Annotated in this window: 57 protein-coding genes; 28 read left to right on the top strand and 29 right to left on the bottom strand. The window is 71.8% G+C overall.

The window, feature by feature from the left end; all coding sequences use genetic code 11:
* Positions 1-56: 56 nt before the first annotated feature.
* Both RL72_RS14800 and RL72_RS14795 read left to right on the top strand, forming a co-directional pair.
* Complete coding sequence (locus RL72_RS14800) at positions 57-1,100, top strand: zinc-dependent alcohol dehydrogenase family protein (protein ID WP_045251605.1); 1,044 nt, start codon at positions 57-59, stop codon at positions 1,098-1,100.
* Between the two features lie 137 nt (positions 1,101-1,237).
* Entirely contained in the window at positions 1,238-2,347 is a 1,110-nt protein-coding gene (locus tag RL72_RS14795; protein ID WP_045251604.1) for a fatty acid desaturase family protein, read from the top strand.
* A 6-nt stretch (positions 2,348-2,353) separates the two neighbouring features.
* Here the strand turns inward: RL72_RS14795 and RL72_RS14790 are convergent, their stop codons facing one another.
* Both RL72_RS14790 and RL72_RS19275 read right to left on the bottom strand, forming a co-directional pair.
* A complete protein-coding gene (locus RL72_RS14790; protein WP_045251603.1) occupies positions 2,354-3,259 on the bottom strand; it encodes a CPBP family intramembrane glutamic endopeptidase in 906 nt (301 codons plus the stop codon).
* Between the two features lie 123 nt (positions 3,260-3,382).
* Positions 3,383-4,276: a helix-turn-helix domain-containing protein gene (locus RL72_RS19275; RefSeq protein ID WP_052674452.1), complete on the bottom strand. Its 894-nt coding sequence runs from the start codon at positions 4,274-4,276 to the stop codon at positions 3,383-3,385.
* 181 nt (positions 4,277-4,457) lie between these two features.
* Between RL72_RS19275 and RL72_RS19920 the strand changes: the two genes are divergently transcribed.
* On the top strand, positions 4,458-4,595 hold the full coding sequence (locus RL72_RS19920; RefSeq protein WP_156156811.1) for a hypothetical protein: 138 nt from the start codon (positions 4,458-4,460) through the stop codon (positions 4,593-4,595).
* Positions 4,596-4,605: 10 nt separating this feature from the next.
* Here the strand turns inward: RL72_RS19920 and RL72_RS14780 are convergent, their stop codons facing one another.
* Positions 4,606-5,499: a LysR family transcriptional regulator gene (locus tag RL72_RS14780; protein WP_169748245.1), complete on the bottom strand. Its 894-nt coding sequence runs from the start codon at positions 5,497-5,499 to the stop codon at positions 4,606-4,608.
* A gap of 79 nt (positions 5,500-5,578) precedes the next feature.
* Here RL72_RS14780 and RL72_RS14775 point away from each other — a divergent pair, with 79 nt between their 5' ends.
* The 3 genes from RL72_RS14775 (at position 5,579) to RL72_RS14765 (ending at position 9,579) form a co-directional block, all read left to right on the top strand.
* The gene (locus tag RL72_RS14775; protein ID WP_248700485.1) at positions 5,579-7,045 is read left to right on the top strand and encodes an aminotransferase class I/II-fold pyridoxal phosphate-dependent enzyme; all 1,467 of its coding nucleotides are present in this window, start codon (positions 5,579-5,581) and stop codon (positions 7,043-7,045) included.
* A gap of 168 nt (positions 7,046-7,213) precedes the next feature.
* Positions 7,214-8,680, top strand: a complete 1,467-nt coding sequence (locus RL72_RS14770) for an amino acid permease (protein WP_045251601.1) — start codon at positions 7,214-7,216, stop codon at positions 8,678-8,680.
* Positions 8,677-9,579 (top strand): universal stress protein, encoded by a 903-nt coding sequence (locus tag RL72_RS14765; protein ID WP_045251600.1) that lies wholly within the window; start codon positions 8,677-8,679, stop codon positions 9,577-9,579. Before RL72_RS14770 ends, RL72_RS14765 begins: the two co-directional genes overlap by 4 nt.
* Here RL72_RS14765 and RL72_RS14760 read toward each other — a convergent pair whose 3' ends face one another.
* The 3 genes from RL72_RS14760 to RL72_RS14750 all read right to left on the bottom strand — a co-directional run bounded on the left by RL72_RS14760 (position 9,580) and on the right by RL72_RS14750 (position 14,413).
* Entirely contained in the window at positions 9,580-9,990 is a 411-nt protein-coding gene (locus tag RL72_RS14760) for a pyridoxamine 5'-phosphate oxidase family protein (protein ID WP_045251599.1), read from the bottom strand.
* 83 nt (positions 9,991-10,073) lie between these two features.
* Positions 10,074-12,506: a phosphoketolase family protein gene (locus RL72_RS14755; RefSeq protein ID WP_045251598.1), complete on the bottom strand. Its 2,433-nt coding sequence runs from the start codon at positions 12,504-12,506 to the stop codon at positions 10,074-10,076.
* A gap of 2 nt (positions 12,507-12,508) precedes the next feature.
* Positions 12,509-14,413 carry a heavy metal translocating P-type ATPase gene (locus tag RL72_RS14750; protein WP_052674457.1) on the bottom strand — a complete coding sequence of 635 codons (1,905 nt, stop codon included), beginning with the start codon at positions 14,411-14,413 and terminating at the stop codon, positions 12,509-12,511.
* A 136-nt stretch (positions 14,414-14,549) separates the two neighbouring features.
* Between RL72_RS14750 and RL72_RS14745 the strand changes: the two genes are divergently transcribed.
* Positions 14,550-14,990 carry a universal stress protein gene (locus RL72_RS14745; protein WP_045251597.1) on the top strand — a complete coding sequence of 147 codons (441 nt, stop codon included), beginning with the start codon at positions 14,550-14,552 and terminating at the stop codon, positions 14,988-14,990.
* Between the two features lie 24 nt (positions 14,991-15,014).
* Here the strand turns inward: RL72_RS14745 and RL72_RS14740 are convergent, their stop codons facing one another.
* Positions 15,015-15,656, bottom strand: coding sequence for a response regulator transcription factor (locus tag RL72_RS14740; RefSeq protein WP_045251596.1), 642 nt, complete (start codon positions 15,654-15,656; stop codon positions 15,015-15,017).
* A 110-nt stretch (positions 15,657-15,766) separates the two neighbouring features.
* On the opposite strand from RL72_RS14740, the gene RL72_RS14735 reads away from it, so the two are divergent.
* The 4 genes from RL72_RS14735 to RL72_RS14715 all read left to right on the top strand — a co-directional run bounded on the left by RL72_RS14735 (position 15,767) and on the right by RL72_RS14715 (position 21,144).
* Positions 15,767-17,440 (top strand): sensor histidine kinase, encoded by a 1,674-nt coding sequence (locus tag RL72_RS14735; RefSeq protein WP_052674450.1) that lies wholly within the window; start codon positions 15,767-15,769, stop codon positions 17,438-17,440.
* 63 nt (positions 17,441-17,503) lie between these two features.
* Positions 17,504-19,999 (top strand): zinc-binding dehydrogenase, encoded by a 2,496-nt coding sequence (locus RL72_RS20650; RefSeq protein ID WP_082072423.1) that lies wholly within the window; start codon positions 17,504-17,506, stop codon positions 19,997-19,999.
* A gap of 58 nt (positions 20,000-20,057) precedes the next feature.
* Complete coding sequence (locus tag RL72_RS14720; RefSeq protein ID WP_045251679.1) at positions 20,058-20,504, top strand: universal stress protein; 447 nt, start codon at positions 20,058-20,060, stop codon at positions 20,502-20,504.
* Positions 20,505-20,538: 34 nt separating this feature from the next.
* Positions 20,539-21,144, top strand: coding sequence for a universal stress protein (locus tag RL72_RS14715; RefSeq protein ID WP_248700484.1), 606 nt, complete (start codon positions 20,539-20,541; stop codon positions 21,142-21,144).
* Between the two features lie 55 nt (positions 21,145-21,199).
* Here RL72_RS14715 and RL72_RS14710 read toward each other — a convergent pair whose 3' ends face one another.
* Positions 21,200-21,892 carry an NADPH-dependent F420 reductase gene (locus RL72_RS14710; RefSeq protein WP_211256067.1) on the bottom strand — a complete coding sequence of 231 codons (693 nt, stop codon included), beginning with the start codon at positions 21,890-21,892 and terminating at the stop codon, positions 21,200-21,202.
* A 37-nt stretch (positions 21,893-21,929) separates the two neighbouring features.
* A complete protein-coding gene (locus RL72_RS19270; protein ID WP_052674449.1) occupies positions 21,930-22,457 on the bottom strand; it encodes a DUF302 domain-containing protein in 528 nt (175 codons plus the stop codon).
* 79 nt (positions 22,458-22,536) lie between these two features.
* Between RL72_RS19270 and RL72_RS14700 the strand changes: the two genes are divergently transcribed.
* Together RL72_RS14700 and RL72_RS20500 are read left to right on the top strand one after the other, a co-directional pair.
* On the top strand, positions 22,537-23,187 hold the full coding sequence (locus tag RL72_RS14700) for a hypothetical protein (protein WP_045251594.1): 651 nt from the start codon (positions 22,537-22,539) through the stop codon (positions 23,185-23,187).
* A 143-nt stretch (positions 23,188-23,330) separates the two neighbouring features.
* Positions 23,331-24,326: a GNAT family N-acetyltransferase gene (locus tag RL72_RS20500; protein WP_248700483.1), complete on the top strand. Its 996-nt coding sequence runs from the start codon at positions 23,331-23,333 to the stop codon at positions 24,324-24,326.
* Between the two features lie 38 nt (positions 24,327-24,364).
* Here RL72_RS20500 and RL72_RS14685 read toward each other — a convergent pair whose 3' ends face one another.
* The 5 genes from RL72_RS14685 to RL72_RS14665 form a co-directional block, all read right to left on the bottom strand.
* On the bottom strand, positions 24,365-24,913 hold the full coding sequence (locus RL72_RS14685; RefSeq protein ID WP_045251593.1) for a TetR/AcrR family transcriptional regulator: 549 nt from the start codon (positions 24,911-24,913) through the stop codon (positions 24,365-24,367).
* 3 nt (positions 24,914-24,916) lie between these two features.
* The gene (locus tag RL72_RS14680; protein WP_045251592.1) at positions 24,917-25,348 is read right to left on the bottom strand and encodes a tautomerase family protein; all 432 of its coding nucleotides are present in this window, start codon (positions 25,346-25,348) and stop codon (positions 24,917-24,919) included.
* Between the two features lie 118 nt (positions 25,349-25,466).
* Positions 25,467-25,724 carry a DUF6510 family protein gene (locus tag RL72_RS14675; RefSeq protein ID WP_045251591.1) on the bottom strand — a complete coding sequence of 86 codons (258 nt, stop codon included), beginning with the start codon at positions 25,722-25,724 and terminating at the stop codon, positions 25,467-25,469.
* Entirely contained in the window at positions 25,724-26,488 is a 765-nt protein-coding gene (locus RL72_RS14670; RefSeq protein WP_248700482.1) for an FAD-binding oxidoreductase, read from the bottom strand. The genes RL72_RS14675 and RL72_RS14670 overlap by 1 nt, the downstream gene beginning before the upstream one ends.
* Positions 26,485-27,075 (bottom strand): molybdopterin-dependent oxidoreductase, encoded by a 591-nt coding sequence (locus tag RL72_RS14665; RefSeq protein WP_045251590.1) that lies wholly within the window; start codon positions 27,073-27,075, stop codon positions 26,485-26,487. Before RL72_RS14665 ends, RL72_RS14670 begins: the two co-directional genes overlap by 4 nt.
* A gap of 248 nt (positions 27,076-27,323) precedes the next feature.
* Between RL72_RS14665 and RL72_RS14660 the strand changes: the two genes are divergently transcribed.
* The 5 genes from RL72_RS14660 (at position 27,324) to RL72_RS14640 (ending at position 32,748) form a co-directional block, all read left to right on the top strand.
* Entirely contained in the window at positions 27,324-28,652 is a 1,329-nt protein-coding gene (locus RL72_RS14660; protein WP_045251589.1) for an HNH endonuclease, read from the top strand.
* 96 nt (positions 28,653-28,748) lie between these two features.
* A complete protein-coding gene (locus tag RL72_RS14655; protein WP_045251588.1) occupies positions 28,749-29,318 on the top strand; it encodes a dihydrofolate reductase family protein in 570 nt (189 codons plus the stop codon).
* 14 nt (positions 29,319-29,332) lie between these two features.
* Entirely contained in the window at positions 29,333-29,689 is a 357-nt protein-coding gene (locus RL72_RS14650) for a YciI family protein (protein WP_045251587.1), read from the top strand.
* Positions 29,689-30,966 (top strand): RNA polymerase sigma factor, encoded by a 1,278-nt coding sequence (locus RL72_RS14645; protein ID WP_045251586.1) that lies wholly within the window; start codon positions 29,689-29,691, stop codon positions 30,964-30,966. The genes RL72_RS14650 and RL72_RS14645 overlap by 1 nt, the downstream gene beginning before the upstream one ends.
* 210 nt (positions 30,967-31,176) lie before the next feature.
* Complete coding sequence (locus RL72_RS14640) at positions 31,177-32,748, top strand: Na+/H+ antiporter (protein ID WP_045251585.1); 1,572 nt, start codon at positions 31,177-31,179, stop codon at positions 32,746-32,748.
* On the opposite strand, the gene RL72_RS14635 is transcribed toward RL72_RS14640, so the two are convergent.
* From RL72_RS14635 to RL72_RS14615, 5 genes are all read right to left on the bottom strand, one after another.
* Complete coding sequence (locus tag RL72_RS14635) at positions 32,728-33,705, bottom strand: carbohydrate kinase family protein (protein ID WP_045251584.1); 978 nt, start codon at positions 33,703-33,705, stop codon at positions 32,728-32,730. The genes RL72_RS14640 and RL72_RS14635 overlap by 21 nt on opposite strands.
* Positions 33,702-34,022, bottom strand: a complete 321-nt coding sequence (locus tag RL72_RS14630; protein WP_052674456.1) for a putative quinol monooxygenase — start codon at positions 34,020-34,022, stop codon at positions 33,702-33,704. The genes RL72_RS14635 and RL72_RS14630 overlap by 4 nt, the downstream gene beginning before the upstream one ends.
* Before the next feature lie 5 nt (positions 34,023-34,027).
* On the bottom strand, positions 34,028-34,810 hold the full coding sequence (locus RL72_RS14625) for an ATP-binding cassette domain-containing protein (protein ID WP_045251582.1): 783 nt from the start codon (positions 34,808-34,810) through the stop codon (positions 34,028-34,030).
* Positions 34,807-35,859, bottom strand: coding sequence for an ABC transporter permease (locus RL72_RS14620; protein ID WP_045251581.1), 1,053 nt, complete (start codon positions 35,857-35,859; stop codon positions 34,807-34,809). The genes RL72_RS14625 and RL72_RS14620 overlap by 4 nt, the downstream gene beginning before the upstream one ends.
* Positions 35,860-35,934: 75 nt before the next feature.
* Positions 35,935-37,026 carry a substrate-binding domain-containing protein gene (locus RL72_RS14615; RefSeq protein WP_175491270.1) on the bottom strand — a complete coding sequence of 364 codons (1,092 nt, stop codon included), beginning with the start codon at positions 37,024-37,026 and terminating at the stop codon, positions 35,935-35,937.
* A 118-nt stretch (positions 37,027-37,144) separates the two neighbouring features.
* Between RL72_RS14615 and RL72_RS14610 the strand changes: the two genes are divergently transcribed.
* Positions 37,145-38,188, top strand: coding sequence for a LacI family DNA-binding transcriptional regulator (locus RL72_RS14610; RefSeq protein ID WP_045251579.1), 1,044 nt, complete (start codon positions 37,145-37,147; stop codon positions 38,186-38,188).
* A 10-nt stretch (positions 38,189-38,198) separates the two neighbouring features.
* On the opposite strand, the gene RL72_RS14605 is transcribed toward RL72_RS14610, so the two are convergent.
* The gene (locus RL72_RS14605) at positions 38,199-38,828 is read right to left on the bottom strand and encodes a nucleoside/nucleotide kinase family protein (protein ID WP_045251578.1); all 630 of its coding nucleotides are present in this window, start codon (positions 38,826-38,828) and stop codon (positions 38,199-38,201) included.
* Positions 38,829-38,915: 87 nt separating this feature from the next.
* Between RL72_RS14605 and RL72_RS14600 the strand changes: the two genes are divergently transcribed.
* Positions 38,916-39,746, top strand: coding sequence for a hypothetical protein (locus tag RL72_RS14600; RefSeq protein WP_211256066.1), 831 nt, complete (start codon positions 38,916-38,918; stop codon positions 39,744-39,746).
* A 64-nt stretch (positions 39,747-39,810) separates the two neighbouring features.
* Here RL72_RS14600 and RL72_RS20270 read toward each other — a convergent pair whose 3' ends face one another.
* Both RL72_RS20270 and RL72_RS20265 read right to left on the bottom strand, forming a co-directional pair.
* A complete protein-coding gene (locus RL72_RS20270) occupies positions 39,811-40,092 on the bottom strand; it encodes a hypothetical protein (protein WP_211256065.1) in 282 nt (93 codons plus the stop codon).
* 157 nt (positions 40,093-40,249) lie between these two features.
* Positions 40,250-40,489, bottom strand: a complete 240-nt coding sequence (locus RL72_RS20265; protein WP_211256064.1) for a hypothetical protein — start codon at positions 40,487-40,489, stop codon at positions 40,250-40,252.
* Positions 40,490-40,920: 431 nt separating this feature from the next.
* On the opposite strand from RL72_RS20265, the gene RL72_RS14585 reads away from it, so the two are divergent.
* On the top strand, positions 40,921-41,862 hold the full coding sequence (locus tag RL72_RS14585; RefSeq protein WP_052674446.1) for a GlxA family transcriptional regulator: 942 nt from the start codon (positions 40,921-40,923) through the stop codon (positions 41,860-41,862).
* A gap of 75 nt (positions 41,863-41,937) precedes the next feature.
* A complete protein-coding gene (locus RL72_RS14580; protein WP_045251573.1) occupies positions 41,938-43,290 on the top strand; it encodes a DJ-1/PfpI family protein in 1,353 nt (450 codons plus the stop codon).
* A 23-nt stretch (positions 43,291-43,313) separates the two neighbouring features.
* Here RL72_RS14580 and RL72_RS19265 read toward each other — a convergent pair whose 3' ends face one another.
* The 6 genes from RL72_RS19265 to RL72_RS14550 form a co-directional block, all read right to left on the bottom strand.
* The gene (locus tag RL72_RS19265) at positions 43,314-44,720 is read right to left on the bottom strand and encodes an alpha/beta hydrolase (RefSeq protein WP_052674444.1); all 1,407 of its coding nucleotides are present in this window, start codon (positions 44,718-44,720) and stop codon (positions 43,314-43,316) included.
* A complete protein-coding gene (locus tag RL72_RS19260) occupies positions 44,717-45,256 on the bottom strand; it encodes a PadR family transcriptional regulator (RefSeq protein WP_052674442.1) in 540 nt (179 codons plus the stop codon). The genes RL72_RS19265 and RL72_RS19260 overlap by 4 nt, the downstream gene beginning before the upstream one ends.
* Before the next feature lie 65 nt (positions 45,257-45,321).
* Entirely contained in the window at positions 45,322-46,167 is an 846-nt protein-coding gene (locus RL72_RS14565) for a transglutaminase family protein (RefSeq protein ID WP_045251572.1), read from the bottom strand.
* Entirely contained in the window at positions 46,164-47,093 is a 930-nt protein-coding gene (locus RL72_RS14560) for an alpha-E domain-containing protein (protein WP_045251571.1), read from the bottom strand. The genes RL72_RS14565 and RL72_RS14560 overlap by 4 nt, the downstream gene beginning before the upstream one ends.
* The gene (locus RL72_RS14555) at positions 47,087-48,727 is read right to left on the bottom strand and encodes a circularly permuted type 2 ATP-grasp protein (RefSeq protein ID WP_045251570.1); all 1,641 of its coding nucleotides are present in this window, start codon (positions 48,725-48,727) and stop codon (positions 47,087-47,089) included. The genes RL72_RS14560 and RL72_RS14555 overlap by 7 nt, the downstream gene beginning before the upstream one ends.
* A gap of 78 nt (positions 48,728-48,805) precedes the next feature.
* Complete coding sequence (locus tag RL72_RS14550; protein ID WP_045251569.1) at positions 48,806-50,221, bottom strand: MFS transporter; 1,416 nt, start codon at positions 50,219-50,221, stop codon at positions 48,806-48,808.
* Between the two features lie 130 nt (positions 50,222-50,351).
* Here RL72_RS14550 and RL72_RS14545 point away from each other — a divergent pair, with 130 nt between their 5' ends.
* The 6 genes from RL72_RS14545 (at position 50,352) to RL72_RS19915 (ending at position 54,780) form a co-directional block, all read left to right on the top strand.
* On the top strand, positions 50,352-51,275 hold the full coding sequence (locus tag RL72_RS14545; RefSeq protein WP_045251670.1) for a helix-turn-helix transcriptional regulator: 924 nt from the start codon (positions 50,352-50,354) through the stop codon (positions 51,273-51,275).
* 98 nt (positions 51,276-51,373) lie between these two features.
* Entirely contained in the window at positions 51,374-51,802 is a 429-nt protein-coding gene (locus RL72_RS14540; protein ID WP_045251669.1) for an Hsp20/alpha crystallin family protein, read from the top strand.
* Between the two features lie 19 nt (positions 51,803-51,821).
* The gene (locus tag RL72_RS14535; RefSeq protein WP_045251568.1) at positions 51,822-52,607 is read left to right on the top strand and encodes a hypothetical protein; all 786 of its coding nucleotides are present in this window, start codon (positions 51,822-51,824) and stop codon (positions 52,605-52,607) included.
* 100 nt (positions 52,608-52,707) lie between these two features.
* Positions 52,708-53,604: a helix-turn-helix transcriptional regulator gene (locus RL72_RS14530; RefSeq protein WP_045251567.1), complete on the top strand. Its 897-nt coding sequence runs from the start codon at positions 52,708-52,710 to the stop codon at positions 53,602-53,604.
* A gap of 2 nt (positions 53,605-53,606) precedes the next feature.
* Positions 53,607-54,593, top strand: coding sequence for an aldo/keto reductase (locus RL72_RS14525; RefSeq protein WP_045251566.1), 987 nt, complete (start codon positions 53,607-53,609; stop codon positions 54,591-54,593).
* 10 nt (positions 54,594-54,603) lie between these two features.
* Entirely contained in the window at positions 54,604-54,780 is a 177-nt protein-coding gene (locus RL72_RS19915; protein ID WP_156156809.1) for a hypothetical protein, read from the top strand.
* 11 nt (positions 54,781-54,791) lie between these two features.
* On the opposite strand, the gene RL72_RS14520 is transcribed toward RL72_RS19915, so the two are convergent.
* Positions 54,792-55,316: an NADPH-dependent FMN reductase gene (locus RL72_RS14520; RefSeq protein WP_045251565.1), complete on the bottom strand. Its 525-nt coding sequence runs from the start codon at positions 55,314-55,316 to the stop codon at positions 54,792-54,794.
* Between the last annotated feature and the right edge of the window lie 132 nt (positions 55,317-55,448).

Below are 55,448 nucleotides of genomic sequence, written 5' to 3'. Positions count from 1 at the left end.
TGCGTCTCCCGCGCCCGCCCCGCCGCCGCGGCACGGCGACCTGAGAGGATGTGGTCATGCGCGCGGTGGTGTTCGATGCGGTCCGTTCCGTTCCCGAGGTGCGATCGGTGGCGGAGCCGGAGCTGCCCGCCGACGGCGTCCTGGTCAGGGTCGCGGCCACGGGTCTGTGCCGGAGCGACTGGCACGCCTGGGCCGGGCACGACGACATCGCGTTCCCGCACGTGCCGGGGCACGAGCTGGCGGGGACCGTCGCCGCCGTCGGCCCCGAGGTGACCCGGTGGCGCGTGGGCGATCGCGTGACCGTGCCGTTCGTGTGCGGCTGCGGACGCTGCGAGTGGTGCCGATCCGGCAACGCCCAGGTCTGCCCCGACCAGCAGCAGCCCGGATTCACGCACTGGGGCTCGTTCGCCGAGGTCGTCGCCCTGCACGCCGCGGATGTGAATCTCGTCGCGATCCCGGACGAGGTGGACTTCGCGACGGCGGCGAGCCTGGGCTGTCGCTTCGCCACCGCCTTCCGGGCCGTCGCCGGGCGCGCCCGGGTACGCGAGGGCGAGTGGGTCACCGTCGTCGGCGCGGGCGGCGTGGGCCTCAGCGCCGTGATGATCGCGCAGGCGCACGGGGCCAGGGTGATCGCCGTGGACCGCAATCCGGAGGCCCTCGCGGTGGCCCGCGAGGTCGGCGCCGAGCACACCCTCCTCGCCGACGGGCGGGACATCCCCGCCGCCGTCCGCGCATTGACCCACGGCGGCAGCCACGTCTCGGTCGACGCCGTCGGCAGCGAGCAGACCCTCGCCGACGCGATCCTGGGCCTCCGGCGCCGCGGCCGGCACGTGCAGATCGGGCTGCTGCCGCCGATCGACGGGCATCCCCGCGTGCCGATGGACCGCGTGATCGGCTGGGAGCTCGACCTGCTCGGCAGCCACGGGATGGCCGCCGCCGACTACCCCGCGATGATGTCGATGATCGCCGACGGGCTCCTCACCCCGCAGCGGCTCATCGAGCGCACGATCGGACTCGAGGAGGCCGCCGCGCTCCTGCCCGGCTTCGACCGTGCGACCGTGGCCGGCATGACCATCATCGATCCGCAGCGGGCCGGCTGAGGGGTCGCCTCGGACGCCACCGCCGCGCGCGCACATGCCGCCCGGTGCATACGTGTGCGCGTAGCGTGAGCCTCAGCGAACGGCGCCCGCCCTTGGCTTCCGCCCGGCTCCGGCCGGAGACCCGTTAGGCGCCTCGCATGACCTCCACTTCCGTCAGTCCCCCCTCCCAGCTCGGACCGGTGCGCCAGACGTACGCGCGGCAGGAGGACTTCCCGCCGATCGCCCGCGCCTACATCGAGGTCTCGCGCGTGGTACGGGAGACCGGGCTGATGCGCCGCACGCCGCGGTTCTACGCACTGATCGGGGCGGCGGTCGCGGTGGGCTTCGGAGCGGTCGTGACCGGATCGGTGCTGCTCGGCGACAGCTGGTTCCAGCTGCTGATGGCCATGGCTCTCGGGATCCTGTTCACGCAGGTCGCATTCCTCGCCCACGAGGCGGCGCACCGGCAGATCCTGGCGAGCGGGCCGGCGAACGACCGGCTCGCGCGCGTCCTCGCCGCGGTCGTCGGGATGAGCTACTCCTGGTGGGACTCCAAGCACAGCAGGCACCACGCCAACCCGAACAGGGTCGGCAAGGATCCCGACATCGAGGTCGACACGATCTCGTTCCTGGACGAGGACGCCGCGCAGGCTCGGGGCCTGCGCCGGTGGATCACGCGCCGCCAGGGCTGGCTGTTCTTTCCGCTCCTCACCCTCGAGGGGCTGAACCTGCACTACCTCGGGATCAGGCACCTCGTCGGACGCCAGCCCGTGAAGGGCCGCTGGGCCGAGATCGGCATGATCGCCGCGCGCTTCGCGCTCGTGCTGACCCCGATCTTCCTGCTGCTGCCGCTCGGCAAGGCGGCGGCTTTCGTCGGGGTGATGCTGGCGGTGTTCGGCGTGTACATGGGCGCTTCGTTCGCCCCCAACCACAAGGGCATGGCCGTGATCGCGCCAGATGCCCGGCTGGACTTCTTCACGAAGCAGGTGCGCACCTCCCGCAACATCCGCGGCGGCTGGTGGGCGACCGCGCTGATGGGCGGCCTGAACCATCAGGTGGAGCATCACCTGTTCCCGAGCATGTCCCGGATGCACCTCGGCCGGGCTCGGGAGATCGTCCGCGAGTTCTGCGACACGCACGGCGTCCCGTACACCGAGACCTCGCTCTGGCGCTCCTACGCGATCGTGATCGACTACCTGAACCGCGTCGGGCTGGCCGCGCGCGATCCGTTCGACTGCCCGATCACGGCGCAGTACCGGCGGGCCTGACCGCCCTCAGGATCCTTCCGCGCGGGCGAGTCCCGGCGAGGGCTCGCCGACCGGGAGCCCCAGGCGCCCGCGCGTCGCGACGATCAGCACGAGCGCCGTGGCCGTGAAGCCGATGAGCACCGGCAGCAGGCCGTACTCGTCGAAGATCGGCGCGGGGAACAGCGGCGAGGCCACCCGGTTCGCGAACGTGTTGAACGAGGCGTGCATCAGCATCGTGATCAGCAGGCTGCCGCCGGCGTGGTTGAACACCCAGGTCATCATGATCGTGAGAGCCGTGATCATGACCACGAACATGACCACGTTGGCGATCGTGGGCGGCGTCCACACGCCGCTCCAGAACAGCGGCAGATGCCAGCAGGCCCACAGGACGCCGAGGAGGACGCTGCCCCGCAGCGGTCCGAAGCGGTCCTGGAGCCGCGGCAGGGCGAACCCGCGCCAGCCCGGCTCCTCCCCCAGCGGCCCGCCGAGCAGGAACGTCATCAGGAACGCGAGCGGGTACGCGGCCAGCAGGGCCGGGAGGATCGGCCGGTAGGTCTGCAGCGCTCCGGGCACGACGATCGTGCCCAGGATCACGATGAGCGGGACGCCGATCAGCAGGAACAGGTACCAGAGGATCCCGACGCGCCACTGGACGTAGCGGCGCAGCAGGCGCACCACACCCGCCCTGCCGTCCGTCACCGCGGTCACGACGAACGCGCCCACGGTCGGACCGAAGGTCGCCGCCACCACGGCGATCGCGACGGCCGGCTTGGGGAGTGCGGGCAGAGCGCCCTGCGCAGACAGGGCGACGGGCACCTCGATGACCCAGGAGACGAGGTACGCGATCACGAAGTACGCCGTGAGCGGGTGCCGGGCGATCACGCCCTGCGGCACCGCCGGGGAGGAACGATCGATGTTGCCGACGACAGCCATGAGGATGACCTTTCCGCCAGCGACGGGGCCCGAGGACAGGTCAGCCGTTCGCCATGTCTCATGGTCCCACCCGCCGCGCCCCGCCACCAGATCCATCCGCGAACGCGTCCACCGGCAGGACGCTCATGATCCTCCCCAGCGGATCCCGAGGACGCCGGGGCCGAAGCCGTGCCGCATCGCGTGCGCGATGCGACCGTGGACCACCGCCCGCTGCGCCCACACCTCGTCGCCGGTGTCCGACTCCACGTACTCCTCGCACCAGTCGGGATCCGCCCCCTCGGGGAAGACGACGCGGATCAGGGTCTCCTTGGTCGGACGCGCCGTCGCATGCCACGCGCTCCTGCGGTTCGGGTAGTCCCGCGGAAGCTGCTCCGTGAACTGCAGGGTGAACGTGGATCCCGCGGTCGCGGGCTCGTCGAGCTCGATCACGATGCCGGAGACCAGGCGGCCCGGATGCCGGTACTCGCGCACGAGACGCCCTCCGACCACATCGAGGATCCTGCTCATCGCATCCGTCTCCTCCGGCGCGACGTCGATGAGCGGCAGCTCCGTGACCACGCCGCGCACCACCTGTACCACGGAGACGAACTCGGTCCGGTCCACGCTCCCGTCCCGATGCGTGTAGGCGGTCATGTGGGTCGAGATCTCGCGGATGTCCGCCTGTGCGGCGGCGGCCAGCGCCGCGAAGGTCTCCTCCGTCTCCCGACGCGCCCGCTCTTCGAAGGGCACGAGCGGCTCCGGCTGCACGCCCAGCCGCGCGGTGGGATTGACCAACGAGGACAGGGATCCCGGATCCAGGCCCAGGATCTGCTCCAGATCGTCGACGGCGCTGAGCGATGCGGCGGCCTCGGGCCGGCGCTGACCAGATCGCCAGTAACTGAGCGTCGCGATCGAGATCGGGTTGCCGTGGTCGGCGAGAAGCGCGTGCACGGCGGTGAGCGTCAGGCCCCTGTGATCGAGCGCGCGACGCAGCGCGCCCGCAAACGTCTCGGAATCCGACGTCGACTCGTCCGCCACAGCCACCTCCCCGGGAAGCCCGCCGATCCCAGTTGTACAACACGGCGGCCGCTCGGAGGGCCGCGAGCGCCCCAACGTCGGCGACCGGGGGATTTCACACCGGGCCACGTCCGGCTGTGAAGGCGCACCTCCTAGCATCGCCGTGCTGCCCATGCCCGGGGTGGCACGAGGGGAATGAAAGATGCCCGACGCCCCATCCGAGGACGACGACGCGACCCCGCCGCGGCGGCCGATCGTCACAGGCGCGGCCTGGGACCTGGCCGTGATCCTGTGGGTGACGGCGGACCAGTTCGCGACGGACGAGGAGACGGATCCGTGACGGTCGCGGCTTACGCGTCCGTCGAGGCCCGCAGCGCCCGCTCCAGTGCCGCGCGCGCGGACGCGTCCACCGTGGGCGCCGTCACGAGGAAGATGCGCCGCTCGAACACGGCGTCGGCGATCTCCACGGTCGCAACCGCGTCCAGGTGCGCAGGCAGCGCGAGCTCCGGCACGAGCGCGACCCCGAACCCGGCGGCGACGTACGCCGCCACCACCGCGTAGTCGTCGCTGCGCATGGCGATCCGCGGAGCGAAGCCCGCCTGTTCCGCGGCCCGGGCGAGCGCGGCGTCCACGGGATCCTCGTCCGTGGCGCCGGCGATCCACGCCTCGCCGCGGAGGTCGGCGAGCGGCACGCCCGCGCGCCCGGCGAGGGGATGCGCGGGGGGCACGATCACCGCGAGGTGCTCCTGGCGCACCGGGATCATCCGGAAGCCGGGCGGCAGGATCGTCGGCCGCCCCGGCGCGTCGTACACGATGGCGGCGTCGAGGCGGAGCCCCGCGACGGCCGCCATGAGCGGATCCAGCTCGGCCTCGGAGACCACGGGCTCGAAGCCCGCCTGCTGCAGCGCACGCACCACCTGGGGCAGCAGGCGCGCTCCGGCGGAGGGGAACACGCCGATCGCGATGCGCCGCCGGCCCGCGGCGACGAGCTCGCGCACCTCGTCGACGGCGCGCTCCGCCCGGTCGAGCATCGCCACGGCGTGCGGCAGCATCGCCTCGCCGACCGGGGTGAGCCGGGTGCCGCCGGATCCGCTCGTCACGACCGGAGCGCCCAGCTCGCGTTCGAGACCGCGGAGGTGGTGCGTCACCGTCGGCTGGCTCCAGTGCAGCGCCGTCGCCGCGCGCAGGACGGATCCCTCCTCCGCCACGCTGCGCAGGGCTCTGAGCTGCCTCAGGTCGAGCATGCCGCGCTCCATAGTGGGTATCGATCAATGAAGATATGTCTCTATTCCTCATCGTAGCCCGCGTCGCCAGAATCGATCCGTGACGACCACGCCCTACGCCGACGCCCTCCGCCGATTCGCCGCCCGCGACCTGCAGCGCCTCAACGTGCCCGGGCACAGCGCGGATCCCGCCGCCGCTCCCCTGCTCGCGGACTTCTTCGGCGAGGACGTGCTGCGCTACGACGTGGAGCCCCTGCTCGACGGCATCGACAAGGGCCGGGAGAACCCGCTCGAGGAGGCGCGCGAGGCCGCGGCGCGGGCGTGGGGCGCACGCCGCACCTGGTTCCTCACCAACGGCGCGTCCGAGGCGAACCGCATGACCGCCCTCGCCCTGTCCGCGTTCCGCACCCCCGACGAGATCGTGGTCGCGCAGCGCAGCGCGCACTCGAGCTTCTTCGACGGCATCATCCTCGGCGGACTGGACCCGCGCTTCGTGCAGCCCACGATCGACGCCCACCACGGCATCAACCACGGGGTCACGCCCGAGGCCATGCGCGAAGCGCTCGAGGGCGTGGACGCGAAGGCGGCCTACATCATCAGCCCGAGCTACTTCGGCGCGGTCGCCGATGTGCAGGGCATCGCGGCCGTCTGCCATGAGGCCGGAGTGCCGCTGGTCGTCGACGCCGCCTGGGCCGCGCACTTCGGATTCCACCCGGAGCTCCCCGCCAACCCGATCGCGCTCGGGGCCGACCTCGTCGTCTCGTCGACGCACAAGATGGGCGGCAGCCTCACCCAGTCCGCCATGCTGCACCTCGCCGACAGCCCGTACGCGGACGAGCTGGAGCCGCTCATCGACCGCGCCTTCATGTTCACGCAGTCCACGAGCGCGAGCTCCCTGCTGCTCGCCTCGCTCGACCTCGCGCGGGCGGCGCTCGAGGACGGCCACGACCGCATCGGCGCATCGATCGCCGCGGCCGCGGCGCTGCGCGACGCGGTGCGCGCGACCGGGCGCTTCCCGATCGTGAGCGACGGCTTCGACGCCTTCCCCGACATCGTCGGCCACGATCCGCTCCGGGTATCGATCGACGTCGGCGCCGCGGGCCTGCACGGGCACTCCGTGCGCGAGGAGCTGCTGCGCACCGCCGGGATCATGACCGAGATCTCGACCGGATCCTGCATCGTCGCCTTCGTGGGCCCCGGCACGACACCGGATCCGGCCCGCTTCGTGGCGGCGCTCGAGGCGCTGCAGCCCGTGGGCGCCCTCGCCGCGCGCGGCGACGCCGCGTCCGTGTCGCTGCCGTCGCCCGGGCCGGGGGTGATGCGGCCCCGCGATGCGGCGTTCGCCCACACCGAGGTCGTCCCGGCGGCCGACGCTGTCGGACGCGTCTCCGCCGACTCCCTCGCGGCGTACCCGCCGGGGATCCCGAACGTGCTGCCCGGCGAGGTGCTGACGGCGGAGACGATCGCGTTCCTCCGCGGGATCGCGGCGACGCCCGGCGGGTACGTGCGCGGCGCCGTCGACGCCCTCGTGGACGGGGTGCGCGTGGTCGTCGGCGACCACGGCTAGACCTCGTCGATCGGGCGCTCGTCCACGATCCGCCGTCTTCGAGTGGAGCGAGGGCGATCCGTGGGACTACCGTGGGTGCACCCCCGATCGACACCAGCCAGGACCGGTCCCGGTCCGAACGAGCGGGCGACGCGCGACGATGCCGCCGCCCTGAAAGGACGCAGCACCATGACGTCGATCGCCCAGCAGCTCCTGCGACGAAAGCCGATCCCGCGAGAATCGGGGGACTCCCCGCTGAGACGCACGATCGGCCTCTTCCCCCTCATGGCGATCGGCATCAGCGCCACGATCGGCACGGGGATCTTCTTCATCATGTCGCAGGCGGTGCCGCTCGCGGGGCCCGCCGTGGTGTGGTCGTTCGTCATCGCCGGCATCGTCGCCGGACTCACCGCGCTCTGCTACGCGGAGCTGGCCGGCGCCGTCCCCGTCTCCGGATCCACGTACTCCTACGCGTTCGCGACCCTCGGCGAGGGCACGGCGATGGTCGTCGGCGCGTGCCTGCTGCTCGAGTATGCGGTCTCCGCCGCGGCGGTCGCGGTGGGCTGGTCGCAGTATGTGAACGAGCTCATCGGGAACCTGTTCGGCTGGCACCTGCCCGCCGCGCTCAGCAACGCCCCCGAGGAGGGCGGCGTCGTGAACCTCCCCGCCGTGATCCTGGTCGCGCTCTGCGCGGTCCTGCTGATCCGCGGCACCAGGGAGTCGGTGCTGACGAACGCGATCATGGTGTGCATCAAGATCGCCGTGCTGCTGTTCTTCATCGCCGTGGGCGTCACGGGCTGGAACTCGGATCACTTCGCCGACTTCGCGCCGTACGGGATCGGCGGCATCGCGGCCGGCGCGGGCGTGATCTTCTTCTCCTTCGTCGGCCTCGACGCGGTCTCCACCGCGGGCGAGGAGGCGAAGAACCCCCGGCGCAACCTGCCGCTGGCGATCATCGGGGCGCTCCTCGTCGTCATCACGCTCTACATCGGCGTCGCCGTGGTGGGCATCGGGGCGCAGGATCCGAAGAAGTTCGAGAACCAGGAGGCCGGGCTCTCCGAGATCCTCACCCACGTCATCGGCAGTTCCTGGCCCGGCACCGTGCTCGCGGCCGGCGCCGTGATCTCGATCTTCAGCGTGACCCTCGTGACGATCTACGGGCAGACCCGGATCCTGTTCGCCATGGCGCGCGACGGGATGGTGCCGAAGGTGTTCGCGAAGGTCAACGAGCGCACCCGCACCCCGATCCAGAACACCATCATCGTGTCGACCGTGGTCGCGGTGCTCGCCGGCGTGATCCCGATCAACTTCCTCGCCGAGATGACGAGCATCGGCACCCTCGCCGCCTTCCTCGTCGTGTCGGTCGGCCTCATCATCCTCCGCGTGCGCGAGCCCGAGCTGGAGCGCGGCTTCAAGGTGCCGCTGTACCCGATCACGCCGATCCTCTCGATCCTCGGCTGCATCTGGATCATCACGCAGCTGCGCCCGATCACGATCGCGGTGTTCGCGATCTGGGTCGCCGTGTTCCTGGTGTTCTACTTCTTCTACGGTCGACGACGCTCGATCCTGGAGCCGGGCAACGAGCTCGGCGACCCCGATGTGCCGTTCACGGCCGTGGTGCGCCAGCCCGGCACGCACGACGGGGTCGAGCGATGAGCGTCCTCGTCGGCGTCGACACCGGCCGCCGCTCCGAATCGGTGCTCGCGCTCGCCGCTCAGCTCGCGAACTCGCTGCAGACCGATCTCGTGGTCGCCGCGGTCGTGGCGTCGGCCTGGCCTCCGTCGCGCGCCAGCGTCGACCACGAATGGCGCGAGCACCACCATGCCGCCGCCGATCTGGTGCTGGACCACGCCGCGAGCGTCTTCGGCGGCCAGGTGAAGGCGCGCTATCTCGTGCACGAGGCCTCGTCGGCCCGGCGCGGACTGCTCGAGCTCGCGGAGCAGGAGGCGCCCGATGCCCTCGTGCTCGGCTCGTCGGCGCAGGGCGAGACGGGACGCATCGCCCTCGGGGCCGTGTCCGAAGCCCTACTGCATGCGTCGCCGGTGCCCGTCGCGATCGCGCCCGTCGGCTACCGCGCGGACCTGGACTCGCGGATCGTGCGGCTCACCGCGGGCTACGGCGGGACCGAGGCCGCGGAGGACCTGGTGCTCGGCGCGGCGACGGTCGCCGCCCGCGCCGGCGGCGCGCTGCGGATCGCCTCGTTCGCGGTGCGACCCGAGGCCGAGACCGGCATCCTCTCGGGTGCGGGCGGCCGCGCCGAGGACCCCGTGCTGATCGAGTGGGTGGAGCAGATCCGGCGCCACGCGTCGGCGATCATCGACGAGGTCGAGGAGCTGGACCCCCGCCCGCGCGTCGATGACGCCGTGATCGGCGTCGGCGGCTCCTGGGCCGCCGCGATCGACGACATCGGCTGGGGCGAGGGCGAGCTCCTCGTCGTCGGCTCGAGCAGCCTGAACCCGATCGCCCGCGTGTTCCTCGGCTCGCACGGCGTGAAGATCGTGCGCAACTCCCCGGTTCCGGCGCTCGTGGTGCCGCGCGCCGCGGCGTGGGGCTGATCAGCGACGACGGAACGTCCGACCGGAGACGCCGGTGGGTGTGATCCGCACCCACCGGTCCTTCGACTCGGGCGCCCAGGGCGTGACCCCGGTGTCTTCGGCAGCCAGGGTCTCGGCGTCACGATCGAACTCCTCCGCCTCGCCCTTGACCACGACGCTGAAGGCCTCGGCGGCGTCGGCGCCGTCGACCTCGAACGCGACGCGCTGCCGGATGGTCAGCTCCAGCAGCTTGGTTCCCGCCGCAGTGCGGAAGACGATCGCGCCGTCGAGCACCGCGTGGTTGATCGGGAAGATGTCGATCTCGTCCGCCGCGGCCGCGGCGATGCGGCCGTACGGCGCGGCGAGGATCCGCTCCCAGCACTCGCTCTCGGTGAGAGCCCGTGTCGGCTCCCGTCCTTCTTCGATGTCCATGCCCCGATGATGATCCGCCCTCGCCGCCGACGATGGGCCGAAGGTCCCGTGGTCACCGCGGATCCCCGGGGCGGGCCGTCCGCTCAGCGGGCGCCGCTCCAGCTCCAGTCGGCCACCTCGGGGATGTCCTCGCCGTGCTCGCGGGTGTACGCGCGAGCACGCAGCCGCGCGTCCTGGAGCTCCTGACGCAGCCCGGCGCAGCGCTGGGCGAGGCCCGGCACGCGGTCGATCGCGTCGATCGCTAGCTGGTACCGGTCCAGGTGGTTGAGCATGACCATGTCGAACGGCGTGGTGGTCGTGCCGTTCTCCTTGTACCCGCGCACATGGAGGTTGTCGTGGCCGTGGCGCTTGTAGGCGAGCCGGTGGATGAGCCAGGGATAGCCGTGATACGCGAAGACGACCGGGCGATCCACCGTGAAGATCGCGTCGAACTCCCGGTCCGGCAGTCCGTGCGGATGCTCGCTCTCGGACTGCAGCCTCATCAGGTCGACGACGTTGACCACCCGCACCCGCAGGTCGGGAAGCGCTTCGCGCAGGATCTGGGCGGCCGCGAGCACCTCCAGGGTGGGGATGTCACCGGCTGCGGCGAGGACCACGTCCGGATCCTGCCCGGTCATCTCCGTCCCCGCCCACTCCAGGATCCCGAGGCCCCGCGTGCAGTGGTCGACGGCCTCGTCCATGGTGAGCCAGTTCGCGGCGGGCTGCTTGCCCGCGACGACGACGTTGACGTAGTCGACCGAGCGGAGGCAGTGGTCGTACGTGGACAGCAGCGTGTTCGCATCGAACGGCAGGTACACGCGCACGACTTCCGCGCTCTTGTTCACGACGTGGTCGATGAAGCCCGGATCCTGGTGGCTGAAGCCGTTGTGGTCCTGCCGCCACACGTGGCTCGTCAGCAGGTAGTTGAGGCTCGAGATCGGCCGCCGCCAGGGGATCCGCCTGGTCACCTTGAGCCATTTCGCATGCTGGTTGAACATCGAGTCCACGATGTGGATGAAGGCCTCGTAGCAGGTGAACAGGCCGTGGCGACCGGTCAGCAAGTACCCCTCGAGCCACCCCTGGCACTGATGCTCGCTGAGCATCTCCATCACCCGGCCGACGCGGGCGAGGTGGTCGTCGGTGGGGAGGATCGCCGCGGCCCACTGCTTCTGGGTCGCCTCGTAGACCGGAGGCGCGAGGCGGTTGGAGGCGGTCTCGTCAGGACCGAAGATCCGGAACGTGGAGGGGTTGCGTCGGATGACCTCGGCGAGCCAGGTGCCGAGCACTCGCGTCGCCTCCGCCGTCGTGGCGCCGGGTGACGGCACGTCCACGGCGAAGTCGCGGAAGTCCGGAAGCGACAGCGGAGTGCGCAGCAGCCCCCCGTTGGCCACGGGGTTCGCGCTCATGCGGAGCTCGCCCTGGGGGGCGAGTCGATCGATCGACGCGGAGGGCGCCCCGGCGTCGTCGAACAGCTCCTCGGGGCGATACCGCCGCATCCACTCTTCGAGGATCCGGAGATGCTCCGGTGTGTCCCGTGCGCTGGCGAGCGGCACCTGGTGGGCGCGGTACGTCCCCTCCACGAGCACGCCGTCGACCTCGTGCGGGCCGGTCCATCCCTTGGGCGTGCGCAGGATGATCATCGGCCACTCCGGGGTCGCCGTCACCGGGTCGTCCGAGTGGTAGCGGCCCGCCCGCGCGTCCGCCCGGATCCGCGCGATCTCGTCGAAGACGGACTCGAGCAGCGCCGAGAACCGGCGATGGATGCTGATCGGATCCTCACCGTCGAACCCCGCTGTGAACACGTAGGGGGTGTAGCCGTAACCGCGGAACAGCTCGACCAGACGGCGCTCCGGGATGCGTGCCAGCACCGTCGGGTTCGCGATCTTGTAGCCGTTCAGGTGCAGGATCGGCAGCACCGTGCCGTCCTGCACCGGGTCGAGGAACTTGTTCGAGTGCCAGCCCGTCGCCGCCGGTCCCGTCTCCGCTTCGCCGTCGCCCACGACGCAGGTCACGACCAGCTCCGGGTTGTCGAAGGCGGCGCCGAACGCGTGGCTGAGCGAGTAGCCGAGCTCGCCGCCCTCGTGGATCGACCCCGGCGTCTCGGGCGCGACGTGGCTCGGGATCCCTCCCGGGAACGAGAACTGACGGAACAGCGCACGCACGCCGTCCTCGTCGCGCGTGATACGCGGATACACCTCCGAGTACGTGCCGTCCAGATAGGTGTTGGCGACCATGCCCGGCCCGCCGTGACCCGGCCCTGTGACGAAGATCGAGCTGAGCGCGCGATCCCGGATGACCCGGTTGAGATGCGCATAGAGGAAGTTCAGCCCCGGCGTGGTGCCCCAGTGCCCGAGCAGTCGCGGCTTGACGTCCTCGGGCACGAGAGGCCGGCGCAGCAACGGGTCGTCCAGCAGGTAGATCTGTCCGACGCTGAGGTAGTTCGCCGCCCGCCACCAGGCGTCGATGCTCCGCAGGTCCGCGTCGGGGACGACGCGTTCGGAGGCGGAAGCGGGATGGTTCTGCGGGGTCTCGCTCATGCTCACAGCCTGGTCCTCTCATCGTGGTCGGCACGGGCCTTTGGTCCCGGTTCGGTCGCGGACTCCGTCAGCGCGCTCTCCGGCGTCAGCGGGCCGCGAAGGGCGCGCAGGGCGTAGAGGATCGTGGCGAGATCGACCAGCTCCTGGATCAGCGCCCCCGCGACGGCAGGGATCACGCCGCTCATGGCGACGACCATGAGCGTGATGCTGAGCGCGATCCCGATCCAGATCGCCGTCAGCGCCACGCGCACCGTGTGCCTGCCGATCTCGACCGCGTGAACCACCTTGGCGAGGGAGTCCACGAGGATCACGGCGTCGGCGGCCTCCCCCGCCGCGGTCGCACCCTTGGCTCCCATCGCGATCCCGACGTCCGAGGCGGCGAGCACGGGGGCGTCGTTCACTCCGTCGCCGACCATCACGAGCGGGCGCGGACGCAGGTCCCGGGCGAGGCGCACCTTGTCGTCGGGAAGGAGCTCGGCGTGCACTTCGTCGATGCCGACCGTCTCGGCGATCGACGCAGCCGTCGCGTGCGCGTCGCCGGTGAGCATCGCCACACGGTCGATGCCGTGGCGCGCCAGCCATGCGACCACGCCTCGAGACTCGGCGCGAGGCGCATCGGCCAGCACCAGCGTCCCGGCGTGACGGCCGTCGATCGCGACATAGGCGGCCGCCTCCCCCGGCGCGAGGTCGGTGCGCGAGAACGCCGGCACGAGCGACGCGACGTATGCGGGCTTTCCGACGACAACCACCCGTCCTCCGATGCGCGCCATGACGCCGTTGGTCGCGACCTCGCCGGCGTCCTCCGCGGTCAGCAGAGCGAGCCCCCGGGACCGGGCTGCCGCGCGGATCCCCTCGGCGAGCGCGTGCGAGGAGTACTGCTCCGCCGATGCGGCCAGCTGCAGCACCTCGTCGGCCGAGAATCCCGCCTCGGGGCGGACGTCGATCAGTGCCGGACGACCGCGGGTGAGCGTGCCGGTCTTGTCGAACGCCGCCGACCGCACCCGCGAGAGGGTCTCGATGACCGCTCCCCCCTTGAGCACGATCCCCGCCTTCGCCGACCGCGACAGCCCGCCGAGGAACGCGACGGGCGCGGCGATCAGCAGCGGGCACGGCGTGGCGAGCACCAGCACCTCGGCGAACCGCACGGCGTCCCCGGACACCGCCCACGCGATTCCTCCGAGCAGCAGCGAGACGACGGTGAACGGGATCGCGAACCGGTCGGCGAGCCGCACCACGGGTGCGCGCGACTCCTGCGCCTCGCGCACCAGCATCAGGATCTGCTGGTACTGGCTGTCGGCGCTGCGCCGCACGGCGCGCGCCCGGACGACGCGACTTCCGTTGACCGCGCCCGACAGCAGGATCTCGCCCGTGCGGCGCGTCACCGGCAGGCTCTCCCCGGTGAGCGAGGACTCGTCGAACGACGCCTCGTCCGTGACCATCTCACTGTCGACGGGCACGATCTCGGACGGACGGATGAGGAGGAAATCGCCGACGGCGACGTCGTCGACCGGCAGATCGCGGACGCTCTCGGCACCGTCCTCACCGTCGACCGAGACGACGTGCGCGCTCTGCGGCGACCGTTCGAGGAGCGCGGTGAGCTCGCGCTTGGCGCGGCGGGCGGCGAAGTCCTCCAGCGCCTCGCCCCCCGAGAGCATCAGCACGATGATGAGCGCGGCCACATACTCGCCGACGAGGAGGGTGGCGGCCATCGCCACGATCGCGAGGACGTCGAGTCCGAACCGGCCGCGGATCATCTCGCGGATCATCCCGACGAGGGTCCAGACCACAAAGGCGCCGACGACGATCGTCGCGAGCCAGCGGGCCGCGGCGTGATGGCCGGTCGCATCGAGCACCAGGACCACGACGAGGGTGAGGAGGGCGAGGGGGATCGCGGGTTGCCGCCTCATCGTCTTCCACACCATGCTCTCGCGTTCTCCTCCCCGACGGCACATCTCTGCGTCCCTCCAGCCTTGCGCTCCCCCTCGACGGCGGCAAGTGACTTTCGTCCCGGCGCGCCTGCGGAACGCGTCGCAGGGTGAGGGCATGAACACCACTGCGAACGCGCCGATCCTCGTCGGCGTCGACGGATCGGAACCCTCGCTCGACGCCCTCCGCTACGCGGCCACGCTCTCCGAAGCGCTCGACCGCCCTCTCCGCGTCGTCATGACGTGGGACTACGCTGCTCTGATCGATCTGTACCCGACGCCCGATCGTTCGCCGGACGAAGAGACGGCGGTGCTTCTGGACGCGGCGATCAAGGACGTGTTCGGCGAGGATCCCCCGGCATCGTTGAGCGCTGCGGTGATCGCTGGCCCGCCGCCGTCCGTGCTGATCGACGAGAGCCGCGACGCGGAGATGCTCGTGCTGGGCAGCCGGGGCCGCGGCGGCTTCGCCGGTCTTCTGCTCGGCTCTGTGAGCGCGACCTGCGCGACGCACGCGCACTGCCCGGTGCTCATCGTGCGCCACGAGAAGCGGAAGGGCTGACGAACGGGGTCGACCTCGTCGGAGCTAGCCCTCGTGGCGCCGGCCGCGCTCGATCTCGAAGACGGCCGCCTGCGTGCGGTGGTCCAGTCCCAGCTTGCTGAGCAGCCCCGACACGTAGTTCTTGACCGTCTTCTCCGCGAGCCCCAGCCGTTCTCCGATCTGCCGGTTGGTGAGACCGTCGGCGATGAGGGCGAGGATCTGCCGTTCCCGCAGCCCCAGGGATCCGAAGCGGGGGTCCTCCCCGGGGGCATCGCGCATGCGCTGCATCGCGGTACGCTCCGCGCTCGGGTGCAGGAGCCGGCGCCCCGCGGCGACGCCGCGGATCGCCTCGAGCAGCTCGGCGGCGCGGACGCTCTTCAGGAGATACCCGGCGGCGCCTGCCATCACGGCGGCGAACATCGCGTCGTCGTCGTCGTAGGCCGTCAGGATGAGGCACCGCACGCGCGGGAAGTCCTGACGGAGCTGCCGGCACAGATCGATCCCGTTGCCGTCGGGGAGGCGGACGTCGAGCACCGCGACGTCGGGCTGCGTCGCGGCGATCCGCCCGAGCGCGTCATGGACACTGGCTGCCTCTCCCACGACCGTCAGGTCAGATTGGCCCTGGATCACTCCCGCGAGCCCCTGACGGACGATCTCGTGATCGTCGACGAGAAACACACCGCTCATCGGATCTCCCCTTGCTCTGCGCTCATCATGCCGCACCGCGACAGCGGATCCACAGGCCGTAGGTCCCTCGGATGCCTAGACTCCGTAGTGTCAACGGCAGGACGGCGGCGATGGACGAAGAGCCTCTCACGTTCCCCGATGTCCCCCGCCTCGAGCTGGAGCGGACCATCGCGGAGCTGATGGACCGCGCCCAGCAGGTGCTCGCGGCTCAGGGTCGGCTGCGGAGCCTGCTCGGCGCCACCCGTGCGGTGAGCGAGGACCTGGACCTCGATGCGATGCTCCGCCGGATCGTTCGCGCCGCGATCGAGCTCGTCGGCGCACGGTACGGCGCCCTCGGCGTGATCGATGAGGACGGGCTGCTCGAACGGTTCATCCACGAGGGGATCGCCGACGAGGTCGTGCAGGAGATCGGCGCTCCGCCGACGGGGCACGGACTGCTCGGCGCCGTGATCGAGCAGGGACAGACCATCCGGATCCCGCGGATCGCCGACGATCCCCGCTCGGTCGGCTTCCCCGCGCACCATCCACCGATGGACGCCTTCCTCGGCGTTCCGATCCGCGTCAGGGGGCGGACCTTCGGCAACCTCTACCTCACGGACCCGCAGAAGGAGCGCTTCTCCGACGAGGACCAGGAGATCATCGAAGCGCTCGCCGTCACCGCAGGGGTGGCGATCGAGAACGCGCGCCTGTATGCCGAGACGCACCGTCGTGAACGGCTCGGCGCGGCCCTTTCGGGCATCACCGCAGCCCTGCTGTCGCCCGACAGCGGGGACGCGCTCGGCATCGTCGCCGACGCCGTCGCGACCGTCGTGCCGGCCGAGCTCGTCGCGATCATCACGCCGGAGGAGGACGACCGCCTGCGCATCGATGTCGCCCGGGGCCCGGGGGGCCCGGCGATCGAGGGAACCCACTATCCCGCCGAGGGTGCGCTCCCGGCGCGGGCGATAAGAGAGAACGCGCTGATCGTCGAGCGGCTTCCCGCACCCGTCGACGCCGTCCTGCGCCCTTTCGGCCACACGGTCGCGGTCCCGCTGGTCGTGGCCGGCGCCCCCGTCGGCGCACTCTGCGTGTCCCGGGGCAGCGCCACCTACAGCCCGGCCGAGCTCCTCACCATCTCCGACTTCGCCTCCCAGGCGGGGATCGCGATCTCACTGGCCAGGGCCCGAGAGCAGCACCAGCGGCTCGAGATCGTCGAAGACCGAGGGCGCATCGCCCGCGACCTCCACGACCACGTCATCCAGCGGCTGTTCGCGACGACGCTGGGCTTGCAGGGGATCGCGGCCGCCGATCCGTCGCTCGCGGTGGCCCTCGAGCGGCACATCGACGAGGTCGACGGGGCCATCGCGGACATCCGGACCGCGATCTTCGCTCTGCGGCATCGCCCGGACAGCGATGACGCCCTCCGCAGTCGCCTGCTCGCGCTGGTCTCGGGGGTGTCCCCGCGCCCCCGGATCAGCTTCACCGGCCCCATCGACCTCGCGGTCACCGGAGACCTCGCAGACGATCTCGTCGCCGTCGTGCGCGAGTCGCTCGCGAACATCACCCGGCATGCGAACGCCACCACGGCGCTGGTCACCGTGGTGGTCTCGGAGGCGGAGGTCGTCGCCATGATCGAGGACGACGGCGACGGCCTGCCCCCGACGATCGACGCCAGCGGCATCTCGAACCTCGCCGCGAGAGCGGAACGCCTGGGCGGCGCGTTCACGGTCGCGAACCGCGAGGAGGGCGGCGTCCGCGTGCGCTGGAGCGCACCGCTGCCACGCGGCGGCGACGCCCGCCCCTGACGTTCCGTCCCTCGGGTGACCAAAGTCCCGCACGGGGACGCCCGGCGGGTGTGGAGTCGCAGCATGAGCGCCACACTGAGATTCCTCGGGGCGACCGACACGGTCACCGGATCCCGCTACCTCGTCGACACCGGCACGACGCGGATCCTCATCGACTGCGGTCTCTTCCAGGGCTACAAGACCCTGCGCGAGCGCAACTGGGCCCGGTTCCCCGTCGACCCGTCGAGCATCGACGCCGTCGTCATCACCCACGCGCACCTGGACCACACCGGCTATCTGCCGGCGCTGGTGCGCGACGGCTTCGACGGCCCGATCCACACCACCACCGGCACCGCCGAGCTCAGCACCCTCATCCTGCCGGACAGCGGACGCCTGCAGGAGGAGCAGGCCTCGTACGCGGCGCGGCGCCACAGCTCCACGCATGCGCGCCCGCTGCCGCTGTACACCGAGGAGGACGCGACCGCCGCAGTCGAGCACTTCGCCCCGCACGCGTTCGACGCCCCGGTCGAGATCGGAGATGCCCGGGTCACGTTCGTACCGGCCGGGCACATCCTCGGCGCGGCGCAGGTGCTGCTGGAGGCGGACGGCTGCCGGGTGCACTTCACCGGCGACCTCGGACGCACGGACGATGCGCTGATGCGCCCGCCGCGGGCATTGGAGCAGACGGATGTGCTCGTGTCGGAGTCCACATACGGCGATCGGACGCATCCGGGCACGGATGCCGAGGCCGCCCTGGCCGACATCATCACGCGCGTCTGCGCGCGCGGGGGCGTCGTGCTGCTGCCCGCGTTCGCGATCGGCCGCGCCGAGTCGCTGCTGCTCCACCTCAGTCGGCTGCGCGCCACCGGACGGATCCCCGAGGTGCCGGTGTTCCTGAACAGCCCGATGGCGGTGAGCGGCGCGGAGATGTACGCCCGCCACCCCGAAGAGCACCGGATCTCGCCCGAGGAGTTCCACCGCATGTACGAGGGCGCCACGCTCGTGCACTCCGTCGAGGAGTCCAAGGCGCTCAACACCCGGGGAGGACCGGCGATCATCATCTCGGCCAGCGGCATGCTCGAGGGAGGACGGATCCTGCACCACATCGCGTCGTACGGGCCGGATCCCCGGAACGCGATCGTGCTGACCGGGTTCCAGGCCGGGGGGACTCGCGGGGACGCCCTGCAGCGCGGAGAGCGCACGCTGCGCATCTACGGGCAGGACATCCCGATCCTGGCGGAGGTGCATTCGCTCGAGATGATGTCCGCGCACGCCGACGCCGGACAGATCGTGGAATGGATGCGGACTGCGCCCACAGCGCCTCGACAGGTCTTCCTGACCCACGGCGAACCGACCGCCGCCGACGCGTTGCGGCGGCGCATCAGGCGGGACCTGAACTGGAACGTGCGCGTGCCGCGCCTCGCCGAGGTCGTCGCACTGAGCGCATCCCGGAGCGGTGCTGCGGTTGCGGTGGCCGGCGCGGCTCCCGCGGCAGCGCCCCCGGCGGCGGCTCCGACGACGGACGAGAAGCGCGGTTCCACGCCGGCGACCATGCGCGCCGCCGTGGTGTCCTCGTTCACGGAGCCCATCGCCGTGCAGGAGGTCCCCGTCCCCGTTCCGGGGCCCGGGCAGGTTCTCGTGCGCATCGAGACGAGCGGCCTCTGCCACACCGACATCCATGCCGCGCACGGCGATTGGCCGGTGAAGCCGTCTCTGCCGTTCATCCCCGGGCACGAGGGGATCGGCCGCGTCGACGGGCTGGGCGAGGGGGTCTCCGCGCCGTCGATCGGCACCCGCGTCGCGCTGGCCTGGCTCGGCTCGGCCTGCGGCTCCTGCCGGTACTGCGTGACGGGGCGGGAGAACCTCTGCCTCGCCCAGAAGAACACCGGCTACGCGGTGAACGGCGCTCATGCCGAGTACGCGGTGATCGATGCCCGTTTCGCCGTCCCCGTTCCTGACGCCGTCACCTCGCTCGACGCCGCGCCGCTGACCTGCGCCGGCGTGACGACGTATGCGGCGATCAAGGCCGCGCGGGTGACGCCGTCCGAGCGCGTCGCCGTGTTCGGCATCGGCGGCCTCGGACACCTGGCGATCCAGTACGCCCGGCTGGTCGGCGCCGAGGTCATCGCGGTGGATGTGAGCGACGAGAAGCTGAAGCTCGCCACGATGCTCGGCGCGGACCACGTCGTCAACGCGGCCGAGACCGACCCGGTCGCCGCGATCACAGCGCTCGGCGGCGCCGACGCCTGCATCGTGCTCGCCGTCGCGCCGGCGGTGTTCGATCAGTCCTATCGAGCCCTCGCGCGCGGTGGCCGGCTCGTGCTCGTGTCCCTTCCCAAGGACGGCACGCTGACGTTCCCCGTCTTCGACACGGTGCTCAACGGCATCCAGATCATCGGATCCATCGTCGGCACGAGGGAAGACCTCGCCGAAGTGTTCCGCCTGCACGCGCTGGGGCGCACCACCGTCGTGGCCCAGACCCGCGATCTCTCCTCGGCGGCCACGTCGATGCAGGAGGTGCTCGACGGCACCGTGCCCGCCCGCCTCGTCTTCGACTTCGACGTCGAGACCGCCGACTGAGCGGATCCGGATGACCTTCGTCCCGACCGCGGGGCGACGCACGGAGGAGCGTGATCCCATGGAAACCAACGAGAGAAAGCGCATCATCGTCGGCGTCGACGGGTCGGATTCCTCGATCGCCGCACTCCGCTACGCGGCCCGGCTCGCGGACGCCCTGGACGCCCCGCTCGAGGCCGTCACCACGTGGTACTACTCATCGCTCTCGGGCGCGAGACTCGTGATGGAGTGGACGCCCGAACAGGATGCGACGGACACCTTGGCGGCGGCCGTCGACCAGGCGTTCGGCGACGACCCGCCGGCGGGGCTGATCCGCACCGTGGCCGGCGGACCGCCGGCGCGCACCCTGATCGAGATGAGCAGGACCTGCGAGATGCTCGTCCTGGGCAACCGCGGCCACGGCGGCTTCGTCGGCCTGCTGCTCGGCTCGGTGAGCGCCGCGTGCGTCCTGCACGCGCACGCACCGGTCCTGGTGGTCCACCCCCGGGAACTCCCGGACGAGGCGTGATCACACGCTCGGCGGCGTCGCGAAGGCACTCCGGGTGATCGCCCTCGTCTTCCTTCCCCTGCTCGCCCTGCTCGCGTACCTCATCTTCCGAGGTCCGGGCATGCAGCACCGCGCGAACCTCGAAGCCGAACGGACTTTCGTCCCAGCCAGTGCGCATCGGGAGTCGAAGGATTGCACCATGAACACGATTGCAAACGCTCCCGTCCTCGTCGGTGTCGACGGCTCCGAATCCTCGCGTGACGCCCTTCGCTACGCGGGACAGATCGCGGCTGCACTCGGGGCGCCGCTGCGGGTGATCACGACGTGGGACTACCCGGCTCTCATCGACCTCTATCCGACCTTGGGCTGGGCGCCCGACGTGGATGCCGCCACCATCCTGGAAACGGCAGTCAAGGATGTCTTTGGAGCGAATCCGCCGGCGGAACTGTCGACCTCCGTCTTGGCCGGTCCGGCGGCGGCCGCACTGATCAAGGAGAGCCGCGGTGCAGAAATGCTCGTCCTGGGCAGCCGCGGACGCGGAGGTTTCGTCGGTCTGCTTCTGGGTTCTGTGAGCGCAACCTGTGCCACACATGCGCACTGCCCGGTGCTCATCGTGCGACGCGAGCAGCGCGATGAACGCGAGGAGCATTCCGTCGACTGAGCGCGATCGACGACGGCCACCAGGGGTTCCTGCGCGCAGGACGACACGGAGCCGTTCAGCCGGCCGCGCGCGCCCGCGCCACGACGATGCCCCGCTGCGAGGCAGGGAACCGGTCGAGCATGGCCCGCAGCTCGGCGGCGCCGACGTCCGCCCCGAACGCCTCCGCTCCGGGCTCCAGCATGATCCCCGCGGCGAGGTCGCCGGCGATCACGGGGTCGAACCCCAGGTCGTCGACGAGCCGCGCCACGCGGGCAACGTCCGCGGGATCGTCTCCGGCGACGGCGATGGCCTTGCGGTCGGGCGCCCCCGCCGGACGCGCCTCATCCTCCAGATCCTGGTAGCCCATGTGGTTGAGGGCCTTGACGACGCGAGATCCGGCGAGGAACCGCTGGACGATCTCGCTCGTCGACGTGCGCGGGTCGTCGAGCTCGGCGCGCAGGCCGTCTGCGCCCCACCAGTAGTTCATGGCGTCGATCACGAGCGTGCCGTGCAGCCGGTCGGCCGGCAGCGTCGTGTGCCGGCTCAGCGGCAGCGCGAGGAGCACCGCGTCGGATCGGTCCACGAGCTCTGCGACATCGACGGCGGCGGCGCCGAGCGCCTTCGCCGTGCGCTCGATCCTCGAGGGATCGGACGAGCCCGCGAGCAGCACGCGGTAGCCGGCCGCCACGGCGAGCCGGGCGAGCACGCCGCCGGCCCTGCCGGCACCGATGATGCCGAGCGTCTCGATCCGGGGTGCCTCGTCGGCCACGCCGCCATCGTAGCCAGCGCATCCCCCGCGCGGCCGGTCAGCGACGCAGCGCAGCAGGGCGCGGCAGCCCGATCTCCTCGAGGAGGTCGCCGAGGGCGCGATCGAGTTCCGCGCCCGCCTGCGTGATCTTGTTGACGCCGAAGCCGGCGAGCCGGGCGCCCGGCGCCTCGAAGCTCAGCGTGGTCCCCGGAGCGCCCGAGGTGTGCGCCTCGATGCGCAGCGGCGCATAGAGCATCGTGCCGGGATCGTGCCGGAACAGCCGCGCGGCGATCCCGTGGTGCGCGATCAGCCACACCGCGCTGCGGGAGCCGCCGCCGGCGCGCTCCATGAGCGCATCCGGGCGCCAGGTCCAGACCCGGACGAACCCGCTCGGCGCCTCCCACTGCAGCCCGCGCACGAAGGCCGCCCAGTCGCCGCCGCGCACCTCGGCGAGCGCATCCTCGTCCGACAGCGCGGGGACCGCGGCCTCGAACGCCCCGACCAGCGCGTCGAACTGCGCGTTCGTCTCGAGCCGGACCCGTCGCCCGGCGTGTTCGAAGACGGACTCGGCCGCGTCGTAGCTCACCGGACCATCCTCTCGCAGCGTCGGCGGGCCGACGCCGTCGCGGCACGCCGCTACGCTCGATCACGGAGAGGACGCACCCATGTCAACCGACGAGCATACGTCGCGCGTGAACGCCTCGCGCCGCCAGAGCCGCGCCCGCGTGATCACGATGGCGCGGATCCTGCTGCCCACCTGGGACGGATCCCTCCCGGCACTGACGGCGGAGCTGCGCCGCGAAGCCGGTCTCACCGACGGCGCGTTCCGCACCCTGTTCCCCGGCGACCGCGACCTCCTGCACGCCGTCGACCACGAGCTGCTCGAGGAGTGCGCCCAGCGCGTGCGGTCGGCCGCCGAGTCGTTCGATCCGCAGGCGCACCCCGGCGAAGCACCCGAGGTCGCGATCTCCGCGGCGCTCGCGCAGGCACGGCCGCTCGACTGGAGCTCTCTGACGATCCGGCTGCGGGAGCGGCAGCTCGCGGCCTCCACCGGCGCGCGCAGCGAGGACGTGATCGAGTCCGAGCGCGCGTTCCTGCCCGCGCTGCTGGAGGCGTTCGAGCTGCTGCTGTCGCGCATCGGACGCCGGTTCGAGTGGCAGCCGGCGCTCGGCGTGCGGGTCGTGATCCTCACCTACGAGCGGTCGTTCGAGTCGTGGATCGCCTCCGGCGGCAACGAGAAGTCGTTCCCGGAGTCGAGCTACGTGCGCCACACCCTGCCGGCGCTGCTGCTCGGCGTGAGCCGCCCGCAGGACTGACGGCCCCGGCTCCGCGCCTCCGGATCCGACGAGCAGGCCGGTTCCGACGCATCACCCGCGACCAGGCCAGCATCCTTCGATTGGCCGGGCCCCGACGCGAAGCGGACGGCCCCTCCCCGTCACGAACGGTGCAGGCTCGAAGCATGCCGACTCCCGAAATCCGCATCACGCCCCTGAGCGACGCCGCCGACGCGCGTGCGTTCCGGGAGATCAACGAGGACTGGATCTCCCGCATGTTCACCCTCACCGACTCCGATCGAACGCTGCTCGCGGATCCGGTGACCCGCATCGTCGAGCCCGGCGGGGATGTGCTGATCGCCCGCGACGGATCGGGTGAGGCCCTCGGCTGCGTCGCGGTGATCGCGTACGGCGACGGCGTGTTCGAACTCGCGAAGATGGGGGTGCGACCGGAGGCCCAGGGCGGCGGGATCGGACGGCGCCTCGTCGAGGCGGGCGTCCGTCGCGCCGCCGAGCTGGGCGGCCGACGGCTGTTCCTCGGGACGAACGGCAGACTCGCCCCCGCCGTGCACCTGTACGAGGAGGCCGGGTTCCGGCGCATCACCCGCGAGCAGCTGCCCGTCGCCGACTACTACGCGCGGGCCGACATCCTCATGGAGCGGCGACTGGATCCGGATCCGCGGTCCGCGGACTCCGAGGAGGCGGGCACCGCGCCGCTCCCCGTGCTCGACTATCTGCGTCGCGAGATCGACGGCACGCTGCGACCCGGCGACCGCACCCACCTGCGCTATCCGACCGCCATCTCGGGGCTGCTCGGGTTCCGCACGACCGCGGTCGGCCGCGGATCCGCGACGATCGAGGTCGAGGCGGATCCGCGATCGCACGGCAATCAGCAGGGCACGGTGCACGGCGGGTTCCTCGTCGAGCTGGCCGACGCCGCGATCGGCACCGCCCAATCGACCCTGCTGACCGAGGGCGAGTCGTTCGCGAGCGTGGAGCTGAGCGCCCGATTCCTGCGCCCGGTGTGGTCGGGGCGCCTCACCGCCGTGGCGACCGTGACGCATGCGGGGCGCACCCTCAGCCACTTCGACTGCGCGATCACGCGGGCCGACGGCAAACCCGTGGCGGCGGTGACGAGCGTCGTGATGACGCTCCGCGGCGATGACGCTGCGGGGAGGTAGCGGCCGAGGCTGAGCCCTCGGGACCCGGACAGAACCGGCTACCCCGCGGCGCCCCGCAACTGCGCCGTCACCAGGTCGAAGCTCTCGAAAGAGCGCTCCGCGCGGGAGATCGCGACGGCTCCTTCGGTGGCCGCCAGCACCTGCGCAGCGAATCCCTGCGCCCGCGCGGGGTCCATCCCGCCCGCCACGAAGAGCCGCGCCAGCAGCCCGCGCCAGTCGCGGAACAGACCGCCCGCCTTCGCCCGCAGCTCCCCCTCGCCCGTCGACGTGCTCACCGCGAGCAGAGAGCAGCCGACGGCGAAGTCGGTCAGCTCGAGCCCGCGCCGCCAGCCGTCCGTGAACGCCCGCACGACCGTGACCGGATCCTGCCCCGTCAACTGCTCGAGCCGCTCGAAGGTGCGCGCGCTCTGCACGTCGAGGGCCGCGGCGACCAGCTCGTCCTTGCCTCCGGGGAAGTGATGGTAGATGGATCCCCGGGGTGCTCCCGATCGCGCGATCACCTCGGTGAACGACGCCGCCTGATAGCCGTCCTCCGCGAGGATCCGGATCGCGGCGTCGATCATCGCCGCGCGCGCATCCGTCGCCATGGGTCAGGCTCCCTGCAGTTTCGCGATCTCGGCCCTGGCCGCCTGCACGAGGTCCGCGTTCGTGTGCGCCGTGCCCCACAGGCCCCAGCCGCCTTCGACCGCCTCGGTGAGCAGCACCCAGGTGCGCTCCGCCAGCGACGGGTCGCCGGCGGCCTCGGCGACGGCATCGGTCAGCCGTGCGACGACTGCGAGCTGCTTGTCGCGGTCGAGCGCGCCGGCGTTGGTGAGCACCTGGACCCGCACGTGGTCGCTGTCGCCGTCGACGTTGCGGATCGCGCCGGCGGGGAGCTCGTGCACGAACGCCGCCGTGTTCTTGCGGAACATCGGGATGTCGGGCACCTGCTCGACCTGCATCACGATCTCGGCCAGACGGCGCCCCAGGGTTTGCGGATCCGCGAACGTGCCCTCCGTCGCGTACAGATCGATCATCGGCATGACGAGCTCCTTCGTTCTATGATGATCGTCATAGTATGACGAGCGTCATAGTCCGCGCAAGAGGCGCCCTCGGGCGCTCCTCCGCCGGCCGGGCGGGTCAGCGCGTCGGCCGACCGGGTCAGCGCGCCGGGATCTCGATCGCGCCCGTGCCGGTGAAGTTCACGAAGGTGCGGTCCCCGGTCTCGACGATCGTGAGCAGCACCTGTCCGCAGGCGGGGCATCGCGCGACGATCCCGGCGCCACTGCGGAACACGATCGTCGTCGCGATCTCGCCGACGTTGCCGCAGCCGTTGCATCGCGCCCGCGCGGTGGTGGCATCGAAGGCCAGCAGGTCGGTCAGCGCCCCCGCCAGCAGGTTCCCGTCGAAGTGCTGCATCAGGTTCCTCCGTAGCGCTCGGTGCGGATCGCGCGCGGATCGTGCCCCCGGTCGACGAGCCACGTCGCGACCTGCTCGACGAAGGCCGTCGCGCCGCACACGTAGACGAGAGGGTCGCCCTCGGGGCCGAACGTCGCCGCGGCGAGGCGTTCGCGCGTGAGGCGTCCGACCGGGGCGTCGTCGCCCGCGGGCGCGCGTCGCGTGTAGACGTAGTCCGCGACGAACGGCACGGATCCGTGCGCCGCCGCATCGAGCTCCTGCGCGAAGAACACGTCATCGGGCGTGCGTACCGAGTACAGCAGGCGGAACGGCGTGGCGTCCGCCGCGTCCAGGTGCGCCTGAGCGATCGCATACAGCGGGACCACCCCCGATCCGCCGGCGATGAGCTGCACCGGCCGTCCTGCTCCGCCGTCCGCAGGGGCGCGCCAGACGAAGTACGCGCCGAGCGGCCCGTGAACCTCCAGCCGGTCCCCCGCCCTCAGCTCGTCGATGAGGAACGGCGACACCTCGCCGTCGGGGACCCGGGCGACGGCGAGCACGACCCGGGCGCCATCGCCCGCGGAGGCGATCGAGTACGACCGTGTCGCCGTGTAGCCGTCGGGCGCGGTCAGGCGCACGTCGAGGTGCTGGCCCGGCAGGTTCCCCGGCCAGCCCGCCACGTCGAGCACGATGCGCGCGGCCGTGGGCGTCTCGCGCCGCACCTCGACGACGTCGGCCGTGTGCCAGGCCGCGCGCGGCAGCACGCGCTCCGTCACGACGCTCACCAGTAGCGCTCCTCCTTCCACGGATCCCCGTGGAGGTGGTATCCGTTCTGCTCCCAGAAGCCCGGCTCGTCGTCGGAGAGGAGGTCGAGCCCGCGGATCCACTTCGCGCTCTTCCAGAAGTACAGATGCGGCACGAGCAGCCGGGCGGGCCCGCCGTGCTCGGGATCGAGGGGCTCGCCCTCGAACTCGAACACGACCCAGGCCTTGCCGTCGCGAAGATCCTCGAGAGGCACGTTCGTCGTGTAGCCGCCGTAGCTGTGCGCCATCGCGAACTCCTCGGACGCCTCGACGTCGGCGAGCAGCGTGTCGATCGAGACGCCCCGCCAGCGGGTTCCGAGCTTCGACCAGTGCGTGACGCAGTGGATGTCGACGACCACGTCCTCGACCTCGAGCTGCTGGAACTCGTCCCAGCTCCACCGCCGCACGCCCGCGGCGCTGCGGATCGTGAACTCCCAGTCCTCGGTGAAGACCTGCGGCGTGGGACCGGCCGAGAGCACCGGGAAGTCGTGCACGAGGGTCTGCCCCGGCGGAAGCCGGTCGTCCTGATCCCGGCGCCGGCCGGTGAAGCCTCGGGTGATGAACGACATCGCGAACCCCTCTCGCGGGAAGACGCCGGGACGTGAACACGCTCAGCCTGTCACTCGCGGACGGCCGGCGCCAGGGCTGCATCAGACTCCTGGCGTGGCGATGCGCAATCCGTCGGAGGACGGGCGTTCGGCAGTATGGGCGCTCCACGACATCGGGAGGAGGCGATCGCAGGATGCTCCCAGGTCTGCGGCCAGATCCACCTGTGGATAAATGGGAACAAATCTTCGAATCTCGCTAGAATCGGAGCATGACCAGCACCCTCGACCCGATCCGGGAAGCCACTCGGCTCCTGGATGAGGCATGGGCGGGCGCGGAGTCCGGGGCGGCGTTGTCACGGACGCAGCTGCTGGCGGTGAACGAGGCGATCGGGCGGCTCAAGCGCGCTGCGGATGCGGTGCACGCGGAGGTCGCGGCCCGGATCGCGCGGGAGTCGCGGCACGAGCTCGGACCGGCGTCGCTGGCGAAGCAGCAGGGTTACCGGAACGCGGCACAGCTGATCGCGACGACCACGGGGGCGTCGACCGGGGAGGCGCTCCGACTCGTGACGGTCGGCGAGGCGACCGCGCCGCGCACGAACCTGATCGGCGAGGCGCTTCCTGCGAAGTTCCCCGCTCTGCAGGAGACGCTGTCCGCGGGACGGGTCGGCGCCGCGGCGGCGGGGATGATCGTCGCCTTCCTGGATCGCATGATCCCGAAGGTCGGTCGCGACGCGGCCGCAGAGGCCGAACGGCTGCTGGTCGGCCTCGCTCCGGGGTTGTCCGCCGACGAGGTCCGCCGAGCGATCACCCGGACCGAGGCACATCTGGATCCGGACGGGGTCGCTCCGCGGGAGGACGCACTGCGTGCGCAGGCGGGCCTGTCGATGTTCGAACGGGGCGGGATGCTGCACGTGAACGCCACCCTCGACCCTGCCCGGGCCGCCTCCGTCAAGACCGCGATCGAAGGGTTCGTGTCGGCCGGGTTCGCCGCGAAGCACGAGAGCGACGACCCGGGCTCCGACCGCCGCACCGTGGCGCAGATCCAGGCCGACGCGCTCGTGCACCTCGCCGAGCACGGCCTCACCTGCCTGAAGAACCAGACTCTGAACGGGGCGACCGTCGTGGTACGGGTGAACGCGGCCGATCTGGAAGCCGGGACCGGATCCGGGCGGATCGACGGCATCGAGCAGCCGGTCGGCATCGACACCGTGCGGCGGATGGCCGGCGGCGGCAGCGTCATTCGGTGGACCTGCGGACAGGAGGGGGAGATCCTGAACTGGGGGCGCAATCGGCGCCTGTTCAGCAGGACCCAGCGCCTGGCCTTGACCGAACGCGACGGGGGATGCGCCTTCTGCGGGCTGCCGCCCTCGATGACGAAGGCCCACCACATCGAATGGTGGGCTCGAGACCTCGGCACGACGGATCTCGCCAACGGGGTCCTGCTCTGCGAGACCTGCCACCACCTCGTCCACGACAACGGATGGGTCATCCGCATCGACGGCGTCGGGATCCGTGCGAAGGTCTGGTTCCTGCCGCCGCCCGGCACCGGTGCGCCGCCCCGGCTCGGCGGGCGCGCCCGCACCGAACGCATCGCGTGAGCAGATTCCTCCCCGCCTGTGTCCGGATCCGCCCTGCCCGTTCGACGGAACAGGTGAAGGGGCCGAAGGGCGGCCCCGCACCGGAAGGAAACGCACATGCGAAAGATCGTGGCTTTCGACCACATGACGCTCGACGGATACGTGTCGTCGGGCAAGGGGATGGGGTTCGAATGGACGAACCGCGCGTACGACGAGGAGCTGTCCGCCTACGCGCAGCACATCCAGGAGGACATCGACCTCCCCGTCTACGGGCGCGAGACGTATCTCGGGATGTCCGGGTACTGGAGCACTCAGCCCACCGCCGAGAGCACGCCCACCGAGCGCGCGCACGCGGAGTGGGTCAACGCGGTCGACAAGATCGTCGTGTCGACGACCCTCGAGTCCGCCGACTGGAACAACACGCGGCTCGTCCGAGGGAACCTCGCCGAGGAGTTCGGGCGCCTGAAGGAGCAGCCGGGAGGCACGATCGCGATCTACGCGAGTCCCAAGCTCGTGCACTCGTTCCTCGCCCTGGGCCTGATCGACGAGTTCCGCATCGTCCTGCATCCCGTCGTCATCGGCGGTGGCACGCCGCTGTTCCCGACGGGCACCGACCTCGAGCTGACCCTCGAGGAGTCCCGCTCCTTCGCCGCCGGGGCGACCTACCTGCGCTACAGCGTCGCCTGAGAGAGGATCAGACCATGCGATACCTGCTGCTCATCCGGCCCGACATCGAGGAACTGCCCGCCGACTGGGGTCCCGACCCCCGTCTCGAGGAGGAGATGGGCCACCTGCTCGAAGAGATGACGAAGGCCGGCGTGCTGCTGGACACGGCAGGGCTCCGTCCGCCCGAGGAGGGCGCGGTGCTCCGGCTCTCCGGCGGCGACGTGACCGTCGTCGACGGCCCGTACACCGAGTCGAAGGAGATGGTGGGCGGCTACTGCCTGCTCCAGACCCGCACGCGCGACGAGGCCGTCGAATGGGGCACGCGGTTCCTGCGCATCCACGGCCCCGAGTGGACGATGGCCCTCGAGCTGCGCGAACTCGACGGCGAATAGTGGCGACCGACCCGCCCGTCGACCGCGCGGTGCCGCGCGCGGTCGACGCGGCGTGGCGGATCGAATGGCCGCAGCTCGTCGCCGTGCTGACCCGTCTCGTGGGCGACATCACACTGGCCGAGGATCTGGCGCAGGACGCGCACCTGGCGGCGCTGGAGCAGTGGCCCCGGGACGGGATCCCGCACAATCCGGGCGCCTGGCTGACCGTCACGGCGAAGCGCCGGGCGATCGACCGGATCCGCCGCGACGCAACCCTCGCCCGCAAGCTGCCGCTGCTGGAGGGCGAGCTGCTTGCCGACGCCGCGTCGGCACCGGATCCGGGGTCGGTCGTGGACGGCGAGATCTCCGACGACCTGCTGCGGATGCTCTTCACGGCGTGCCACCCGGTGCTGCCGCGCACCTCCCAGGTCGCGCTGACGCTGCGCATGGTGGGCGGGCTCACGACCGAGGAGATCGCCCGGGCGTACGTGACCGCGACCCCGACGATCGTGCGCCGCATCTCCCGCGCGAAGAAGACCATCCGCGACCAGCGGATCCCCTACGAGGTGCCCTCGGGAGCCGAGCTCGCGGCCCGGCTCGACGCCGTGCTCGAGGTGATCTACCTCGTCTTCAACGAGGGCTACGCCGCGACGGCCGGCGACGACTGGATGCGCATCGATCTGTGCACGGAGGCGCTGCGCCTCGCCCGGCTCCTGTGCGCCCTGATGCCCGCCGAGCCGGAGGTGCACGGGCTCGCCGCGCTGCTGGAGCTGCAGGCGTCCCGGCTGCGCTCCCGGCACGACGCGTCCGGACGCCTCGTGCTGCTGCGCGACCAGGACCGCACCCGCTGGGACCGGCTGCTGATCCGCCGCGGTTACGCGGCGCTCGCCCGTGCGCACGCGCTCGCCCGGGACCGCGGACGGCCGCCCGGCCGCTACGCACTGCAGGCGGCGATCGCCGCCGCGCACGCGATGGCTGCGACGCAGGCCGACACCGACTGGCGCCGGATCGCAGGCCTCTACGCGGTGCTCGCCGCGCGGTTCCCGTCGCCGATCGTCGAGCTCAACCGGGCCGTGGCCGTCGCCGAGGTGCACGGGCCCGCCGCGGGCCTCGAGCTCGTGGATGCGCTCGTCGACGGCGGTGCGATCGACGACTACCACCTGCTGCACGCCGTGCGCGGCGACCTGCTGCAGCGCCTCGGACGCACGGCCGCGGCGCAGGCGGAGCTCCTGCGGGCGGCCGGGCTCACCGCGAACGCCGCCGAGCGGGCGATGCTGCTCGACCGGGCGGGCCGCTGAGCCCGCGGCACGGCGGCTGAGCCCGCGCGGCACCGCATCGCGACCGAGCGCCGACCACCGGCGAGGCGCACGAAACCGTTCGCTCCTGAACCCGTAACGGCGCCGAAACACCGGGGTGCGACGCTGGGCACGGCGAAGCTCCTCGAGTCGGCGTCGCGATGGCGGGATCCTGTTTCGCCGCATCGTCCCGCCTCCCGGAGAGGACTGCTCATGGATCCGCTCACCACCTTCGTCCTGATCGGCGCTCTCGTCGTGGCCGCCGCCTGGCTCGCGCCACGGCTCCGGCTGCCCGCGCCGCTGGTGCAGCTCCTGCTCGGGCTGCTCGTCGGGCTCCTCCCCCAAGTGCGCAGCATCCACCTCCCCTCCGACGCGGTGCTCGTGCTGTTCCTGCCTGCCCTGCTGTTCTGGGAGGCGCTGATGACGCCGCTGCGCGAAGTGCGCCGCGACCTGCGTGTCATCCTGCTGCTGAGCACGCTGCTCGTGGTCGCGACGACCTTCGGCACCGCCGGCATCGGCGTCGCGCTCGGATGGGGATGGCTGCCGGCGCTCGTCCTCGGCGCCGCGCTGGCCCCGACCGACGCCACCGCCGTCGGGGCGCTCGCCCGCGCCCTCCCCCATCGCAACGTGATCCAGCTGCGGGCCGAGAGCCTGGTCAACGACGGCACAGCCCTGGTGATCTACACGATCGTGATCGGACTGGCCGCGAGCGGCGCGCACTACAGCGGCTGGGAGATCACGGGCCTGGTCGGCCTGGCGTACGGCGGCGGAGCGGCCGTCGGGCTCCTCGCGGGTCTGCTGGGGACGTTCGTGCTGCGCCGCCTGACCGACCCGCTCCTGCACAACGCCGCCCTGGTGCTGGTGCCGTTCGCATCGTTCCTCGCCGCGGAGCAGATCCACGCCTCGGGCGTCATCGCCGTCGTCATCGCCGGCCTGTACCTGAGTCGCACGGGTCCGCGCTCCGGCACCCCGCAGTCCCGGCAGCAGCGGGACGGCTTCTGGACCCTGGCGACCTCGACCCTCAACGGCGCCCTCTTCGTGCTGATCGGGATCGAGGCGCAGTCGGCGATGCGCTCGGTGCCGCTCGCGAGCATCCCGATGCTGCTCGTGCTGTGCGTGCTGATCTGGATCGCGATCCTGCTCATCCGCTTCGGGTTCCAGATGATCACGACCTGGGGGATCCGGCTCGTGGACCGGAGCCCCGCTCAGCGCCAGAAGCGCATGACGCATCGCGCCAGGGTCGTCTCGACGGTCGCGGGCTTCCGTGGCGCGATCTCCCTGGCCGTCGCCCTCGCCGTGCCCGCCGACATGCCCGGTCGCGCGGAGATCATCTTCGTCGCCACGGGCGTCATCATCCTCACGATCCTCGCGCAGGGGATGCTCCTGCCCGCCGTGATCCGGTGGGCGCGCTTCGAGCCCGACACGATGGTGGCCGCCGAGTTCACGCGCGCGCACCGCGCCGCACTGCTCTCCGCGATCCACGCCTCGCCCGGGCTCGCCCGGGAGATCGACGTGCCGGAGCACGTGCGCGAGCGCGTGGTGGAGGAGTATCGCGACCGTCTCGAGCGGATCGGCGCCGCCCCGGAGCCGGGGCGCAGCACCCGCCGGGATCTCGACCACGACTACGCCGCGCTGAGCCTCGCCCTCGTGGACCACACGCGCGAGGTCGTGATCCGGCTGCGCAACCACGGCGCGATCAGCGACGCCACGCTGCACCGGCTGCAGACGCGCCTGGACCGCGATGCCCTGCACCTCACCCCGGCGTCAGCGGAGCGGCACGACTGAGCCCTGCTCCGCCGCCGGCGTCGGATCCGCGGCGAGCGCCCGATCGAGCGCCCGGTCGAGCTCCGCGGCGGTCGGGGGCATGGCGCCGGCACGGCCGACCGTCAGCGCGGCCGATGCGGCGGCGACGGCGCCGATCTCGGCGAGCTGCGCCCGGGTGAACCGGCCCGCTCGCGCGTCGTCGATGCCGACCCGCCGCACGATCGCGGCGATGAGCCCCGACATGTACGCGTCTCCGGCGCCGATGGTGTCCACGGCGACCGTGGGCCGCACCGGCACCTCGACGCGCAGCTCGCCCGTATGCAGCACGCTGCCCTCCGCACCTCGGGTCATGACGACGAGCCGCGCCCCGGCCGCGAGCAGGCGCTCCGGCGCGGCCTGGGCATCGTCGGGGTAGAGCCACGCGGCGTCCTCGTCGCTGAGCTTGACCACCGCGGCGCGCGCGGCGTACGCCTCGACCCGCGCCCTGGTCTCCTCGCGCGGCGGCATGAGCGCCGCGCGGATGTTCGGGTCGAACGTGACGAGCACCTGCTCGGGGAGTCCCGCGACGAGCTCCCGCACGCCGTCGGCGCCGGGCGCGCGCAGCGCGCCGATCGATCCGACGTGCACCACGTCGAATCCCGCGGTCGCCGGCGGGGTGGAGAAGGCCCAGGCGAGATCGAACTCGTAGCTCGCGGATCCGTCCGCGCCGATCCTGGCCAGCGCGGTCGACGTCGGCCGGCCGGCGTCGGCGGTGCGCACGATCGCGACTCCGGCCTCGGCCAGATGCCGCACGATCGCGGATCCGCCCTCGTCCGTGCCGAACGCCGTCGCGAAGGTCGTGGCGAGCCCGAGGCGTGCGAGCCCGAAGGCGACGTTCAGCGGGCTGCCGCCGACGTGGCGGGCCTGCCGGCCGCCCCGGTCGACGATGTCGATGAGCGCCTCGCCGATGACGAGGATCCGCTCGGCGCCGGCCGTCATGCGACCGCCGCCTCTGCGACGCCGTGCGCGTCCGGGATCTCCGCCAGCCAGGTCAACCGTGAGCCGCCGCCGACCACGAGGGGTGCCAGGGCGGCGTTGAACACCGCGTTCGCGGGGGCCGAGACGTGCGCGCGGAACGCCGCGTCGTCGGCGTACTCCTCGTAGACGAAGAAGCGGTCGGGATCGTCCCGCAGCCGATGCGCGTCGAAGCGCACGGCGCCCGGCTCCTCCGCCACGCTCCGGCGGTACCCGGCCACGAGGGACGCCACCGCGTCCCCCGCACCGGGCACCGCCCGGAACTCCGCGTAGAGATGCATCGAGGTCACAGCGTCTGCGCGCCCGTCATGATCGCCACGGCCTCGCCCATGGTGTGCGACTGGGGCGTGATCGTGCCCGCGCGCTTGCCGAGCCGCTGGATGTGGATCCGGTCGGCGACCTCGAACACGTGCGGCATGTTGTGGCTGATCAGGATCACGGGCACGCCGGTGTCGCGCAGGCGCTTGATGAGCTCGAGCACCTGGTTGCCCTCGCGCACGCCCAGCGCGGCGGTCGGCTCGTCGAGCACGACGACCTTCGAGCCGAAGGCGGCGGCGCGGGCCACGGCGACGGCCTGACGCTGTCCGCCGGAGAGGTTCTCGATCGGCACCGTGACGTCCTGCAGCGTCGAGATCCCGAGCCGGGTGAGCTCCTCGCGGGCGTTGCGGCGCATCGCCTTCGTGTCGAGCATGCGCAGCGCGGATCCGAGGAAGCCCGGACGGCGCAGCTCGCGGCCCAGGTACATGTTGCTGGCCACGTCGAGCGCCGGCGAGACGGCCAGCGACTGGTACACGGTCTCGATGCCGGCGTCGCGCGCGTCCTGCGGACGGCGGAAGTGCACCGGCTTGCCGTCGAGCAGCAGTTCGCCGCCGTCGGGGATCTCCGCGCCGGTGAGGCACTTGATGAGGGTGGTCTTGCCGGCGCCGTTGTCGCCGATGATCGCGAGCACCTCCCCCGCGTACAGGTCGAGGCTGACGCCGTCGAGACCGACGACATGCCCATAGGTCTTGACGAGCCGCTTGGCCGAGAGCACCGGCGTGCGGGTTTCCGTGGTGGTTGCGGCGTTCACTTGCGCACCTTCCGAATCCACTGATCGATGGAGACCGCGACGATGACGAGGATGCCGACGGCGAGGGTCTGGTACAGCACGTCCAGGCCGGCGAGGGCGAGGCCGTTGCGGAAGACGCCGACGATGAGCGCTCCGAGCAGGGTGCCCCACACGTTGCCGCGGCCGCCGAAGAGGCTCGTGCCGCCGATGACGACGGCGGTGATGGCGTTGAGGTTGGCGTCGACGGCGGCGTTCGGGCTGGACCCGAAGTCGCGGCCGATCTGGATCCAGGCGGCGAGCGCGACGATCGCGCCGGCGACCACGTAGACGCTCAGCAGCACGCGGTTCACCCGGATGCCGCTGAGGCGGGCGGCCTCGGGGTCGTCGCCGACCGCGTACACGTGACGGCCCCACGCCGTGCGGCCGAGCGCGAACGCGATGACCACGTAGAGCAGGATCATCATGAGCACGCCGTAGGTGACGTCGACGCCCAGGTGGAACGTGGATCCGGTCCAGGTGATGATGTCGGGCAGCTTGCTGCCCTGCACCGTCGCGCCGTTGGAGAGCAGCAGCGTGAGCGCGGTGAAGATGCTCAGCGTGCCGAGCGTGACGATGAACGGCGGCAGGTTGAGCCGGGTCACCAGGAAGCCGTTGATGACGCCGGTGACGACACCGGCGACGAGCCCGACCAGGAGCGCGAGGATCCCGGGGATCCCCAGCCCGGCGGCGGCGTTGCCGATCACGACCGAGCTGAGCACCATGGCGGCTCCGACGGAGAGGTCGATGCCGGCGGTGAGGATGACGAGGGTCTGGGCCACGCCGAGGGTGCCGATGACGGCGACCTGCTGGGTGACCAGGGACAGGTTGTTCGGGGCCAGGAACCGGGGGTTGATGACGCCGAAGATGATGATCGCGACGACGAGCACGATGGCCGGGCTGATCGCCGGGTAGCGGTAGAGGATCGCGCGGATCCGCTGCACCGGCGTCTGCCGGGCGAGGAACTCGTCGGCGAGGTGGAGCGCCGAGGTCGGCGGCCCCGCCTCGGGCGTGGTCGTGGTGGTGTCAGACATGAGGGCTTTCCCGTTCGAGAGAGATCCGAGACAGAGGAGGGAGGGGCGCCGGCTGCTCCGCCGGCGCCCCGGGGATCACTTGCCCCAGCAGGTGCCGGCGGCGTCGGCGGAGGTCAGGCTCTCCAGGCCGGTCTGGGCCTGGTCGGTCACGAGCTTCTGACCGGTGCTGAAGAAGTCGAGGCCATCGGTGGTCTTGGGCTTCTCACCGCCGCGGGCGATCTTCGCGATGGCCTCCATGCCGAGCGACGCCATCTTGGACGGGTACTGCTGCGCCGTCGCGCCGATGATGCCGTCCTTCACGTAGCCGACGCCCGTGCAGCCGCCGTCGATCGAGACGATCGTGACGTCCTTCTCCTTGCCCGCGGCCTTGAGCGCCTGGTACGCGCCGTACGCGGCGGGCTCGTTGATCGTGTACACGACGTTGATGTCGGGGTTCTTGGAGAGCAGCGTCTCCATGGCCGACCGGCCGCCGTCCTCGGCGCCCTGCGTGGCCTGGTGGCCGGCGATGGTGTACTCGCCGCCCTTGCCGCCCGTGTAGCTGCCGCTCTTGGCCTCGGATCCGTTCTTGCTCTTGTCCGGCACCGCGATGCCGAGTCCCTTCAGGAAGCCCTGGTCGCGGTTGAGGTCGACCGAGACGATCTGGTCGCTGAACAGGTCGAGCATCGCGATCGTCGCCTTCTTGCCGTCGAGCTTGGCGGCGGTCCACTTGCCGATCAGCTCGCCGGCGGCGAAGTTGTCGGTGGCGAAGGTGATGTCGACGGAGTCGGCCGGGTCGGGCACGGTGTCGAGGGCGATCACGTAGAGCCCGGCCTTGCGCGCCTTGGCGATCTCGTTGTTGACGGCCGATCCGTTCGGTGTGATCAGGATGCCCTTGTCGCCGCGGGAGATCGCGTTCTCGATCGCCTGGATCTGACTGTCGGTGTCGCCGTCCTTCTTGCCGGCGGCGAGGGTGAGCTTGACGTTCGCCTTCTTGGCGTCGGCCTGGGCGGCGTCCTCCATCGAGACGAAGTACGGGTTGGTGGTGGTCTTGACGATCAGCGTCACGCCGACCTCGTCGTTCGGCCCGGCGGTGGCGCCACCGCCGCCCGTCGACGAACAGGCGCTCAGGGAGAGCGCGGCGATGGCGGCGAACGAGGCCGCGGCCGCGAGCTTCGTGCGGCGAGTCATGTGCAGAGGCATCTTTGCTGTCCTTACAGGAGGGGGGCGTCCATGACACCCTGACAACGGTGTCAACAGCTATGTTTAACCTACCGACGCACGATGCGCAACCCTCCGGAGGAAGATGATGACACCGTTATCGGATCCTCGCCCGTCGCGCACCACGATCCGCGAGGTCGCCCAGCACGCGGGCGTGGGGATCAAGACCGTCTCGCGCGTCGTCAACAACGAGCCGAACGTCGCCCCCGCGACGGCGGCACGCGTGCGCGCCTCGATCGAGGAGCTGCGCTGGGAGCCCGACGCGCTCGCCGCGAACCTGCGGCGCACCACCACCCGCACCCGCACGATCGGCCTGCTGCTCGGAAGCGTGTCCAATCCCTTCGCGGCGGCGATCCACCGCGCGATCGAGGACGTGGCGGCGCACCGCGACGTCGCGGTGTTCGCCTCGAGCCTCGACGACGACCCCGCCCGCGAGGTCGCGGCTGTCGAGGCCTTCGTCCGGCGCAAGGTCGACGGGCTCATCCTCACCTGCGTCGCGGCGAGCCAGGCGTACCTGCGGGAGCTCGTGCCGCCGGACATGCCGATCGTCTTCATCGACCGCGAACCGGCGGAGTTCGCCGCCGACACCGTGCACTCCGACAATGTGGAGGGCGCACGGATGGCGACCCGCCACCTCCTCGGCTTCGGGCACCGTCGCCTGGCACTGCTGATCGACCGGCGCGAGATCTGGACCGCGCGCGAGCGGGAGCGCGGGTTCCTCCTCGCCCTCGACGAGTTCGGCATCGCGCCCGAGACCGCCACGATCCTGGACGGGCTGTCCGACCACGTGGCCGCGGAGCGCGCCGTGCTGTCGGTGCTCGGCGCACCGAACGCGCCCACCGCGATCGTGAGCGGTCAGAACCTCATCACCGTCGGCGCCGTGCATGCCCTGCGCAAGCTCGGCCGCCATCGGGATGTGGCGCTCATCGGCTTCGACGACCTGGAGCTGGCCGACCTGATGGACCCCGGCGTGAGCGTGGTCGCCCAGCGCCCCCAGGAGATCGGCGACGTCGCGGCCGCGCGACTGTTCGCGTCGCTCGACGCCGGGCGACGGCTGGATCCGGCCCCGATCATCGTGCCGGTGGACCTGATCCCGCGCGGCTCGGGCGAGATCCGCCCTCCGTCGGCCTGAGCGGACCGGCTCAGGCGACCGGGACGATCAGATCCGCCGCCTCGCGCGCAGACCGGATCCGCTCGGCGTTGGGGTCGTCGACCGCAGCGACCCATGCCTCGGCCTCGCCCTGCGTCTTGCCGAACGCGACGTGCCGGGCGACCAGCCGCTCGTGCCGCAGCGGTGCCGGCGTCTCGGCGAACCAGACCTCGGCGAGCAGGCGGCGGGCGGCCTGCCACGGCGCGTCGGAGTCCAGGAGGTAGTTGCCCTCGGTCACGACGAGGGCGGGCCCGGGCGCGATGCACCGGTTCGCGGCGATCGGCTGCTCGAGCGTGCGCTCGAACCCTGGCACGTAGACCGGGTGCTCGATGTCGGTGAGCACCCGGTGCAGCGTCGCGGCGTACCCCCAGCCGTCGAACGTCTCGATCGCGCCCTTGCGCCCGCGCAGCCCCTGCGCGTCGAGGCTGGCGTCGCCGAGGTGGAAGCCGTCCATGGGGAGCCAGGCGACGGCGACGCCGCGCTCTTCGAGAGCGGCGATCAGAGCCAGCGTCAGGGTCGTCTTGCCCGATCCCGGCTCCCCCGCGATGCCGAGGGCGACGCGCTCCGCCCGCCGGGCGAGCCCCGCCGCGCGGTCGATCAGGGCGGGGTCGATGGTCGGCATCCGGGAATGCTATCTGACGGCGAGCGCGGGCGTCCCGTGAGACGTGACCCAGCGGGTCGCCGGGCCCCGTTGCTCTACGCTGGCCAGGTGAGCGCTGCACGAAGACGCATCCCCGCGGGAGCCGAGCTCGACGTTCTGATGCGAGTGTACGGATACCGCTTCACCCGGACCGGTGGCGTGGCGGGTGCAGAGAAGTCGAAAGACCACGGAGACATCGCCGAAGCCGAATCCTTCGGCTGGCCGGTCGGCACCGTCGAGCACCTCGCGCCCGTGGAGGTCTTCGAGCGGTCGATCGCCGCTACATCGACGCTCGACGAGGACGCCGTGCTCGGGGCTTTCGTGGCCGGCCTGGGCAGCGCGCCGCATGGCCGCCAGACCTTGATCTCCTTCGCATGGGCACGGCACCTCGCCTCTGCACCGAGGAGGGGGAACGAGCTGCCGGACTGCGGCCTGGGCCAAGACGAGGAGCTCGAACTGGACTCGACCGAGGTGCTTCTCCGTCTCGCGCTCGGCTGGGCCTGGAACGAGCAGCCGCATCGTTACCTCCCGGATCTCGAGACCGCCGCCGCGACGGGTCTGCCCTCTCCCACCGCCGAAGACAGAGAGCGGATGGGCGCTTTGCTCGAGGTGATCTCGGTCCAGCCCGGAGGGACGACCGCGAGTGGGCTCGAGAAGGCGGTCGCCCGCGCCAAGATCGTGCCAGGCACGGACAAGTACCAGCGCTATGGCATCCTCATCGGACTCGCCGAATACGGGCTGCTGCCGAGCACGCTCTCTCCCAGCTGGGATGGGTTCGTGACCCGCACGGCGTTCGCTGAGGCATGGTCGGGCGGACCCCGATCCGACATCACACCGCCGCTCTCCGGCTGGCGCGGCGGTATCGACGCGCAGCGGGCGGCGCGACTGCGGGGTGTGTGAGAAGCACCCCCCGAGTCCCTGACGCTCAGAGCACGACCGGCGGCTCCCGGTTCGCGATCCGGTTCTACGGCGTGGCGCCGCGCTGTGCGCCGGCCAGCAAGTCGGCGTATCGCTGCGCCGCGGCAGCCGCGTCGAGTTCGAGGATCTCGCGCTCGGGCATCCCGAGGCGGGTCAGCTCGCGTACCAGATGAAGCGGGACAGCGCTGCGGATGGGAACCGCATCGGGTGCTCCCCGGTCGGGAATGACGCTGTCCCTCACGCAGCGCCAGAACACCTCCGCGGTGGCTTCAAGCTGCTGGCGGAGAATATGCGACCACATTCCGGCCGAATAGTCGGTGCGATCCACCGGCCGCGAGATCCTCGTGCGGAGGATCCTGCCGTCCCACAGTGCGAGCTCGTACGTCTTGTGGTGGGTGACGGGCCTCCCGACGGCGCCTCTGACCAGGTCCCAGTTCTCGTTGACGCAGAAGGAGTCATGGTCCTCCCGCGTCGCCACCGGATGCTTACTCACCTCCGCGCTCGAACCACTCCAGGAGCTGGGCATCCGAGGAGAGCTTGACCAGCTGCACGAGGGACCAGTTGTCGCGGTGGTTGGGCGCCTGCTGAAGGCGAGCCTCCCAGTCTTCCGCGTATTCACGAAGGGAGAGAACGAGGTCGCTCAGTGCGTCGTCGACCGTGGCGCCCTCCGAGACGAAGGGGCGCCCCGACATCAGGGCGATGATGCGCCCGTGATCGCTCGTCACCTCGACACGAGGCGAAACGGTTCGGAAGAAGAACCCTCGGAGCCTGTCTGCAGGGACGACGACCGAGACCTGCCCGTCACGCGCAACCGTGACTGAACGGCCCTGTTCGGTCGCATCGAGGACGTCCTTGAAGTGGGTCCGAGCAGACGTGAAGGAAGGGTAGTCGACGGCAGCCGAGGGGCTCATGGTGTCTCTCTGGTGTGCAGTGAAGCCGGCGGCGAGCGCCGGCAGATCCGGACGTAACGTACATGATGTACGTGACGTACTTGCCACTATACAAGCTCGCCACAGATCTGTCGCGCGACTCCTCCCCTCCTCTCGACCCAGGCCTGGGTGCGCGGTGCAGCTGCCTACCTCGATTGCCAGATCCGTCCGGTAATGCTGCCCGATTCCGCCTGGCAGCGGCGGCCCGTCGACCGTAGATTTCAAGGGTGTCGAAGCGAATCATCGTGCTGGTGCTGCCCCATGTGAACCTGCTGGATCTGTCAGGTCCCGTGCAGGCGTTCTCGGCGGCCGCGCGCCTCGGCGCCGGCTACGACCTCGCGTTCGTCTCCTCGGATCCGCTCGTGTCGTCGGCTCAGGGACTGGACCTGTCCGGCCTCGGCGCGCTGGCGCCGGTGCACGACGGCGATCTCGTCCTGATCCCCGGCGCCGACCTGACCATGTCGCTGGAGATCGACCCGGGGGTGATCCGCTGGATCCGGGAGGCCGCGGACGCCGGCGCGCAGATCGCGTCGGTCTGCACCGGGGCGTTCCTGCTGGGCGAGGCGGGCCTGCTCGACGGGCACCGCTGCACGGCGCACTGGAGCGTGATCGACCACATGCGCGAGCGGTACCCGCGCGCCCGGGTCGTGGACGACGTGCTCTTCGTCATGGACGGCCTGATCCTCACCAGCGCGGGCATCGCGTCGGGCATCGACCTCGCGCTCGCGATCATCGAGCAGGATCACGGCGCACCGCTCGCGGCCCGGGTCGCTCGCGAGCTGGTGGTCTATCTCCGCCGCAACGGCACGGCGGCCCCGACCAGCCCCTTCGTCGAGTTCCGCGACCACGTCGTCCCGGAGGTGCAGGCCGTGCAGCAGATCCTCGCCGACGGGTTCGCGGAGCATTACACGCTCGAGGAGCTCTCGCAGGCCGTGCATCTCGCACCGCGCACGCTGACGAGCAAGTTCGTCCGCACGGTCGGCATGACGCCCCTGCAGTACCAGCAGACCCTGCGCATCGGCCACGCGAAGGCCCTGCTGTCATGCACCGGCCTCTCGATCGAGGAGATCTCGCTGGCCTGCGGTTACGCCGACGCCCGCCAGCTGCGGCGCATGTTCTCCCAGGTGCAGGGCCTGTCTCCGCGCGAGTACCGCGCCTCGCTGCGCTAGCCCGACCCGCCGCACCCTCACACCCCGACCCGCGACGTCCCGTCGCGGTCCCTTCACCGACCCATCGGAGCCCCCATGAACACCTTCCTTCGGCGCGCCCTGCTCACGGCCGGCGGCATCGCCCTGTCCGCCGCCGTGCTCGGCGGCACCGCGGCCGCCGGCTTCGCCACGACCATGGCGCAGGACTTCGCGCCGCTCCCCGCGCATGCCGCCGCGACCGCGGCCATTCGGCCGGCCGCCCCCGACCGGATCCAGGTCGCCATCCTCCTCGGACGCAGCGGCACCGTCGCGACCGACGCGATGGGCCCCTATGGCGTCTTCGCCGCGTCGGACCGCTTCGACGTGCGCACGGTCGCGGCGTCGCGCGCCCCGGTTGCGCTGTCCGGCGGGCTCACCACCGTGCCCGACGCGACCTTCGACGACTACGCGTCCGGCCGGCTGCCCCGCCCCGATCTCGTCGTCGTCCCCGCGATCGCCGATCCGTCCGGCGCCGGGGAGGCGGAGCTGCGCACCTTCATCGAGACCGCGCACGACGCCGGCGCCCGCGTGATGGGCGTGTGCGCCGGCGCCCGCGTGCTCGTCGAGACCCCGGTGCTCCACGGCAAGCGGGCGACGTCGTTCTGGTCCGACATCGACGGGATGACCTCGGCGCACCCGGAGACCACGTGGGTGCGGGGGCAGCGCTGGGTCGAGGACGGCGACGTGCTCACCACCGCGGGCGTGAGCTCCGGGATCGCCGCGAGTCTGCACGTCGTGCAGCAGCGGGCGGGCACCGCCGAGGCCGTGCGGATCGCCGACGAGGTGCACTACCCGCACTGGGCGCCGGACGGGGCGACGGACATCCCGGTCAGCACGGTGTCGCTCGGGGACTACCCGTACGTGCTCGGCGCGACCCTGCCATGGGGGCAGCCCCGCTACGGCCTCGGGCTCACGCCCGGCGTCGACGAGATCGACGTCGCGGCGGCCGCCGAGCTGTACGGCGGGGCGGCCTTCACCGCGCACGTCGTGCCGGTCGCCGAGCGTGAGGAGGTCGTCACCCGGCACGGCATGACGCTCCTCGCCACCCCGGTCGGAGATGCCGGCCGGCTCGATCGCCTCGTCATCCCCGGCACGACGTCACCCGCGCCGCTCGCGGACGCCGCCCCCGGCGTGCCGGTGTTCCTCCCGGCCGCGGCCTCGGGCAGCGGCAACGCGAGCTTCGACCCGATCCTCGCCGACATCGCGCGCACCGACGGGCGCCACGTCGCCGAGACCGCCGCGAAGTACATCGAGTACCCGCTGCCTGCGCTCCCCCGGCAGGACGGGACGCCCGTGCGGGTGACCGTGATCGCGATCACCTCCCTGATCCTCGCGATCGCGGCCGGCATCGTCCCCGCGCTGCTCAGCCGGATCCGCCGTCGCCGCGGCATGCGACCGCAGGCACGGTGAGGGCGAAGCGGGCAGCCGGCCGCCTAGCCTCCCCGATGGGCCAGGATCCACTCTCCGACCGGCGCCGGGTCGTCGAGGATCCCGAGGTGGCTCTCGTGGGGGACGATCGACACGGCCGCCCGGTTCCCCGTGTGCGCCTCGGCGTAGGCGGCGACGCGCGAGGGGTCGAACACCTCGTCGTCGCCCCCGATCCACACCCCGACGGGCCGGTCGAGCCGTGCGAGGACCGCCGCGCTGTCATCGGCGTTCTGGGCGATCGCCATGGCGGCGGTGTACTGCGGGATCAGGCCCGCGGCGATCTGAGCGGGCGTGTAGGCGAACGAGACCGCCGGTGTGTGCGCGCCCAGCAGGCCGTTCGTGAGGGTCGCGGCGATCAGCGGCCGCTGGCAGATCGTCGCGAAGTTGGAGGCGTCGCCCTCGCGCTCGGTGCCCGAGTGCAGTCCGAAATCGGGGGCGAGGAACACGTAGCCCGCGATGGGCGTCGACAGCCGCTGCGCGCTGTTGAGCACGACCCCGGCGCCGGCGGAGTGACCGCCGACGAACTCCGGCACGTGGGGCTGCTCATGGTGCACGAACGAGACCGCCGATGCCGTGTCCTGCTCCAGTTGAGGCGTGCTCGGAGTGTCGCCACGGGGCCCGCCCGAGGCGCCGTGACCGCGGATGTCGAAGAGGTAGACGGCGATCCCCTGCGCGCGGAGGGCCTGGCCGATGCCGAGGTATCCGGCAGCGCTGTTCGCCCCGGAGCCGTGATAGAACACCAGGCTCGCCCGTGGAGCCCGGGGGATGAACGCGTAGTAGGCGAGGCGGACCCCGTCTGTCGCGGGTACGGATCCCGTGGGCGCGGCGTCCGGCTGCGCCGAGCCGTCCGTTGTGTCCAGACCGCTGCGCGCGGCGGGCCCCGGCAGAGAGCACGGCGCGACGGCGGCGACGATCCCCGCGCCGACGCCGACGAGGAGCACGCCCGCGACGAGCCCGACCGCGCCGACGGCCCCCACGGTGCGGCGCACGGCCCCGTGACCGGAACGCCGCTCACGGTGGGCGGCGCGGCGAGCCGCCCAGTCCGCAGCCGGCATGCGCGCCCAGGCGCGGCCTTCGGATCCGATCACCCCGAGGAGAGCCACCACGGGGAGGAGGCAGGCGATCAGCACCGCCGGGGACCCGACCGCCACCGCCTGCAGGACGCGTGCGCCGATCAGGGCTGCGGAGACCGCACCGGCCGTGATCGGGAGCCACCGCCGCGGTCGACGGAGCACGACGACCAGAGCGAGCGCGGCCGCTCCCGACACCATCAGCGGCCACCCGGCGGCCTGCACCGAGGGGCGTGCATCCGGACCCAGTTCGATGACGCCGTTGACGATCCCGATCGCTCCGCCCAGGAGGTAGAGCACGCGGGACACGGTGATCCGCACGGGACGCAGCGGCGCGGTCACGCGTCGCCGTCCAGCGCGTCGAGGACGCGGTCGCACCAGGCCACGGCGTCGTCGGCGAACTCCAGGCCGTAGTCGCGCACGAGCGCCGGGACGGTTGCCGCGGCACTCCGCTCCGCATCCGTCCAGGAGGCGCCCGGCGCGACCGCCGCGACGAGGTCCCGGAACGACGCGAACTGCGCCCGGCGCTCCTCCACCAGCGCCCGGGCGAGCCCGCGGTCGAGCGGAGCGGCGAACAGCAGCTTCACCAGGTTCTCGTCCCGGATCACGACGGGCGGCGTCTCCTCGCCGAGCCAGTCTCGCAGGGCCTGCCGCCCCGACGGCGTGATCCGCCAGATCGTCTTGCCCCGGGGCCCGTCCATGCCGTCGGACTCGATGAGCCCCGCGCCCGCCAGCAGCCGCAGCTGCGGATACAGCTGTCCGTCGCTGATGCCCCAGAACGGATTGCGCGAGGCGGCCTGGCGGATCTCGTACCCGCTTCGCGGATGCGAAGCGACATAGCCCAGGATCGTGTGCGCTGTCGGCGTCAAGTTCTCCACGTGAGCGATGATACCTCTGCCAGAGGTATCATCGCTCACGGCTCACGCCCGCGTGCGCCGTGCCGTCACTCCAGGCGCGTGATGTCGACCGAGACGAACATGTCCGAGGCGCCGGATCCTGCGTACACCCCGCGGAGCGGGGCGATGTCGGAGTAGTCGCGGCCGACGCCGACGAACACGTGCGACGGGCCGATCTCCACGAGGTTGGTGGGGTCGTAGCCGCGCCACGCACCGGAGAACCACTCCACCCAGGCGTGCGACTCCCCCGTGACCGTCTCCCCCACCTTCGGATCCGCATCGGGATGCAGGTAGCCGGAGACGTAGCGCGCCGGGATCCCGGCCGCGCGGAGCATCCCGAGCGTCACATGGGCGATGTCCTGGCAGACGCCCGCCCGCGCGGGCCACGCGTCGCGCGCCGTCGAGTTCACCCCGGTCACGCCGCGCCGGTAGGTCATCGCCTCGCCGACGATCCGGCAGATCCCCCGCGCCGCGCCGTCGATGCCGTCGTGCTCGGCGCGGGACCGCGCCGCGAGCTCGCGCATCTGCGCGTCGGGCTCGGTCGCGTGGGTCTGGATCAGCATCTCCGCGACGTCGAGCGAGGTCGCGGCGGCGTGCGCGAGCTCCTCCCAGCCGAGCTCCCGGCCGCGGGGAGCGAGCGCCCGCGTCTCGACGACGCTCGTCGCGACCACCGAGAGCTCGTCGTGCGGTGTGAGCACCTCGAACGAGGCGACGGGCGCGCCCCAGTGGTCGTTGTAGGTGCTCGGATGCGTCGCGGGGGTGGTCTCCAGCCGGGCCTGCAGCACGAGCTGGCGGTCCTGCGTGCGCGGGAGCATCCGCGCCTCGTTGTACGAGGCGGTCGCGGGCGAGGCGTACTGGAAGCCCGTGCGATGCACGATCCTGAGCCGGGTCATAGCGTCTCCTCGGTCCAGACGGGAGCGGCGATCGATGGGAAGTACTGGTCCTGCACGGCGTTGCTGATCTCGGAGACGCTCTCCTGCACGTGCCGCATGCTGCTCTCGAGCAGGAGCACGAGGTCTGCGACCGGCCGGTACTCCAGCTCCGACCGCAGGCGGCCGATCGCCCGGCCCACCGCGTCCGGCGGCAGCAGGGGCGAGCTCTGTCCGATCCGCCGCAGGCTCTCCTCGGCGCGGATCACGCTCGACAGGACCGACCGGGGGAAGTGCCGGTCGACCAGCAGGAACTCCGTGGCCGAGGTCCCGGTCGGCATGGCGCGGTGCACCCGCAGATGCGCGTCGTACGCGTCGCAGCTGCGCAGCAGCGTCATCCAGTTGATGGTGCTCCCGCCGTCGGCCCGCGCCGCCGAGACGAGCAGGCGGGCCGTCATGTCCGCGGCCTCGAGGGCTCGCCCCAGCACGAAGAAGTACCAGGCCTCGTCCCGGCTCATCGATGTCTCCGCCACGCCGTAGGTCAGGGCCGCGCGCTCCCGCACCCACCGGAAGAACGAGTGCGACCTCTCGAAGTCGACGCGCTGCGGCAGCCGCGCGTTGGTCGTGTTCAAGACCTCCCAGAGATCCTGCGAGATGACCTCCCTGGCCCGCCGCGCGTTCTCACGTGCCGACGACAGCGAATGCGCGACCGAGATGGCCCTCGTCCGATCTGTGGCGAGCGTGCGGAGCGCATCCGCCCGCCGCGGGTTCCCGCCGGCGGCGTCGGGGACGCCCATCACCGCCAGCACACCCCGGCACACCGACTCCTCGTCGGCCCAGGGGTCTTCGAGCAGCAGCTGCAGATGCACGTCGAGGATGCGGGCCGTGCCGTCGGCGCGCTCCACGTATCGTCCGATCCAGAACAGCGCCTCGGCGATCCGGCTCAGCATGATCCCTCCTGCTGCTGCTGCTGCTGTTGCTGTTGCTGTTGCTGCCGCTGCGGATCGTCGAGCGGCGGCACGGGCAGCGGCGCGACGTCGGCGCCGGCGAGGTCGGCGGCGGACGGCGCGGCGACCCTGTCCGCGCGGATCGTGGACGATCCCCGCGGCATCGCGGGATCCTCCAGCACCCAGGTGTCCTTGGATCCGCCGCCCTGACTCGAGTTCACGACGAGCTGCCCCTCCGGCAGCGCCACCCGGGTGAGCCCGCCGGGCAGCACCCAGATGCCGTCGCCGTCGTTGACCGCGAACGGCCGGAGGTCGGCATGCCGCGGACGGAAGCCGCCGTCGACGAGGGTCGGGATCGTGGACAGCTGCACGACCGGCTGCGCGATCCAGCCCCGCGGATCCGCGGCCAGCGTCTTGCGGGCCGCGTCGAGCTCCGCCCGCGTCGCCGCGGGTCCCATGATCAGGCCCTTCCCGCCGGAGCCGTCCACCGGCTTGACGACGAGCTCGTCCAGGCGGTCCAGCACCTCCTCGAGAGCCCCGGGGTCCTCGAGGCGCCACGTGTCGACGTTCGCGAGGATCGGCTCCTCGGCGAGGTAGTAGCGGATCAGGTCCGGCACGTAGGTGTACACGAGCTTGTCATCGGCGACGCCGTTGCCCACGGCGTTCGCGATCGTCACGTTCCCGAGCCGCGCGGCGTTCAGGATCCCCGCCGCACCGAGCATCGAGTCGGGACGGAACTGCTGCGGATCGAGGTACTCGTCGTCCACGCGACGGTAGATCACGTCGACGCGTCGCGGGCCCGTCGTGGTGTGCATCCAGACCCGTCCGGCGGAGCAGAACAGGTCGCGGCCCTCCACGAGCTCGACCCCCATCAGCCGCGCCAGGAGGGTGTGCTCGTAGTAGGCCGAGTTGAACACGCCGGGCGTGAGCACCACGACCGTCGGATCGTCGGCGCCCGACGGCGCTGCAGCGCGCAGCGCGCCGAGCAGCCGGTTCGGGTAGTCGACCACCGGGAGCACCCGCATGTCCGCGAACATCTCCGGCACCATCTGCGCGAGCGCCCGCCGGTTGGCGAGCACGTAGCTCACGCCGCTCGGCACGCGCACGTTGTCCTCGAGCACGCGCCACCCGCCGGATTCGTCGCGGATGACGTCGATGCCGGCGACCTGGATCCGCACGCCGTTCGCCGCCACGATCCCCGCGGCCTCACGATGGAAGTGGCTCGACGAGGCGATCAGCGGCGCCGGCACGACGCCGTCTGCCACGCAGCGGCGCGCACCGTAGACGTCGGCGAGAAAAGCCTCCAGCGCCCGCACCCGCTGAGCGACTCCGAGATCCACCTCGCGCCACTCGTCGGAGGCGATCACGCGCGGGACGACGTCGAGCGGGAACGGGCGCTCCTCACCCGCGAAGTCGAAGGTCACGCCCTGCGACAGGTACGCTCCTGCGAGCGCCTCGACCCTCCCGCGCAGATCCTCGGCGGACATGTCGCTGAGCGCCCGATGGATCGAGCGGTACGGATCCCGGGCCGCGAGCCCGACGGCCGCGTCGGCGGCGTCGAACATCTCGTCCCAGGGCGAGCCGGAGCCGGCTGCCGCTGCCCGGCGGCTCCAGTAGCCGGCGAAAGACGTTTCCATGCATGGACCCTTCCACCCGCACGTTTCGCCGGCATTACGGGCGCGAGTCGGCCGTGCAACGTCGCGCGTCCGCCGCCGTCAGCGGCCGCTCCGCGTCCGCGCACCCAGGATGCCGGCGATGATCGCGGCGACGGCGCACGCGAGGGCGTCCACGAGCACCGCCGCGCGGATCCCGGCGAGCAGGCCGTGCGCGCCCGACGCGGCGCCGCTCGCGACGATCGCGGCGAGGACGGGCGTCCCCAGCGCGATGCCGATCTGCTGGCTCAAGGTGACCAGCCCGGTCGCGAGGCCCTGCTGACCGTCCGGGATCCCGGTCGTGGAGGCGACGACGTACCCGACGATCGCGACGAGGTTCGCCACCCCGCCGAGGAAGGTGAGTGCCAGCAGGGGGACGATCCAGGCCGAGTCGGCGCCGACGAGCGCCAGCGGCGCCGTCGCCACGGCCTGCACCGCGAACCCGAGGGCGACCGCCCTCCTCGCGCCGGCGCGGCCGATCAGCCGCGGCGCGAGCAGCCCGCCGAGCACGGTGCCGACGCCGAGCACCCCGAACGACAGGCCGGCGAGGAGCGGCGGGATCCCCCGCACCTCCTGCAGGTAGAGGGTGAGGGGGAACACCAGCGCCGTCTCCGTCGCGAAGGCGACGACGCCCGCGGCGTTGCCCCACGCCACGTTCGGCATCCGCAGCAGCGCCATCGACACCAGGGGGTTCGGCACGCGGCGCTCGACGAGCCAGAACGCGAGGAGCGCCAGCACGGCGACCGTGAAGCAGGCCCACACGAGCGGGCTCGCCCAGCCGTACCGGCCGGCCGACGTCGCCCCGTAGACGATCGCGACGAGGCCCAGCGTCACCGTGAGCGCACCCGGCAGGTCGAGCCGGGGGCGGTGCGCGGCGCGACTCTCGCGCAGCACCGCCGGCGCGAGGCAGAGCACCACCGCCGCCACCGCGACGTTGAGGAAGAACGCCCACCGCCAGCTGAGCGAGTCGGTGAGGACTCCGCCGACGACCGCACCGGTCGTGAAGCCGGCAGCCATGAGCGCCCCGTTGAGTCCGAGCGCCCGATCGCGCGCCGGGCCCTCGGGGAACGCCGTCGTCAGCAGGGACAGGGCGGCGGGGGTGACCATCGCGGTCGCCAGGCCCTGCGCGACCCGTGCGGTCAGCAGCAGGATCGGCTCGCCCGCCAGTCCGCCGCCGAGCGAGGCGGCGCCGAGCAGCGCCATGCCGATGAGGAACATCCGCTTGCGCCCGACCAAATCCGCCACCCGGCCGAAGAGCAGGGTGAACCCGGCGGCGCACAGCGCGTAGCTCGTCGCGATCCACTGCAGGTTCGCGGTGGGGATGCCGACGTCGCGGCCGATACGCGGCAGTGCCACCGTCAGGATCGAGAAGTCCACCGCGAGCGTGAATCCGGCGGTGAGCAGGATCAGCAGCGCGATGCGCTCGTGTGCGGTCGACGCCGCCCGGGGCGCAGCGGGACGGGAGGAGGTCGTCGTCATGGGACTCCTTGGTCGAGAGGGACGAGGGGCTCCACGGTGCCGTCGGCGACGGGGTGCCAGCCAGATCCCGCGCGTTCCTACCAATGACAGGGTCAGGCACGATCGACGGCATGCGCGGAGAATGGGCCTCATGTCCTCTGCATCGACGACCAGCCGCCCCCGAGGCCCCGGCGAACTCGGCGAGTTCCTCCGTTCCCGGCGCGACGCCTTCCGCCCCGAGGACGCCGGCGTGGTCGGCTACGGCCTGCGCCGGGTGCCCGGCCTGCGCCGCGAGGAGCTCGCCCAGCTCGCGGGCGTCTCGGTCGCCTACTACACGCGCTTGGAGCAGGGGCTCTCGCTCACGGCCTCCGACGGCGTGCTCGACGCGCTGGCCCGCGCCCTGCAGCTGCGGGACGACGAGCGCAGTCACCTCCTCGCCCTCGCCCGCCCTCAGGCCGGCCGCCGGCGCCGCGCGCCGCGCCCCGAGCAGCCGACGCCGGGGGGACTCGCGCTGCTGGACGCCATGCCGGGCGTGCCCGCGGTGATCCTGGGCCGCCGCAGCGACGTGCTGGCCTGGAACCCGCTCGGCCACGCGCTGTTCGCCGGGCACCTGGACATCGCCTCTCCTGCCGACCCCGCCACGCGCCCGAACCTCACCCGCATGATGTTCCTGGATCCGCACACGCGCGACCTCTACCGGAACTGGGATGCCGAGGCGGTCCTCGTGGTCTCGTCGCTGCGGTTCGTCGCCGCACAGCATCCCGACGACCGGGCGCTGGCCGAACTCGTCGGCGAGCTGAGCATGCGCAGCGCGACGTTCGCGACGCTCTGGTCCCGGCACACGGTCGAGCTCTGCTCCCGCGGCGTCAAGCAGCTCCACCACCCCGAGATCGGCGACCTCGACACGCACTATCAGGCCCTGCACCTGCCGGGGGCGGACGGGCAGAGACTCCTCACCCACACCGTCGTCCCGGGAAGCAGCTCCGCCGACGCCCTTCGGCTCCTCCAGGAGAGCATCCTGGCGCCCTCCGTCCCGCGACAGTCGCGTCATGCGGCGGGACTTGCATCGAATTGATCACGGTGCTATAAAAAATCTACAGCGCAGGGCATAGATCCTGACGACGGGATCCGTGCCCCCGAAGCATCTTCGATGAGGACATGGAGGTGGTCATGATGCTGATGCGCACCGATCCGTTCCGTGAGCTGGACCGACTCACCCAGCAGATCTTCGGAGCAGACGGAACCCTGGCGAAGCCCTCGGTCATGCCGATGGACGCCTGGCGGGACGGCGACGTCTTCCACGTCGAGTTCGACCTGCCCGGAGTCGATCGCGAGTCGATCGACCTGGACGTCGAACGCAACGTGGTGACCGTCAAGGCCGAGCGGCCGATCCGGGCCAGCGACGCGAACATGCTCGCGGCCGAGCGCCCGCGCGGCGTCTTCAGCCGCCAGCTCGTGCTCGGCGACAACCTGGACACCGGCCGGATCAGCGCGAATTACGACGACGGCGTGCTCGCCCTGCAGATCCCCGTCGCCGAGGAGTCGAAGCCGCGCAAGGTCGAGATCTCGAGCAAGGCGGACAGCCTCGCCATCAGCGCCTGAGCCGACGGGACGGAAGACGATGTTCTCCTCCACCCCTGGGGCGAGGATCGATCGACGCGTCGACGAGCAGTTCATCGACCTCATCTGCGCGGACGACGAGCTGATGCAGGCCGAGTTCGATGAGATCGTCGCCGCGGAGTGGGCCGTCCCGCCGCCCGTCGACAGCACGTGCGCGGCCACCGCGGACGGCCGCGCCACCGGCGGCGATCATCGACCGCGCGCGCCCCGATCCCGCACCGAGACGAGGGAGCCGTTCCCGACGAGCAGCGGGCTGGTGTTCGCCCGCTCCCCTCCGGTCGCTCCGCGACCCCGTCACCACGGCCCCGCCGTGCGACGCCGAGGTGACAGCCACCCCGCCCGCGCCTTCGAATCCCGGGTGCTCCCGGTGAACGGCACCCGCGCGCAGTCCGCGCCCCCTCGAGAGCGAGCCGGGTGGCTGCCCTCCTCGCCGCGTCGCGCGGCAGACCCCCATCCCCGAGGAGCCCCGATGTCGAATGACCGTTATCTGCTGCAGCAGCTGACCCCGATCGAGTGGATCGTGGTGGACACGAGCCGCGGGCCGGGCGATCCGTACCGCACCGTCGCGTGCCTCTACGAGACCGACGGATCCGAGTACGACACGATCTGGCTGCAGGACCTCGGGCTCCCCGCCACCTGGGCGTCGCCGCAGGAGGCGCTCCAGGCCATCCGCCTGCACTCCGGGCGCCCGACGCGGATCCCCTCCCGCACGCCGATCCCGATCCCCCACCGGCAGCCCGTGCGCGTGCCGGCCTTCGCCGACGGCGCCGCGCCGTCGGTCGCGTGACCGCTCTGAGCCGCCACGGCCGGTGGGACGGGGAGTCTCTCCTGAAGGGTGTACCAGCGGAGACTCCCTGGTGCGGGGCCGAGCGTCCTACCGTGGGGACATGGACACCAGAGCCGAGGCGCGAGAGTTCCTCATGTCCCGTCGCGCACGCCTCAGCCCGGAAGCGGCGGGGCTCACCGCCACCGGCCACCGTCGGGTGGAGGGCCTGCGGCGCAGCGAGGTGGCGATGCTCGCGGACGTGAGCCCGGAGTACTACGCGAAGATCGAGCGCGGCAACCTCGTCGGAGTCTCGGACACGGTCCTCGAGACGATCTCGCGCGCACTGCAGCTCGATGACGCCGAACGCGAGCACCTGTTCGACCTCGCCCGCACGGCGAACGGCGGGGTGCGGCCGGTGCGCCGCCGCAAGCCGAAGACGTGGGAGCCACGGGCGGGGCTGGTGCGCGCCCTGGAGGCGATCACGCACGGGCCGGCCTTCGTGCGCAACGGGCGCCTCGACGTCCTCGCGGTCAACGCCCTCGGCCGGGCGTTCTACGACGAGGTCCTCGACGGGCCGGGGCAGGGCAACCTCGCCCGGTACTGCTTCCTCGACCCGCGCGCGAAGGAGTTCTACCCGGACTGGGAGACGGCCGCGGACATCACCGTGGCGATCCTGCGCACCGAGGCCGGACACGACCCGCACGACAAGCAGCTGCACGACCTCGTGGGCGAGCTCTCGACGCGTTCCGACGCGTTCCGCACCCGCTGGGGCGCGCACGACGTGCGCCGTCACGGATCCGGGACGAAGCAGTTCCACCACCACGACGTCGGCGCGCTGACCCTCACCTACGAGGGGCTCGAGCTGACAGACGAACCAGGCCTCTCGTTCCTCATCTACACGGCCGAGGCCGGCTCGGCGAGCCAGGAGCGACTGGATCTGCTCGCCAGTCTCGCCGCCACCACCGCGACGCCACCGCACACCGCCGTGCGCCGCGAGACCACCACGACGAAGGAGTGAGCATGCACACCAGGACTCTCGGACAGGGCCTCGAAGTCTCGGCGATCGGGCTGGGCGCCATGGGCATGTCGCAGAGCTACGGACCCAACCCCGGCGACCGCGGCGAGATGATCGCGGTGCTGCGGTCGGCGCTCGACGAGGGCGTCACGTTCTTCGACACCGCGGAGGTCTACGGTCCGTACGTCAACGAGGAGCTCGTCGGGGAGGCGCTCGCGCCGATCCGCGACCAGGTGGTCATCGCCACCAAGTTCGGCTGGGACATCCGCGACGGGCAGAGCGTCGGCCTGGACAGCCGCCCGGAGCAGATCCGCCGTGTCGCCGAGGCCTCGCTCACGCGCCTGCGCACCGAGACCATCGACCTGTTCTACCAGCACCGGGTGGACCCGGCGGTGCCGATCGAGGACGTCGCCGGCACCGTGGCCCAGCTGATCGCCGAGGGCAAGGTGAGGCACTTCGGGCTCTCCGAGGCCTCCGCCGCGACGATCCGCGCCGCCCACGCCGTTTGCCCGGTGACCGCCGTGCAGAGCGAGTACTCGCTGTGGACCCGCGACCCCGAGGCCGAGGTGCTGCCGACCCTCGTGGCGCTCGGCATCGGATTCGTGCCGTTCAGCCCGCTCGGGAAGGGCTTCCTCACCGGCAGCGTCGACACGAGCACGGCGTTCGCTGAGGGCGACATCCGCGCCCGCGTGCCGCGCTTCGAGGCCGAGAACCTCGTCGCCAATCAGGCGCTGGTGGACCATGTGAGAGCTCTGGCCGAGGCGAAGGAGGCGACGCCGGGCCAGGTCGCGCTCGCCTGGCTGCTCGCGCAGCATCCCTGGATCGTCCCCATCCCGGGCACCCGGCGCACGTCCCGGATCCGGGAGAACGCCGCCGCCACCCAGCTCGCCCTCTCCGCCGACGAGCGCGCCGACCTCGACGCGCTCGTCCGTCGCCTCGGCGTGCACGGAGACCGCTACAACGCCCAGCACATGGGCTACGTCGACCGCTGAGGAGGCACCCATGAAGATCCCTCACCGCCTGCGCGGGCTGCTGATCGACGTCGGGCTGCGCCTGGCACCGCTCCCGCTGGCCGTGCCCGAGCTGCAGCGGAGGAACCTGATCGCCCGGTCCGATGCTCTGCTCGCCGAGGCGCTGTGCGATTGCGACACGGGAGACATCCGCACGGTCGGCCGCTGAGAAACCGCCCCTCAGCGGCCCGGCTGCGTCCCGCCGGCGAACGCGTGCCGGATCCGCGGCCACTCGGCCTCGAGCCAGTCCGCGACGACCTGCGAACGCTCCTCCACGGCCGCGGCGGGGAACGCCAGCCCGCGGGTCGGCACGCTCGCACCGAGCTCGACGAGCAGCGGGCGAAGGGTCGTCTCCACGGCGAGCGCGTGGGTCGGCGCCCCGATCGTGAGCAGCGGCACCGCGACGAGCCCACGCAGCCCGTCGGATCCGTAGCGATCGAGGAACGCCTTGAGCAGCCCCGTGTAGGCGGCCTTGTACGTGGGGCTCGCGATGACCGCCACGTCCGCACTCGCGATCCGCTCCCGCAGCTCGTCGAGCCGCGGCTCGGGGAAGCGGAACAGCGTCTCCGCCACGTCCGCGAGATCGATCGTGGCGTCGATGTCGGCGCCGCTGCGGGCGCCCAGCTGCGCGGCCACCTCCTCCGCGACGAGACGGGTGCGCGAAGCCGGCTGGGGGTTCCCCACCAGCACTGCGATCCGAGTCATGGGATCTCCCTCCGAGAGTCGTTCCGCCACCCGGAGGGGCGGGTCGGTTGCGTCATGGTAGGTCGGGCCTGCGGCCGCGTGCACGGTCGCCGTCACACGTGGTCATCGGCGGAAGGATCCGCTTCCGCGGCG

The sequence above is a fragment of the Microbacterium azadirachtae genome, assembly GCF_000956545.1.
GTDB classification, from domain to species: domain Bacteria; phylum Actinomycetota; class Actinomycetes; order Actinomycetales; family Microbacteriaceae; genus Microbacterium; species Microbacterium azadirachtae.
Note: the sequence above shows the minus strand (reverse complement) of the source record. Positions and strands in the feature narration are given on the sequence as shown.

Bases quoted from the DNA above. Each gene is read 5' to 3' on its own strand.
- RL72_RS14555 (WP_045251570.1), bottom strand. From the start codon at position 48,727: ATGGAAACGTCTTTCGCCGGCTACTGGAGCCGCCGGGCAGCGGCAGCC.
- RL72_RS14550 (WP_045251569.1), bottom strand. From the start codon at position 50,221: ATGACGACGACCTCCTCCCGTCCCGCTGCGCCCCGGGCGGCGTCGACC.
- RL72_RS14560 (WP_045251571.1), bottom strand. From the start codon at position 47,093: ATGCTGAGCCGGATCGCCGAGGCGCTGTTCTGGATCGGACGATACGTG.
- RL72_RS14795 (WP_045251604.1), top strand. From the start codon at position 1,238: ATGACCTCCACTTCCGTCAGTCCCCCCTCCCAGCTCGGACCGGTGCGC.
- RL72_RS19915 (WP_156156809.1), top strand. From the start codon at position 54,604: ATGAAGATCCCTCACCGCCTGCGCGGGCTGCTGATCGACGTCGGGCTG.
- RL72_RS14525 (WP_045251566.1), top strand. From the start codon at position 53,607: ATGCACACCAGGACTCTCGGACAGGGCCTCGAAGTCTCGGCGATCGGG.
- RL72_RS14760 (WP_045251599.1), bottom strand. From the start codon at position 9,990: ATGGACATCGAAGAAGGACGGGAGCCGACACGGGCTCTCACCGAGAGC.
- RL72_RS14545 (WP_045251670.1), top strand. From the start codon at position 50,352: ATGTCCTCTGCATCGACGACCAGCCGCCCCCGAGGCCCCGGCGAACTC.
- RL72_RS14740 (WP_045251596.1), bottom strand. From the start codon at position 15,656: ATGAGCGGTGTGTTTCTCGTCGACGATCACGAGATCGTCCGTCAGGGG.
- RL72_RS14565 (WP_045251572.1), bottom strand. From the start codon at position 46,167: ATGACCCGGCTCAGGATCGTGCATCGCACGGGCTTCCAGTACGCCTCG.
- RL72_RS14630 (WP_052674456.1), bottom strand. From the start codon at position 34,022: ATGCATCTCTACGCGGAGTTCCGGGCGGTGCCCGGTGCGGGGGACGCG.
- RL72_RS14750 (WP_052674457.1), bottom strand. From the start codon at position 14,413: ATGAGGCGGCAACCCGCGATCCCCCTCGCCCTCCTCACCCTCGTCGTG.
- RL72_RS14650 (WP_045251587.1), top strand. From the start codon at position 29,333: ATGCGATACCTGCTGCTCATCCGGCCCGACATCGAGGAACTGCCCGCC.
- RL72_RS14655 (WP_045251588.1), top strand. From the start codon at position 28,749: ATGCGAAAGATCGTGGCTTTCGACCACATGACGCTCGACGGATACGTG.
- RL72_RS14605 (WP_045251578.1), bottom strand. From the start codon at position 38,828: ATGCCGACCATCGACCCCGCCCTGATCGACCGCGCGGCGGGGCTCGCC.
- RL72_RS14765 (WP_045251600.1), top strand. From the start codon at position 8,677: ATGAGCGTCCTCGTCGGCGTCGACACCGGCCGCCGCTCCGAATCGGTG.
- RL72_RS14615 (WP_175491270.1), bottom strand. From the start codon at position 37,026: ATGACTCGCCGCACGAAGCTCGCGGCCGCGGCCTCGTTCGCCGCCATC.
- RL72_RS14530 (WP_045251567.1), top strand. From the start codon at position 52,708: ATGGACACCAGAGCCGAGGCGCGAGAGTTCCTCATGTCCCGTCGCGCA.
- RL72_RS14520 (WP_045251565.1), bottom strand. From the start codon at position 55,316: ATGACTCGGATCGCAGTGCTGGTGGGGAACCCCCAGCCGGCTTCGCGC.
- RL72_RS14680 (WP_045251592.1), bottom strand. From the start codon at position 25,348: ATGCCGATGATCGATCTGTACGCGACGGAGGGCACGTTCGCGGATCCG.
- RL72_RS14780 (WP_169748245.1), bottom strand. From the start codon at position 5,499: ATGCTCGACCTGAGGCAGCTCAGAGCCCTGCGCAGCGTGGCGGAGGAG.
- RL72_RS14755 (WP_045251598.1), bottom strand. From the start codon at position 12,506: ATGAGCGAGACCCCGCAGAACCATCCCGCTTCCGCCTCCGAACGCGTC.
- RL72_RS14745 (WP_045251597.1), top strand. From the start codon at position 14,550: ATGAACACCACTGCGAACGCGCCGATCCTCGTCGGCGTCGACGGATCG.
- RL72_RS14580 (WP_045251573.1), top strand. From the start codon at position 41,938: ATGAACACCTTCCTTCGGCGCGCCCTGCTCACGGCCGGCGGCATCGCC.
- RL72_RS14790 (WP_045251603.1), bottom strand. From the start codon at position 3,259: ATGGCTGTCGTCGGCAACATCGATCGTTCCTCCCCGGCGGTGCCGCAG.
- RL72_RS14610 (WP_045251579.1), top strand. From the start codon at position 37,145: ATGACACCGTTATCGGATCCTCGCCCGTCGCGCACCACGATCCGCGAG.
- RL72_RS14675 (WP_045251591.1), bottom strand. From the start codon at position 25,724: ATGCAGCACTTCGACGGGAACCTGCTGGCGGGGGCGCTGACCGACCTG.
- RL72_RS14640 (WP_045251585.1), top strand. From the start codon at position 31,177: ATGGATCCGCTCACCACCTTCGTCCTGATCGGCGCTCTCGTCGTGGCC.
- RL72_RS14635 (WP_045251584.1), bottom strand. From the start codon at position 33,705: ATGACGGCCGGCGCCGAGCGGATCCTCGTCATCGGCGAGGCGCTCATC.
- RL72_RS14535 (WP_045251568.1), top strand. From the start codon at position 51,822: ATGTTCTCCTCCACCCCTGGGGCGAGGATCGATCGACGCGTCGACGAG.
- RL72_RS14685 (WP_045251593.1), bottom strand. From the start codon at position 24,913: ATGGCGACGGATGCGCGCGCGGCGATGATCGACGCCGCGATCCGGATC.
- RL72_RS20650 (WP_082072423.1), top strand. From the start codon at position 17,504: ATGAGCGCCACACTGAGATTCCTCGGGGCGACCGACACGGTCACCGGA.
- RL72_RS20500 (WP_248700483.1), top strand. From the start codon at position 23,331: ATGCCGACTCCCGAAATCCGCATCACGCCCCTGAGCGACGCCGCCGAC.
- RL72_RS14770 (WP_045251601.1), top strand. From the start codon at position 7,214: ATGACGTCGATCGCCCAGCAGCTCCTGCGACGAAAGCCGATCCCGCGA.
- RL72_RS14660 (WP_045251589.1), top strand. From the start codon at position 27,324: ATGACCAGCACCCTCGACCCGATCCGGGAAGCCACTCGGCTCCTGGAT.
- RL72_RS14540 (WP_045251669.1), top strand. From the start codon at position 51,374: ATGCTGATGCGCACCGATCCGTTCCGTGAGCTGGACCGACTCACCCAG.
- RL72_RS14735 (WP_052674450.1), top strand. From the start codon at position 15,767: ATGGACGAAGAGCCTCTCACGTTCCCCGATGTCCCCCGCCTCGAGCTG.
- RL72_RS14620 (WP_045251581.1), bottom strand. From the start codon at position 35,859: ATGTCTGACACCACCACGACCACGCCCGAGGCGGGGCCGCCGACCTCG.
- RL72_RS14700 (WP_045251594.1), top strand. From the start codon at position 22,537: ATGTCAACCGACGAGCATACGTCGCGCGTGAACGCCTCGCGCCGCCAG.
- RL72_RS14800 (WP_045251605.1), top strand. From the start codon at position 57: ATGCGCGCGGTGGTGTTCGATGCGGTCCGTTCCGTTCCCGAGGTGCGA.
- RL72_RS14665 (WP_045251590.1), bottom strand. From the start codon at position 27,075: ATGTCGTTCATCACCCGAGGCTTCACCGGCCGGCGCCGGGATCAGGAC.
- RL72_RS19920 (WP_156156811.1), top strand. From the start codon at position 4,458: ATGCCCGACGCCCCATCCGAGGACGACGACGCGACCCCGCCGCGGCGG.
- RL72_RS14720 (WP_045251679.1), top strand. From the start codon at position 20,058: ATGGAAACCAACGAGAGAAAGCGCATCATCGTCGGCGTCGACGGGTCG.